The 57,422-nt window shown below is 46.7% G+C and carries 59 protein-coding genes and 1 tRNA gene; 6 read left to right on the plus strand and 54 right to left on the minus strand.

What is annotated here, in order from left to right; all coding sequences use genetic code 11:
- Nucleotides 1-135: 135 nt before the first annotated feature.
- The 3 genes from MKY35_RS26070 to MKY35_RS26080 form a co-directional block, all read right to left on the minus strand.
- Complete coding sequence (locus MKY35_RS26070; protein ID WP_342445239.1) at nucleotides 136-267, minus strand: hypothetical protein; 132 nt, start codon at nucleotides 265-267, stop codon at nucleotides 136-138.
- Nucleotides 268-340: 73 nt separating this feature from the next.
- Nucleotides 341-820, minus strand: a complete 480-nt coding sequence (gene rlmH, locus MKY35_RS26075; protein WP_342445240.1) for a 23S rRNA (pseudouridine(1915)-N(3))-methyltransferase RlmH — start codon at nucleotides 818-820, stop codon at nucleotides 341-343.
- A 127-nt stretch (nucleotides 821-947) separates the two neighbouring features.
- Complete coding sequence (locus MKY35_RS26080) at nucleotides 948-1,832, minus strand: DNA-binding protein (RefSeq protein ID WP_342445241.1); 885 nt, start codon at nucleotides 1,830-1,832, stop codon at nucleotides 948-950.
- 177 nt (nucleotides 1,833-2,009) lie between these two features.
- On the opposite strand from MKY35_RS26080, the gene MKY35_RS26085 reads away from it, so the two are divergent.
- Nucleotides 2,010-2,354 (plus strand): helix-turn-helix transcriptional regulator, encoded by a 345-nt coding sequence (locus tag MKY35_RS26085; RefSeq protein ID WP_342445242.1) that lies wholly within the window; start codon nucleotides 2,010-2,012, stop codon nucleotides 2,352-2,354.
- An 81-nt stretch (nucleotides 2,355-2,435) separates the two neighbouring features.
- Here MKY35_RS26085 and MKY35_RS26090 read toward each other — a convergent pair whose 3' ends face one another.
- The 4 genes from MKY35_RS26090 to MKY35_RS26105 form a co-directional block, all read right to left on the minus strand.
- Entirely contained in the window at nucleotides 2,436-2,924 is a 489-nt protein-coding gene (locus MKY35_RS26090; RefSeq protein WP_342445243.1) for a DinB family protein, read from the minus strand.
- A 28-nt stretch (nucleotides 2,925-2,952) separates the two neighbouring features.
- Nucleotides 2,953-3,888, minus strand: a complete 936-nt coding sequence (locus MKY35_RS26095) for a helix-turn-helix domain-containing protein (RefSeq protein ID WP_342445244.1) — start codon at nucleotides 3,886-3,888, stop codon at nucleotides 2,953-2,955.
- Between the two features lie 122 nt (nucleotides 3,889-4,010).
- On the minus strand, nucleotides 4,011-4,178 hold the full coding sequence (locus MKY35_RS26100) for a CxxH/CxxC protein (RefSeq protein WP_013373879.1): 168 nt from the start codon (nucleotides 4,176-4,178) through the stop codon (nucleotides 4,011-4,013).
- 105 nt (nucleotides 4,179-4,283) lie between these two features.
- The gene (locus MKY35_RS26105; protein ID WP_342445245.1) at nucleotides 4,284-5,048 is read right to left on the minus strand and encodes a class I SAM-dependent methyltransferase; all 765 of its coding nucleotides are present in this window, start codon (nucleotides 5,046-5,048) and stop codon (nucleotides 4,284-4,286) included.
- A gap of 232 nt (nucleotides 5,049-5,280) precedes the next feature.
- Here MKY35_RS26105 and MKY35_RS26110 point away from each other — a divergent pair, with 232 nt between their 5' ends.
- Nucleotides 5,281-7,002, plus strand: coding sequence for a cellulase family glycosylhydrolase (locus tag MKY35_RS26110; protein ID WP_342445246.1), 1,722 nt, complete (start codon nucleotides 5,281-5,283; stop codon nucleotides 7,000-7,002).
- A gap of 85 nt (nucleotides 7,003-7,087) precedes the next feature.
- Here MKY35_RS26110 and MKY35_RS26115 read toward each other — a convergent pair whose 3' ends face one another.
- Nucleotides 7,088-8,323 (minus strand): trypsin-like peptidase domain-containing protein, encoded by a 1,236-nt coding sequence (locus tag MKY35_RS26115; protein ID WP_342445247.1) that lies wholly within the window; start codon nucleotides 8,321-8,323, stop codon nucleotides 7,088-7,090.
- A gap of 502 nt (nucleotides 8,324-8,825) precedes the next feature.
- On the opposite strand from MKY35_RS26115, the gene MKY35_RS26120 reads away from it, so the two are divergent.
- Nucleotides 8,826-9,032, plus strand: a complete 207-nt coding sequence (locus MKY35_RS26120) for a hypothetical protein (protein ID WP_025723164.1) — start codon at nucleotides 8,826-8,828, stop codon at nucleotides 9,030-9,032.
- On the opposite strand, the gene MKY35_RS26125 is transcribed toward MKY35_RS26120, so the two are convergent.
- From MKY35_RS26125 to rpsF, 32 genes are all read right to left on the minus strand, one after another.
- On the minus strand, nucleotides 9,001-9,807 hold the full coding sequence (locus MKY35_RS26125) for an MBL fold metallo-hydrolase (RefSeq protein WP_023991120.1): 807 nt from the start codon (nucleotides 9,805-9,807) through the stop codon (nucleotides 9,001-9,003). The two genes, MKY35_RS26120 and MKY35_RS26125, sit on opposite strands and share 32 nt — an antisense overlap.
- A gap of 6 nt (nucleotides 9,808-9,813) precedes the next feature.
- Nucleotides 9,814-10,578 (minus strand): two-component system regulatory protein YycI, encoded by a 765-nt coding sequence (yycI, locus tag MKY35_RS26130; RefSeq protein WP_029518929.1) that lies wholly within the window; start codon nucleotides 10,576-10,578, stop codon nucleotides 9,814-9,816.
- 18 nt (nucleotides 10,579-10,596) lie between these two features.
- Nucleotides 10,597-11,937, minus strand: coding sequence for a two-component system activity regulator YycH (gene yycH / locus MKY35_RS26135; RefSeq protein ID WP_342445248.1), 1,341 nt, complete (start codon nucleotides 11,935-11,937; stop codon nucleotides 10,597-10,599).
- The gene (gene walK / locus MKY35_RS26140; RefSeq protein WP_029518931.1) at nucleotides 11,934-13,763 is read right to left on the minus strand and encodes a cell wall metabolism sensor histidine kinase WalK; all 1,830 of its coding nucleotides are present in this window, start codon (nucleotides 13,761-13,763) and stop codon (nucleotides 11,934-11,936) included. Before walK ends, yycH begins: the two co-directional genes overlap by 4 nt.
- Complete coding sequence (gene yycF / locus MKY35_RS26145) at nucleotides 13,760-14,491, minus strand: response regulator YycF (protein ID WP_025723159.1); 732 nt, start codon at nucleotides 14,489-14,491, stop codon at nucleotides 13,760-13,762. The genes walK and yycF overlap by 4 nt, the downstream gene beginning before the upstream one ends.
- 231 nt (nucleotides 14,492-14,722) lie before the next feature.
- Complete coding sequence (locus MKY35_RS26150) at nucleotides 14,723-16,246, minus strand: M23 family metallopeptidase (protein WP_318627806.1); 1,524 nt, start codon at nucleotides 16,244-16,246, stop codon at nucleotides 14,723-14,725.
- 365 nt (nucleotides 16,247-16,611) lie between these two features.
- On the minus strand, nucleotides 16,612-17,268 hold the full coding sequence (locus MKY35_RS26155) for a hypothetical protein (protein ID WP_165145447.1): 657 nt from the start codon (nucleotides 17,266-17,268) through the stop codon (nucleotides 16,612-16,614).
- A gap of 147 nt (nucleotides 17,269-17,415) precedes the next feature.
- Nucleotides 17,416-18,132, minus strand: coding sequence for a GntR family transcriptional regulator (locus MKY35_RS26160; RefSeq protein WP_342445249.1), 717 nt, complete (start codon nucleotides 18,130-18,132; stop codon nucleotides 17,416-17,418).
- Nucleotides 18,133-18,159: 27 nt separating this feature from the next.
- Entirely contained in the window at nucleotides 18,160-19,167 is a 1,008-nt protein-coding gene (locus tag MKY35_RS26165; RefSeq protein ID WP_342445250.1) for a CehA/McbA family metallohydrolase, read from the minus strand.
- Entirely contained in the window at nucleotides 19,160-19,627 is a 468-nt protein-coding gene (locus MKY35_RS26170) for a hypothetical protein (RefSeq protein ID WP_342445251.1), read from the minus strand. The genes MKY35_RS26165 and MKY35_RS26170 overlap by 8 nt, the downstream gene beginning before the upstream one ends.
- On the minus strand, nucleotides 19,624-21,138 hold the full coding sequence (locus MKY35_RS26175) for a hypothetical protein (RefSeq protein ID WP_342445252.1): 1,515 nt from the start codon (nucleotides 21,136-21,138) through the stop codon (nucleotides 19,624-19,626). Before MKY35_RS26175 ends, MKY35_RS26170 begins: the two co-directional genes overlap by 4 nt.
- A gap of 31 nt (nucleotides 21,139-21,169) precedes the next feature.
- Nucleotides 21,170-22,012: an ABC transporter permease subunit gene (locus MKY35_RS26180; RefSeq protein ID WP_322251692.1), complete on the minus strand. Its 843-nt coding sequence runs from the start codon at nucleotides 22,010-22,012 to the stop codon at nucleotides 21,170-21,172.
- A 2-nt stretch (nucleotides 22,013-22,014) separates the two neighbouring features.
- Entirely contained in the window at nucleotides 22,015-23,184 is a 1,170-nt protein-coding gene (locus MKY35_RS26185; protein WP_025723151.1) for an extracellular solute-binding protein, read from the minus strand.
- A gap of 98 nt (nucleotides 23,185-23,282) precedes the next feature.
- Nucleotides 23,283-24,314, minus strand: coding sequence for an ABC transporter ATP-binding protein (locus tag MKY35_RS26190; protein WP_342445253.1), 1,032 nt, complete (start codon nucleotides 24,312-24,314; stop codon nucleotides 23,283-23,285).
- Between the two features lie 53 nt (nucleotides 24,315-24,367).
- Nucleotides 24,368-25,192 (minus strand): carbohydrate ABC transporter permease, encoded by an 825-nt coding sequence (locus MKY35_RS26195; RefSeq protein ID WP_322251694.1) that lies wholly within the window; start codon nucleotides 25,190-25,192, stop codon nucleotides 24,368-24,370.
- A 203-nt stretch (nucleotides 25,193-25,395) separates the two neighbouring features.
- A complete protein-coding gene (locus tag MKY35_RS26200) occupies nucleotides 25,396-26,682 on the minus strand; it encodes an adenylosuccinate synthase (RefSeq protein ID WP_029518946.1) in 1,287 nt (428 codons plus the stop codon).
- Nucleotides 26,683-27,059: 377 nt separating this feature from the next.
- Nucleotides 27,060-28,418, minus strand: a complete 1,359-nt coding sequence (gene dnaB / locus MKY35_RS26205) for a replicative DNA helicase (RefSeq protein ID WP_013373892.1) — start codon at nucleotides 28,416-28,418, stop codon at nucleotides 27,060-27,062.
- A 2-nt stretch (nucleotides 28,419-28,420) separates the two neighbouring features.
- A complete protein-coding gene (gene rplI / locus MKY35_RS26210) occupies nucleotides 28,421-28,864 on the minus strand; it encodes a 50S ribosomal protein L9 (protein WP_013312788.1) in 444 nt (147 codons plus the stop codon).
- Nucleotides 28,861-30,849, minus strand: coding sequence for a DHH family phosphoesterase (locus MKY35_RS26215; RefSeq protein ID WP_342445254.1), 1,989 nt, complete (start codon nucleotides 30,847-30,849; stop codon nucleotides 28,861-28,863). Before MKY35_RS26215 ends, rplI begins: the two co-directional genes overlap by 4 nt.
- Before the next feature lie 11 nt (nucleotides 30,850-30,860).
- Complete coding sequence (locus MKY35_RS26220; protein ID WP_209950128.1) at nucleotides 30,861-31,778, minus strand: DUF2232 domain-containing protein; 918 nt, start codon at nucleotides 31,776-31,778, stop codon at nucleotides 30,861-30,863.
- 5 nt (nucleotides 31,779-31,783) lie between these two features.
- Nucleotides 31,784-32,086, minus strand: coding sequence for a MazG-like family protein (locus MKY35_RS26225; protein WP_013312791.1), 303 nt, complete (start codon nucleotides 32,084-32,086; stop codon nucleotides 31,784-31,786).
- 121 nt (nucleotides 32,087-32,207) lie between these two features.
- Nucleotides 32,208-32,636 carry a CBS domain-containing protein gene (locus MKY35_RS26230; RefSeq protein ID WP_342445255.1) on the minus strand — a complete coding sequence of 143 codons (429 nt, stop codon included), beginning with the start codon at nucleotides 32,634-32,636 and terminating at the stop codon, nucleotides 32,208-32,210.
- Nucleotides 32,637-32,681: 45 nt separating this feature from the next.
- Nucleotides 32,682-33,740, minus strand: coding sequence for an LCP family protein (locus tag MKY35_RS26235; RefSeq protein WP_342445256.1), 1,059 nt, complete (start codon nucleotides 33,738-33,740; stop codon nucleotides 32,682-32,684).
- Between the two features lie 235 nt (nucleotides 33,741-33,975).
- Nucleotides 33,976-34,917, minus strand: coding sequence for a D-alanyl-D-alanine carboxypeptidase family protein (locus tag MKY35_RS26240; protein WP_340933807.1), 942 nt, complete (start codon nucleotides 34,915-34,917; stop codon nucleotides 33,976-33,978).
- Between the two features lie 158 nt (nucleotides 34,918-35,075).
- Nucleotides 35,076-36,041, minus strand: coding sequence for a dipeptide ABC transporter ATP-binding protein (locus MKY35_RS26245; protein WP_342445257.1), 966 nt, complete (start codon nucleotides 36,039-36,041; stop codon nucleotides 35,076-35,078).
- Nucleotides 36,038-37,021 (minus strand): ABC transporter ATP-binding protein, encoded by a 984-nt coding sequence (locus tag MKY35_RS26250; protein ID WP_069012451.1) that lies wholly within the window; start codon nucleotides 37,019-37,021, stop codon nucleotides 36,038-36,040. Before MKY35_RS26250 ends, MKY35_RS26245 begins: the two co-directional genes overlap by 4 nt.
- A 13-nt stretch (nucleotides 37,022-37,034) precedes the next feature.
- Nucleotides 37,035-37,958, minus strand: coding sequence for an oligopeptide ABC transporter permease (opp4C, locus tag MKY35_RS26255; RefSeq protein ID WP_322251699.1), 924 nt, complete (start codon nucleotides 37,956-37,958; stop codon nucleotides 37,035-37,037).
- 11 nt (nucleotides 37,959-37,969) lie between these two features.
- Nucleotides 37,970-38,932 carry an ABC transporter permease gene (locus tag MKY35_RS26260; RefSeq protein WP_250241375.1) on the minus strand — a complete coding sequence of 321 codons (963 nt, stop codon included), beginning with the start codon at nucleotides 38,930-38,932 and terminating at the stop codon, nucleotides 37,970-37,972.
- Between the two features lie 68 nt (nucleotides 38,933-39,000).
- Nucleotides 39,001-40,740: an ABC transporter substrate-binding protein gene (locus MKY35_RS26265; protein ID WP_342445258.1), complete on the minus strand. Its 1,740-nt coding sequence runs from the start codon at nucleotides 40,738-40,740 to the stop codon at nucleotides 39,001-39,003.
- A 523-nt stretch (nucleotides 40,741-41,263) separates the two neighbouring features.
- A complete protein-coding gene (rpsR, locus tag MKY35_RS26270; RefSeq protein WP_013312800.1) occupies nucleotides 41,264-41,536 on the minus strand; it encodes a 30S ribosomal protein S18 in 273 nt (90 codons plus the stop codon).
- A 21-nt stretch (nucleotides 41,537-41,557) separates the two neighbouring features.
- Entirely contained in the window at nucleotides 41,558-42,049 is a 492-nt protein-coding gene (gene ssb, locus MKY35_RS26275) for a single-stranded DNA-binding protein (RefSeq protein ID WP_328801368.1), read from the minus strand.
- Nucleotides 42,050-42,097: 48 nt separating this feature from the next.
- Nucleotides 42,098-42,382, minus strand: a complete 285-nt coding sequence (rpsF, locus tag MKY35_RS26280) for a 30S ribosomal protein S6 (protein ID WP_013312802.1) — start codon at nucleotides 42,380-42,382, stop codon at nucleotides 42,098-42,100.
- A gap of 318 nt (nucleotides 42,383-42,700) precedes the next feature.
- Between rpsF and MKY35_RS26285 the strand changes: the two genes are divergently transcribed.
- Both MKY35_RS26285 and MKY35_RS26290 read left to right on the plus strand, forming a co-directional pair.
- Nucleotides 42,701-42,895: a YjzC family protein gene (locus MKY35_RS26285; RefSeq protein WP_029518958.1), complete on the plus strand. Its 195-nt coding sequence runs from the start codon at nucleotides 42,701-42,703 to the stop codon at nucleotides 42,893-42,895.
- 366 nt (nucleotides 42,896-43,261) lie between these two features.
- A complete protein-coding gene (locus MKY35_RS26290) occupies nucleotides 43,262-43,579 on the plus strand; it encodes a hypothetical protein (protein WP_029518959.1) in 318 nt (105 codons plus the stop codon).
- A gap of 217 nt (nucleotides 43,580-43,796) precedes the next feature.
- Here the strand turns inward: MKY35_RS26290 and MKY35_RS26295 are convergent.
- From MKY35_RS26295 to MKY35_RS26305, 3 genes are all read right to left on the minus strand, one after another.
- A tRNA-Ser gene (locus MKY35_RS26295) sits at nucleotides 43,797-43,887 on the minus strand.
- Nucleotides 43,888-43,964: 77 nt separating this feature from the next.
- The gene (locus MKY35_RS26300; RefSeq protein WP_342445259.1) at nucleotides 43,965-44,189 is read right to left on the minus strand and encodes a DUF951 domain-containing protein; all 225 of its coding nucleotides are present in this window, start codon (nucleotides 44,187-44,189) and stop codon (nucleotides 43,965-43,967) included.
- Nucleotides 44,179-45,129: a mechanosensitive ion channel family protein gene (locus tag MKY35_RS26305; protein ID WP_322251702.1), complete on the minus strand. Its 951-nt coding sequence runs from the start codon at nucleotides 45,127-45,129 to the stop codon at nucleotides 44,179-44,181. Before MKY35_RS26305 ends, MKY35_RS26300 begins: the two co-directional genes overlap by 11 nt.
- Nucleotides 45,130-45,378: 249 nt before the next feature.
- Here MKY35_RS26305 and yyaC point away from each other — a divergent pair, with 249 nt between their 5' ends.
- Nucleotides 45,379-45,984: a spore protease YyaC gene (yyaC, locus tag MKY35_RS26310; RefSeq protein WP_025723135.1), complete on the plus strand. Its 606-nt coding sequence runs from the start codon at nucleotides 45,379-45,381 to the stop codon at nucleotides 45,982-45,984.
- Here yyaC and MKY35_RS26315 read toward each other — a convergent pair.
- From MKY35_RS26315 to rpmH, 11 genes are all read right to left on the minus strand, one after another.
- Nucleotides 45,938-46,459, minus strand: a complete 522-nt coding sequence (locus MKY35_RS26315; RefSeq protein WP_165145430.1) for a DUF4446 family protein — start codon at nucleotides 46,457-46,459, stop codon at nucleotides 45,938-45,940. The two genes, yyaC and MKY35_RS26315, sit on opposite strands and share 47 nt — an antisense overlap.
- A 198-nt stretch (nucleotides 46,460-46,657) precedes the next feature.
- Complete coding sequence (locus tag MKY35_RS26320; RefSeq protein WP_342445260.1) at nucleotides 46,658-47,500, minus strand: ParB/RepB/Spo0J family partition protein; 843 nt, start codon at nucleotides 47,498-47,500, stop codon at nucleotides 46,658-46,660.
- Entirely contained in the window at nucleotides 47,493-48,254 is a 762-nt protein-coding gene (locus MKY35_RS26325) for an AAA family ATPase (protein ID WP_023991152.1), read from the minus strand. The genes MKY35_RS26320 and MKY35_RS26325 overlap by 8 nt, the downstream gene beginning before the upstream one ends.
- A gap of 186 nt (nucleotides 48,255-48,440) precedes the next feature.
- The gene (gene noc, locus MKY35_RS26330; RefSeq protein WP_029518966.1) at nucleotides 48,441-49,259 is read right to left on the minus strand and encodes a nucleoid occlusion protein; all 819 of its coding nucleotides are present in this window, start codon (nucleotides 49,257-49,259) and stop codon (nucleotides 48,441-48,443) included.
- Between the two features lie 431 nt (nucleotides 49,260-49,690).
- On the minus strand, nucleotides 49,691-50,413 hold the full coding sequence (gene rsmG / locus MKY35_RS26335) for a 16S rRNA (guanine(527)-N(7))-methyltransferase RsmG (protein WP_307350538.1): 723 nt from the start codon (nucleotides 50,411-50,413) through the stop codon (nucleotides 49,691-49,693).
- A complete protein-coding gene (gene mnmG, locus MKY35_RS26340) occupies nucleotides 50,413-52,302 on the minus strand; it encodes a tRNA uridine-5-carboxymethylaminomethyl(34) synthesis enzyme MnmG (RefSeq protein WP_342445261.1) in 1,890 nt (629 codons plus the stop codon). Before mnmG ends, rsmG begins: the two co-directional genes overlap by 1 nt.
- 97 nt (nucleotides 52,303-52,399) lie before the next feature.
- Nucleotides 52,400-53,776 (minus strand): tRNA uridine-5-carboxymethylaminomethyl(34) synthesis GTPase MnmE, encoded by a 1,377-nt coding sequence (gene mnmE / locus MKY35_RS26345; protein WP_342445262.1) that lies wholly within the window; start codon nucleotides 53,774-53,776, stop codon nucleotides 52,400-52,402.
- A gap of 128 nt (nucleotides 53,777-53,904) precedes the next feature.
- Entirely contained in the window at nucleotides 53,905-54,666 is a 762-nt protein-coding gene (gene jag, locus MKY35_RS26350) for an RNA-binding cell elongation regulator Jag/EloR (RefSeq protein WP_342445263.1), read from the minus strand.
- Entirely contained in the window at nucleotides 54,663-55,529 is an 867-nt protein-coding gene (locus MKY35_RS26355) for a YidC/Oxa1 family membrane protein insertase (protein ID WP_029518972.1), read from the minus strand. The genes jag and MKY35_RS26355 overlap by 4 nt, the downstream gene beginning before the upstream one ends.
- Nucleotides 55,530-55,600: 71 nt before the next feature.
- Entirely contained in the window at nucleotides 55,601-55,951 is a 351-nt protein-coding gene (gene rnpA, locus MKY35_RS26360) for a ribonuclease P protein component (protein ID WP_029518974.1), read from the minus strand.
- Between the two features lie 263 nt (nucleotides 55,952-56,214).
- The gene (gene rpmH, locus MKY35_RS26365; protein ID WP_007433250.1) at nucleotides 56,215-56,349 is read right to left on the minus strand and encodes a 50S ribosomal protein L34; all 135 of its coding nucleotides are present in this window, start codon (nucleotides 56,347-56,349) and stop codon (nucleotides 56,215-56,217) included.
- Nucleotides 56,350-57,422: the final 1,073 nt, after the last annotated feature.

Consider the following 57,422-nt stretch of genomic DNA (forward strand, 5'->3'; position numbering starts at 1 on the left):
CCCCTTCAACCTCAGCTGTTTGCTCACAATTCAAGCATAAGAGCCGTGTGGGGATTCGGCAAACATCAAATTCTCTGTAATTAAGATGATAAATATGAAAAGAAAACAGCTTAACTTTATAGCCCTTTGATATTCCTAATATTTATTTACAGAGATAGGAGTACTAACCTTAATCTTAGTTAAGATTGGAGTATACAAATCTATGGACTGCTCAGGAGTATGAATATGAGCTTTAACAAGCATTTTAATTTGATCTGCCGTTGCCATAAGAAATCATCGCCTCCCGTTTAAATTATATCATTATGCTATCCAAAAAATATGGACCGCTTCTGCTTTACTATTACTTGTGGTATGGTTCACCGCGATTAATCTTCAACGCCCGATAAATCTGCTCCACCAGCACCAATCGCATCAGCTGATGTGGCAAGGTCATCCGTCCGAAGCTCAGCTTTTGCTGGGCACGTCGGAGGACTTCGTCAGAGAGACCATGACTGCCGCCAATGACGAAGACAACATGGCTTGTGCCGTAAGTGCCGAGCTTGTCCAGTTCTTCTGCGAGTTCTTCCGAGCTCCACAGTTTGCCGTCAATGGCGAGCACAATCACGTGTGCTTCACTTTTCACATGGGCAAGAATACGCTCGCCCTCTCGCTCCTTGACCTGTCGGACTTCCGCCTCGCTCAGTGTGTCAGGAGCCTTTTCATCGGATACTTCGATCATTTGAAACTTGATGTATGGTCCTAGCCGTTTGGCATATTCCTGAATGCCCATAACTAAATATTTCTCTTTTAACTTGCCAACACCTATAAGCTGAATAAACAAATTCCATACCCCTATCTATGTCGAATGATAACGTAAAATCGCATTTACGATCCCTAACTTAAAAACATACCTGTAACATAGTTATTTTAGCACCTGAAACGTCTCTTACCTATCTATTTCCTCTCCGTTAAGAGCCTATCCCCTGTTCAGACCATAGCGGATCATTCATTTTCCTTTTCACAATGAAGTGCCTACCCGTTTCATAATCATCAAGACTCTGCATTAGTATCTGTCGATATTCGCTGATTTGTTCAGCTGTCGATGACTCCCGTAATGATTCGAACAATGCTGTACATTTCTTAAATTGACCATCATTGCCCGATTGATCGGCTAGTTGCATCGCCCGCAAAGTAAGTCCCACTGCATCCTGTAATCTGCCACACTTCCGATAGTACAAAGCCAAGTGATAGCAGTAGCTATAATAGTAAGATACGTTCTCTGCGTCTTCATAACTCCCGAATTCATCAATCTGCTCTGCAAACGTATGTAAAATATCCCCTACATCCAAATGATACATAAGCGCTGCCTGTAAAATGGTATTCAGTCCCGGTAATATTTCCTCTAGATTATCCTGTAAAAAGGCTACGTATTCCTCGATCAGCTCTATATTTCCAGACAAAATATCTACTGCATATAAATTAGTTTTGGCTAAAAACCTGAACTCCTCGACAACCTGAATGTCTTCTTCCTTTAAATCCTCCATCCACCCCAGCTCAGCATACTTATAGATACACTCCCTTGCCTGCTCATATGTACCCTGGTTCTGGTGAGCCATTCCACACATCAGGTGACTGAGCCCGAAATAATATACCAACGGACGTTCTAAATGGACATGCGGGATGGATAATTTCATTGCTTTATGATACTGCCGTTCTTCATAGATACGCTGTACACATTGGTACAAAATATCCGCCGTCTCCATCACCTTTTTCCAGTTTTCAAAAGCCACAGCCATCTCTAATATTTCAACAATGATGTCCGGTTTGAGTGATTTTAGAATGTCCTCTTGCAAAAATATTACCTCCTCTAGTATATCCTCATTATCGATTTAGAGTCGCTAACCACTCGTGAGGAGTGACTAAACAAATTAATTATACTACTTAAAATGCGTAATATAAACCATTTTTACTATATATTTTGACCTGACTTTTATACTTCATCTTCCATAAGCTTGTTATGAGGTGGTTATATGACAGAATTACGCAAGCAAATGGGTATAAGAATCCGTGCTATTCGAAATGCAAAGGGACTAACACAGCAAAAACTGGCTGACATCGCAAGCTTGGACTATCGATATATTGGTGCATTAGAAAGAGGCGAAAGAAACTTTTCGATTGATACCTTGGAAAAGGTGTTAACCGCCTTAAACGTGTCGATCAGTGAATTAATGTTTTCCAAAGAACATATGACTAAAGACGAAACGATTCGGCAAGAGGCAATAGATGAGTTTGTTGCGTTGACCAGCAGGTTGAATGAGAAGCAAATCGGAATTCTCAGACGAGTTAGTAAAGAAGTTTCACGTGCGTTCGACTAAGCCATTCCACCCTAAAAAGCCTTGAATAAAACAAAAAAAGAGCACCTCACAGGTGCCCTCCAAACGTTTTATAAAAGATACTTAAGCGTACAACATAAAAAAGCTCACTTCATGTCCCAGTTGCTTCAGATAATTATAAATCTGCGAACGATGATGGAACACATGGGTCACGGTCTCAATCTGCCATTGAACCTGCAAATGTCCATGCTCCATATAGAAAGCTTTCGTCGAACGATTCAGATAATCGTCTTCGCTAAGCGATAGAATGTAAGCCTTATAAGCCTCAAAATTCTGCCTGAAAGTCGTAGCTAAGCGCTCGGGATCTTCCACCCCGGACAGGCTGCCTTCAATGCTTCCCACTTCACCCTCAGACTTCTCCTGCATAATCGCAAGATCCGAAGCAGGAATAAGCACAAAGTGATGTACTAACTCCAGTAGTGAGCGGAAATTTTCTTGCGGACGAAAGTTCCAATCCTCTGGGCGTATTTTACGGATCAAGGCTTCCCCCGTCCGTACTCCCGTCTCCAGCTCATTCAGCAAATGATCTCGAACTTGCAGCGTTCCACTCATATTCACATCTCTCCTTTGCCATTCTTGTTCATATTTTGAGTATAGCCGAAGCCTCTGGGCGTGTATTGTAAAAATCGGACAACCTCCGTAAATCCTTAGCTGCGGTAAGCGGGGAGTCTCCATAAAACCTGCGAAAATCGCGGATCAGATGCGCCTGATCGAAAAAGCTATGCTTCAATGCCATCTCCGTCCAATCCAGCCCCCCGCCGCTTTGGATACTGTGCAGAACGCTCTGGAAGCGGACGACTTCACTGAACTTTTTGGGGCTGATTCCGATCCATTGTCCAAACTTACGATTGATCTGCCTTTCACTTATCGCCTCACGCTCCGCAAGCTCCTTAACCCCTACACTCCCATCGCTCACAAAGATGCGATGCAGCAAGTTTTTCATCAGGTCACAATCGTTCGTGCGTTGGCGCAGCAGAAGCTGGTTAAGATACTTATCCATTATGCGCATCCGTTCATTGAAATTCTGCGCTTCCATAATGCGCTCACCTATGATGGTGATGCTCTCAGGCCATATATCTTCCAAGCGATAATTACCGCCTGTAAACAAGTGAGTCGGCATCCCGTGAAAATAATGCGCCCCGCCCGGAAAAAATCGCACCGCAAAAATACGTGTCTCGGACCCTGCTTGTCTGGCAGACACAAATGGTTGCGTAAATGTCCCGCAGTACGAGAGTTCCTGACGCTTATTCACCGGATCGTATTCTAATAGAATATCCGTACAGCCGTCAGGTAATACCCGCTCCATGGTTTCTTCCTGCGGCAGGCTTAACAAAGCGGTGTCTTCGTACGAAGCTGCTAGATTCCCCTCTACCACCCTATTAGCCGGACCGGACTCCCAATAACAGGCCACGTAAGCTTTCAGCGCGGCAGACGGCTTTTGTTCGATATAATACGTGGACAAATCACTTCCATTGACTTGAAGCGGACGAAATAACGAATGCAGTAAAGGGTCCATCCATCGTTCACTCCTGTCTCAGTACGTGGTAGGGATAAATATAGCTCTATGTATGAGTGTTTTTGCAATAAATCCTGGTATACAAAAAGGACGTTTCTGCCCGAAACGCCCGTGCTTGTTTTTTAGACGACCAAAAACTCGGCTTTCTTCTCACATTCCTTGCACTTCACTGGAGGGTCCCAATCCGAAAATTTCGTTTCCTTGAGATCGACGACATCCGGTGCATCCTCGTATTCATCGACGAACATATCAATTGCCAGTTCCACATGCTCTTTACATACCACGTACATTCCAGTTGCATCCCTTTCCGTTTGAAGCTCTTCCTGTTGTAAGTGTGTCAAAACTGCCTTCTTTTGTTCTACCACACTTGACGCGGAAAGGAAAGGGCTTGCCCACTATCCCTGACGTTTGGTCTTAAAAATGAGGAAATTACTGACGTTCAGGTCTTCACGGAAATGGGGATATTTCTCCAGCATGTCAGCAGACGGCTTCGGTTCGATCATCCCATCCAACAACAAGCCTGCCTCAACAATGGTCTGTACATAGCTGCCCAGCGTACGGTGAAAGTACAAAAGCTTTTCTTCCTGATCATAAGGGATCGCTTGCTCCAATGGGCCTTCGTTGAAATATTGATCCACTTTCCAATACAGCTTTTTCCCTGTCTCGTCCTTCACCCATCCACTCTGAGGCGTCAGAAAGCATGGATGCAGAATAGAAAAAATAAAGCTGCCTCCTGGAACTAATAACCGCCGCATTTCGGCAATCGCCCGCTCATAATGAGCCAAGTCCTGTATGACCATATTGGACACAATCAGATCAAAGCTCTGGTCCCCGAACATCTCTAGCTTTTCCAGATTGCCATGGTGATATGTAATTCCCAACGTTGACGGCGTTCGCTCTTTGGCTAGCCTCAGCATCTCTGTCGAGTAATCGACAGCCTCTACCCAAGCACCCGTCCTGGCCATTTTCCGGCTTAGATAACCTTCGCCACAGCCGGCATCCAGCACTTTTTTGCCTGCGATCAATCCCATACACTCTTGCAAAGCAGGATTTAGCAACACTTCACGAGACCGATCCCCTTCCTCCGTGTACTTGGCCGTAAAGTTTTCTGCATGCATATCCCAGCGTCGAATGGCCTCTTCCGTGTCCCACTTATTCATATTCATCTCCTTCTTTCTTTTGTATTTACAAATCCGATGCTATACTACAATCCACGTAGGGCCATAGATTCTACACTCATTTCTGTATTTTTTCAATAATAACGCTTACAAATTTAAAATATCTAATTAACACATGATTTTTATATAAATTATACAGGTATTCCATATTCAAATAGTGTGGTAGTGTTTATTAGAAAGCGCTTTCAAAAATAACTTTGTAAAGGGGCCTGTTATGTTAAAACGAAGACCCGTTTCATTGCTGTCGTTGACGCTTGCCATCACCCTATTATTATCTACGTTCGCATCCGTTGCCGCTGCTGCCGAATCTGACGGACAAGCACCGCAAGCTGCGGCTGCGAGCAGCATGCAATCGTATGTGGAAGCCATGCAGCCTGGATGGAATTTAGGAAATTCTCTGGATGCTGTCGGGGCAGATGAGACAGCCTGGGGTAATCCGCGCATTACTCAGGCGTTGATTCAGCAAATTGCTGCCCAAGGGTACAAAAGCATACGCATCCCCGTCACCTGGGATAAGCACATTGGAGCCGCGCCGACCTATACCGTTGAGTCTGCCTACATGAACCGTGTGGAAGAGGTTGTTCGCTGGGCACTGGACGCCAATCTGTACGTCATGATCAATGTCCATCATGATTCATGGACGTGGGTAAGCAGTATGGAACCCAAACATGATGAGGTGCTGGCTCGCTATAACGCATTATGGACACAAATTGCCCCGCGCTTTAAAGATCAGCCTAACAAGCTGATGTTCGAAAGCATTAACGAGCCCCGTTTCACCGAAGGCGGAACAACCGATGAAGCGAAAGCGAACCAGATGCTCCAGGAACTGAATGTGTCCTTCCACAAAATTGTCCGCGCCTCCGGTGGTAACAATGCCACTCGTCCCCTTGTTCTGCCTGGTTTGGACACCGCACCTGCTCAGGCCAAAATCAATGAGCTGTACAACACGATAACCAAGCTGAACGATCCCAACCTGATTGCCACCGTCCACTATTATGGTTATTGGCCTTTCAGTGTAAATATTGCAGGCCATACTACTTTTGATAAAGATACTAAAAACGATATCATCCAAACCTTTGATAACGTCTATAACACCTTTGTAGCCAAGGAGATTCCGGTCATTGTCGGTGAATATGGCCTGCTTGGCTTCGATAAACATACAGGCGTGATTGAACAGGGCGAAAAGCTAAAATTCTTCGAGTTCCTGACCTACTACATGAAGGAGAAGAAAATAACAGGCATACTCTGGGATAACGGCCAGCATTTTAATCGCACAACGTACAAATGGTCTGATCCCGAACTCTTTAATGTTATTAAAGCCAGCCTAAAAGGGCGTTCCTCCAATGCAGACCGTGACCTCATTCACTTGAAGAAAGGCACCTCTGTTCAGGACACCAAGGTCACCTTAAACCTGAACGGCAATCAGCTGAACACACTCAGTGCTAACAGCAAGCAACTGACACAGGGCGCCGACTATACGCTGAGCGGAGATACATTAACGTTCAAGGCCAGCTTGCTCACCAGCCTGACCACTTCCGGTAAATATGGGGAGAATGCCGTCATTACCGCTAAGTTTAACAAGGGGGCAGACTGGAATTTCAAAGTAGTCGTGTATGATACCCCAAAATTAAGTGCTGTCGAAGGGACTACTCAAGCCTTTACCATTCCAACAGACTTCCGTGGTAGCCAGCTTGCCACGATGGAAGCCGTGTATACGAATGGTGGTAATGCCGGTCCACAGGATTGGACACCTTATAAAGAATTTGGCAATACCTTTTCCCCTGCCTATGATGCCAATGGGATCAAGCTATTGCCTGAATTTTTTAATAGTGTAAAAGATGGTGAAGTCACGCTGAAGTTCCACTTCTGGAGCCGCGATGTGGTGACATACAAGATCACCAAGAGCGGAACCCGTGTGACGGGAACGACATCTTAATTTAAGGCGCAGCAGAAGACCGAAAAAGGCGTTCCCGGAACTAAGCCGGTGAACGCCTTTTTATAGTTAAACCTATAATCATACCTTAGCCTTCCGGCTTATCTGTTAATTTTAACGTCACCGTTTCTTCCTTGCCTGCCCGGTAAAAAGTAACTTTCAGTTCATCGCCAATCTTCTTGTTATCGTACAAATAGCGACGTAAATCCAGCGTAGAGTTAATCGGTTCGCTATCAAACGTTGTAATGACATCGTTCAGCTTCAAGCCAGCCTCCTTGGCAGGACCGTGGGCCTCCAGAACAACTGCCCCATTCTTCACGCTGTCCGGCAGCTTGAGCTCCTTGCGCTGAGTTTCATCCAGCGGTGCATATTCATTATTGAGATCGACCGTGTATACCCCCAGATAAGGGCGGGTGATCTTGCCGTCCTCGACCAGTTCATTCACCGTTTTCATTACCTCATTGGCAGGAATGGCGAAACCAAGTCCCTCAACACCAGTATCAGCGATTTTCATCGTATTGATGCCAATCACACGTCCGTCCAGATCGACTAGCGCGCCGCCGCTGTTTCCCTCATTAATCGCTGCATCGGTCTGGATGACATGCTGCTCCCAGTCATATACGCCATCCTGGTTAATGGAAATCGGAATGATGCGATTCGTATAGCTTACTATACCGGAGGTAAGTGTATCTCCCAAGCCAAGCGGGTTGCCAATAGCAATGACCGTTTCACCCAGACGAAGTTTGCTGGAGTCGCCGATATCGGCTACTGTGCTAATGCCTTTATCGTCAACTGCCAGTACCGCGATATCACTAATGCGATCCTTCCCGATCAGCTTTGCCTCTTTTCTGACACCGTCTACCGTTACAATATCCAGATCATCTGATCCTTCGACCACATGGTTATTCGTCATAATGAAGGCTTTGCCCGAACTCACTCGGAAAATGACACCCGATCCAAGCGCGGATTGTTCCGTACTTTTACCCTCTTCATCTTTCAGATTCACGATGCTAACGACGGCTGGGCGCACCTTGGCTGCCGCCTGCACAATCCGGTCATACGGGTCACCCGCTGCTTGCCGCAAGGGATAGTGACTGGCTCCGCTTACCGCTGTAGTGGAGGGCAGACCTGTAATAAAACTGAACAGAAGCACGGCAATCACTGCACTGACTGCACCGCTAATGACAGCAGCTTGCACCGGACTTACTCCACGCTTCCTGTGTGGCCAACGTCCCCGTCCTCCACGGCGCGCCTTAAATGCCATTTTTTTAGCCGCACGTGTGGATACCTTCGTTGAATAAAAATCGTCCTCAAACAAGCCCATGCTAATCCTCTCCCCTTCGTTGTCATGCACCGACACTCACTAAAAAATTAGGGCTATTCGGGCTTGCGCCAACCTATGCTACAGAGAACCTGCTCCGTTGAACATCTCAAATGGATTGAATATCCCTTATCATCGGAATCCGGCAACCAATCGTTCCGGCCTACTTATTAATCACCACAAATGGTGCCTTCCTAAGCAACCGAATCTCATAAATTAGCATACACGCCGAATCTGACTCCGAATAGAGGAAAAAAGAGGAATGATTTCCAAACCAATGGACTACAATAGTAACAAGTCTTCTATTCTATTACAAAATGATCGTCTCATAGAGACGTTCTGGCCTGTTCCCGTCCGTTTAAAGCTGCCTATACTTTCGATGAGAGCCTTCCTTCAGAAAGCTTTCTGTTGTTAGCTTTATTGTATCACAGCACTTAGCAAAACCACAGGCAGAACCAAGCTCATTGCACGCCATTTCTAAAATATTTTTTAGGAGGAATATATGATGAATTCACATCGTTCGGCTATGGATGAAGTTCGCATGGCTGCCAAGCTTGCGGATTTGAAAGACGAGCATTACCGCAATACACTGGCGCTAAGTACATTGATTGAACTACTGGTGGACAAAGGCGTAGTGACCCGTGAAGAGGTAGAACGCAAAGCCGCCGAGCTGGACAGCTTTATGGCTCACTTACCTTATCCCAAGGTGTAGGACGATCATAGTACGTATCGCACAGTCGAAATTCACTGTCCTTGTAAAAACAGCCGCGGTCTTCCATCGCCCCGCGTACAGTCAACTTCGCAAGTTCCATCATATTGTGGTCGCGGCTCAAATGTGCCAAATACGTTCGCTTCGTACGGCCTGTCAGCAGCTCGCTAAGAATCGCGCCCGCCATCTCATTGGATAAATGACCGATATCGCTGAGAATACGGCGCTTGATGTTCCACGGATAGCGACCCATACGTAGCATTTCCACATCATGATTAGACTCCAGCACCAATACATCCGCGTCTGATATCGCCTGTTTCACTTTGTCGCTGACATAGCCAAGATCGGTCGCTACACTGAGCTTCTCTGCCCCATCATAAAAGCTATATCCTACAGGCTCAGCCGCATCATGGGATATACCAAAAGACTCCACGCGTAATGACTCAAATTCCCGCGTTGCGCCTGTCTCCAATATTCTGCGGTTATCGTCTGCAATTTGCCCAACAGCATTGCTGATGGCAAACCATGTCTTCTCGTTAGCATATATAGGTAAATTATATTTACGCGCCATGGCGCCTAGTCCTTTAACATGATCGGAATGCTCATGCGTGACCAAAATACCATCCAACTCTTCTCCACTCAGATCGCGTTCTTTCAGCAATTCGTCAATACGCTTCGCGCTGAGACCTGCGTCGATGAGCAATGTCGTGTCTTCGTTCCGCACAACGGTAGCGTTGCCGGTCGAACCGCTCGACAGCACGGTAAATGAAATCCCCATATCTGTTCAAGACCCTTCTGTATGTTCTGTCTTTGGACTAATGACATCTCCGTTCATCTGCACATAATACACACCTTTCCCGTTGTCCAGCATAAACCGCCACACGGGGGCAGCCACCTGGCTATCGGAGTTAAAGGTCTGTCCGTAATAACCGAGCCGGATATCCTTCACAATCGTATCACGCGGCAAATAGCCATCGATCAGCCTTGCCAGTGCTTTGGACGCAGGCAGCATTTTCTTCGCCTCATCCGAAGGCTGGAGCTCGACCTTAATTTTGCGATACCCTGTAATCTTTTGATTGCTGTAAAACAGAGCCAGCTTCACATTAAATAGCGGCCATTTGCCCTGAACCAGCGGATGAAGTACAAAAGCATCTGCTTGTCCGGATGCCAACTCCTCCTGAACATCCAGCGGATCATACTGAAAGTTATCGATATCCTTGATTTGTGGCTCCAATGCCTCCACTAGCGCATCATGAGTGAATACCAGTTTGCTGTCCACCGGCTTCACCAGCTGCACACGATCATCCTTTTCTCCACTATGAACGTATGTGTAAGAGAGTTTAGGCAGCTGCGGGGTATCGCCGGGAATCGGAGCCAGCACCTGAATGCTTTTCTCTTCCATTAAACGCTGCGTATTTTCATCCAATGAAGTAAAATCCAGACTCGGCCCTGCCGTTTCCTGCGCATCATGCCACAATTGGTAACCCAATACCACATTGAGCAGCAAAAATGTACAGATCAATACGTTCTTGGCGCGGCTCCAATCCATTCCCGTTCCCCCTTCCTGTCACCTCTTTGTCTCCCGGTCTGGCTTCGTTTGTGTTGTGTTGGATGCTGTCGTTACAGGAACAGCAAGAATTTCTGCAACAGAACCGTCACCGAACGTAACGCGCCATTCAGGAGCAAGCTTCAATCCATCATTGGTCAGCTCCGGTTGATATACGGGAGTCAGATCCCGAATCGTCTTCCCTTTGCCTACAGTTTCCAGTTCCTTCTTCAAGGGCTCGCCGCCCGGCAGCATAACCTTCTTCGAGGATTGCTCTCCCCCCTTGAGATACAGCAACGAACGTTCATAGACAGATGCCGTTTCCTGCTGGATTTGCAGCGAAATCGTACCAAAGCGGAACGATGGTGTGTCGAGCACTGGATAAGCACCATAATACTGCTGAAACATCACAGTTGTACGATTTTCATCGCTGCTTCTCAATTTCATCTGATACGAAGCATCCCAACCGCCATGCTGATTCACAAAATCTACTGCGGCCAGCACATCCCTAATCGGGCTGCTTCCACCCGCTCCTGGCGCACTCGGATCGGTATAGCTCATCCAACGTTGCTCCTGCTTGATTTGCAGACTACGTTTGCTATCCGTATAAATTTGGGAGCCGTCCTTCTCCTGAATATTACGCGTAATCCCCGGATCGAAAAACAAATTCCGCTGCATTTGCTCTGTCGTAAACAATCCAGCATGCACTACAGGCTGCGTAGTTTCCAGATCGTCCACGGGAATGTAGTACTGATTATTCACCAACTCGTACAACGGGGCATTTTTACCGAAATTCACATGCTGGCGGATGTCCTCTACCGTCATATCGAACTGGTTCGCCTCATACACCACATCGCCTCTGGCACTGAAAAAGAGCGCGTGTGGCTTGGCATTCTTTTCGTCTATATAGATCCAAATGCGGTTAATCGTCTCTCCCTGAAACACCGAATCCGGCGTCAGACGCATAACCCGCTCCAGTAATGAAACCGGGACTCCGCCTGAAAAGGATAATTCGATGCCTTCGTTTTCGCTGCGAATCTGCGCCCAGTCCGCCGATTGAATACTTCGACGTTGAAAGTTGTTAAAGCTTCGGCTTTCCAGCCGTGTATAAATTAAATCGTAAAAAGTAACACCCGGATAAAAAACGGTATGCTTCTTCTCACCTTGGTGAATTAGCATTTTATCAGGAAACACGAGGTTCTCAATCTTTTCCTCCTGCCCCATGCTTTCGGTTTTGACATAGTTCGTTTCTGAAGTGAGTACAGAATCACTGCCTGGAAGGCGGTAAATCAAAAAATAAGTCTGTACCAGGCTGGAAGCAACCAGCAAAATAAGCGTCCAGGACTTCAAACGTTCCTTCACTGTGCTTCCCTCCCTTCACTCGACATGGGTAGCGTAAAGGTCGTGCAGGTTCCCTGACCGTATTCCGACTCCAGAAAAATCTGGCCCCCATGTGCCTTTACAATTTCCCGGGCAATCGACAGTCCCAGTCCCGTGCCGCCCATATTGCGCGATCTCGCCTTGTCTACACGATAAAACCGTTCAAAAATCCGGTCCAAGTCTTTTTTGGGAATACCAATTCCGGTGTCTTGTACCGAAATGGACAGCATTCCCTCACTGTTGCGGCGAGCTTCGATCCGAATACTTCCGCCATCTGGCGTATATTTCAGCGCATTGGACATCAGGTTGTCCAGCACCTGCTCAATTTGGTCCCGATCGATCACGACTTTACCGATTCCCTGCTCTACGAACATCCCTGAGCGAATGTGTTTTTGCTTCATTTGAAAAGAAAACCGATCTGCGACTTCGTCCAGCATCTCCATCACATCCGCAGGTTGCATCCGCAAAGGCGCCTCATTGGAATCAAGCCGTGACAGATGCAGCAAATCCGTAACCAACCGGATCATACGCTCTGTCTCGTTGCGGATCACGCCCACAAAACGCTCTGCAAGCTGCGGTTCAGCCATCGCGCCGTCATCCAGCGCTTCAGCGTAGCTGCGGATGGTCGTCAACGGAGTGCGCAGCTCATGGGATACATTCGCTACGAATTCCCGCCGTGTCGTCTCCATCTCCTCCTGCTCCGTCACGTCCTGGAGCACGGCAATCGTCCCCGTAATGCCGATTTCCCGCCGATGAATCGGCGTGAATGTCACACGGATGACGATGGGCTCATCCTGACCAGCTGGCTCCAGCTGCAAGAGCGTGGAGGCCGAAGAACCGCTATACAGGGCCTCGGTTTCCTCCGGGTCGATCCCCAGCAGTACCGCGATATGCCTGCCGGTCATTTCGTTCTCGTTCACGCCCAGCATGGCGCTGGCCCGACGGTTGACCAGAATGACCCGGCCATTGTCATCAGTAGCGACCACACCGTCGCTCATATTGGTCAAGATGGAGGAGAGCTTCTCCTTCTCCTCTTCATTTTGGGACAGCGCCTCACGCAGACGGCCTGTCATATAGTTAAAGGCCACGCTGAGCCTGCCGATCTCATCTTCACCAAATACCGGCATCTGCTGGTCGAATTTGCCCTCGGCAACCTCCGTTGCATGGCGTGTCATCACCTTGATCGGGTGCGTAATCGTATGGGCCAATACCACGCCCAGCACAGCCGTTAACGCCAGCGCAATGAGCATACCTGAGAGAAACACATTATTAATGCGTTTCATCGTATCATAGAGCTCGGTCATCGAAGCGGCGATGTATACCGCGCCGACAATCTTGCCTTGGCTGATAACAGGCTTGGCGACGACCTTTTTGCGGACATTATCCTCGTCCACCATATACTCCTCATTATCACGGATACCTTGGAGTGCGCGGCTGACCACTGTCTGCGTATTTTTGCGTCCAACATAATCGGCGTGTGAACCCTGAGAAGTAATTAATACTTTCCCGCTGGCATCCAGCACCTGAATTTCTGCGCCGCTGAAATCGAACAAATTATTCACGCGTGCACGCAGACTTTCCACGCTGTCTTCTTCCATTTTGCCGTCACTGCCACTCAGATCCTGCTCCGCCAGCACGGACAGCATCTCCGCCCGTGCTTGCAAATCCTGCGTAAAATTACTCGTGAGAGAGTTCTTCATCGAGCTGACAAAATAAACCCCTATCAGCTGCATAGCCACCAAGATCAGTAGCACATAGATAATAATCAGCTTTGCATGAATGGTACGAAAGAAAGACAGCCATTTCATGCCCGCAGGCCACCTTTGCCCCCGCTCACGATATATCCAAGGCCACGGCGTGTCAGGATGGTCTCCGGCTTGCTCGGATTCTCCTCAATCTTCTCGCGCAACCTCCGAATGGTCACATCTACTGTACGCACATCCCCGTAGTATTCGAAGCCCCATACTGCCTGGAGCAAATGCTCCCGCGTCATGACTTTTCCAGCATTCTTCGCCATATAGTGCAATAGCTCATATTCGCGGTGCGTCAGGTCAAGCGGTGTTCCGTTTTTGTAAGCTGTATACATATCCGTATCAAAAAAGAGGTCGCCCACACGCAGCCCCTGCTTATCTTCCTGCGGTCGGCTTTCCGACGCGCCTGCCCCGCCGCGTTGCTGTCTGCGCATCTGTGCCTTCACTCGTGCCAGCAATTCCCGCGTGCTGAACGGCTTCGTTACATAATCGTCCGCGCCCAGCTCCAGCCCCAGCACTTTGTCGATTTCGCCGTCCTTAGCGGTCAGCATAATAATCGGCGTCTGGAGCTGATGTCCGCGCACCTCGCGGCATACGTCCATGCCGTCCATGCCCGGCAACATCAGGTCCAGCAGGATCAGATCAGGCTGCTGCTTGACCGCAATATCCACCGCGCTGATTCCATCGAAGGCGCAAATCACCTGATAGCCCTCTTTTTCTAAATTAAATTTCAAAATATCAGCGATGGGCTGCTCATCATCCACTACCAGAATCGTTCCTTGCATACAGCGTTCACCTCTTTTCACGGATCATCATCTATAATAACTTTCGTTTGTCAGTACCTATAAGATGCTTATTCTATTCTATCATACCCGTGCGTCATTCCATTACTTCTTCAGACCCTTTTCTTTACGCAGAAAAAAACCATGCCTGCACCTACTGTTAAGCATGCAGAAAAACATGGCCTTTCTCATTGATCCTCATAAATCATGTAACTCTCGTTATAAACATCCAACCTATCTTAAATACGTCATTGGGTTGCGTGGCGTATTATCTTTACGAATTTCAAAATGCAGATGCGTCCCGGTCGAGCGCCCTGTGTTCCCCATGACCCCGATCGACTCGCCTTGCTGAACCACCTGTCCTACATGAACGCCAATGCTGCTCAAATGCCCGTACACGGTTTGGTAGCCGTTGCCATGATCGATCATAATGACATTGCCGTATCCATTCTGCTGACCTGCAAATGATACCACGCCTTCATCTGATGCGTGAATGTCAGCACTACCGACCAAGTCGACACCCTCATGCATACGTCCCCAACGTGCGCCAAAGCTACTCGACATCGATGCGCCGGACACCGGCCAAGCAAACTGTCCTGAGCCTTCTCCTACAACCTTCGTTCCTCTAAGAACCACCTCAGTAATAGACGGCTGCAGCACCTTTTGACCGAGCCATTCCTCTTGCACGACCTCACCGTTCTCCTTGGTCAAACGATAGTCCATCTCTTTAAGACCTGCTTGTCCCGGTCTGACCACTTTGGTAACTCCTGCCTTCAGTTCATCGCTCTGACGAATCTCAACTTCAGGCTCGATGGCAATCTGTTCGACGACCTTCTCTACTGTTCGCACCGTAACCGGAACCTTCGGAGCAGTGAGCTTCAATTCGTCCCCAATTTGCAAATACAGCTCACGCAAGCCGGGATTGTTCTGCTTAATCTCCCAAGCGGTCATATTAAATTTAGTTGCAATCGACGACAGAGAATCGCCTTCTTGCACTGTATACGTGATAGGAGCCTCACGCCCCTCAGTCAACACTTTGACTGCTTCTGCCTCCGTCAGCACCTTGTTCGGGTCTGCTTTCACAGGCTCGTACGCGATTTTCTCACGGATACTGGCAGACTCCAGCCATGCTTTGGGGGTTTTAGTACTAGCACTCGCATGGCTGCTGCCCACGGATGTTTTGCGAACCAGCCCCTTGATGCCTGAAGATGTACCCTCACCCACAGGTGTGTACTTCTTCTGCACTTGCTTTAAAGCCGCCTGTGCAGTCGCCTTGTCCTTTACAATGCCAACCGTCTGTCCGTTGACCTTCACTTCTACCCCTTTGGCATACGCTGTCAGCATACCATCCAGCTTCTTCAGCGTAGCTGCGCTGTCAATATCCGCTTTATATGCCTTCTCAATGTCTGTCGTTACCGCGTTCGTATTGAGCACCATATCCACGCCGGGATACTTATCCTTATACTGTTTGCTCTTCGTTGCGTATAGCTGTTTAAGTTGTTGCTCATTCAAGATATTTCCGACCTCGACGCCTTTTACATACACCTTATAATAAGGAACTGTGTTAGCCCCGACATACTGATTACTTGCAAAAATAAGACTGCCTGCAATCACCACACCGCCTGCCGTCCAGCTCAGCCATTTTCTTCGACCATTCCACCACTTTGCTAATTTCCCCGTTTCTACAGCAGACTTGTCTGCAACGTTGGAAGCTGCATTCCTGCTGTCTGGTGAATCCTGCTCCTTCAAAACCTTCATGACTCTCTCCTTTTCAGCATATCTTATCTCTATATAAATGCGTTCATTATTGGTCTTTCACACTATGAATCTAGCCTGTATTCACAAGCATCTATGATATTAGTCGCTATCTATCATTGCATAGTTGCGTAAAAGGTTTCAAAAATTTAACCTTTTCACAACACTGTTTACTTTAACATAGCCTTTACAAAGAATTCAACTACACCCCAATTACTTCCTGACACGCAAAAAAATCCGCGCATGGCGCGGATTCTACAGTCCTATTTTGAGCATAAGCATTGCCCATGAATTCATCTGGACAAACTAACCCATTTCGCTCTATATCTTGTTCATTGGAAGTCGCTTATTGGATTTTTGTAAAATACTTATTTAAGCAAAGCCATCAGCTTGTTATATTCCTCTTTGGTCAAATACTTCGCAAGCACCTGCTGAATATCCTGAAGCTCCTGCTCAGTGAGACCCCCTTCCATCGCGGCTGATATTTTCTGCATCTCCTCCGGCGGCAGCTTATTCATCAGAATCGCAAAAATTTCCTGTTTCTGTGCAGCCGGTAAGTTGTTCTTCTTCTCTGTCAAATGGTCGGGCGTAATCACTAAATCATGGCCTTCAATACTCGTTTCGGGTGTAGTTGTACCTTCTGCCTGCTTCCGTGACTCGTTGCCTGATGTTCCGGCCGACGCAGCCCCCTCCTGAGATACCTTGCCATTGGCTGCGCCACCTGCCTCACTTCCGCTTTCTTCTAAGCCCTGTCCCATGACAGGCAACGCATCATCAGGCGGTGTTACACTTCCCGAGCCACTTCCTGTCGTCTTGTTCTTCCCCGTGTCTGTGCTTGGGTCAGTGCCCGCGCTGCCTTTTAGCCAACCCAATCCCCATATGGGCTGTTGATCAAGCTGAATGTTAAACTGCCGTAGCAGCGATTGAACATAAGCATTAACGACTACACCTGTCACTGCCAGCGTTAGTGCGCTAACCAACACGACCGTCATTCCTTTTTTGAGCAGCCATCCAAGCCACCTCATATCCCGTTACCTCCTTATACGCATCCTGCCATGTGTGTATCATCATGAAGTGCATATAGATCAGTATTGACGAGATATGACGATTTTTAACCCATGAAATATGTAAAACTAGCACCATTCAATAGGAGATGCCACATTCTGATTGAATCAGCGCGTACGACGCACCCAGAAACGGAAAATGTCACTGCGAACATAATCCAGAGAATACAGCACCTGCCTGTTCATTTCATCATAGTGAAGCTGCTTCAATAGTAATACCGTAGCCTGCGGATGCTTCAGCAGACGTGTCATATGTGCGTCGTCATAGTTTGGAACGGTAAGCTCGGAATAGGCTCCAACAATTCTTACCCCCGCCTTGAACTCAAGACTCTGAAAAAGCGAGCCTGAAAAAGAGTCATCTTCCAAAATGGGAGCGGCTAATTTCTCTGGCATCCAGTTTATAGAGTGGGCTACAGCCTCTCCGTTGGCAGTACGTGTACGCTCTAGAGCAATCATGGGCTCATTCTCGGAAAATCTCATCTGTTCGGCAATGTCAGGAGGACAAACCGAAATTCTCTGAATGGATTCCAGCTGCTCGTCTTCCCGTAGCCCTGCTGAACGAATCATGTCACCGATGCTGTACAGGCGGTCCAGCGAGCTTGGAATACTCGGCAGCGGGCAAGTCGCAAACGTGCCCCTCCCGTGTTTTACTAGTAGCTTACCTTCCGATTCCAGTTGGCGAATAGCTCCCCGTAGCGTCGTACGCGAGACACGAAACGATTGGGAAAGTGCTGCTTCCGACGGCAGCCGATCCCCCGGACCCATTTGATTAACCTTCATATATTCTTCTATACGCTGCTTGATGTTCTCTTGTTTGGTTGGCACCGTCCGAAGCCCAGCCTTTCTATTGTGTTAAGCCATATAAATCGGATTCGTAAAAGCAATCATCATCACGCAGTCTTCCATGCAGCCGTAAAGCTCCGCTCGTATCCAGCCCTTTCCTAGCGGGTCTTGCAATGACAGCGTATATTCTCCTGTTTGGGCAGGGATCTGAATCTCCGAGCATATGCCTTGACTACTTGTCAGCAGAAGACGAAGATTCTGAGGCTTGAGATTATAATGGGCTGCTCTTGCTTCTACATTCAATTGAACCGTCACAGATAGTGGATCCTCTACAGTCAGCTCTATACATTCGCCGATGTGATAACGATGTTCTCTGCCCTTAATCTGCGCCCACATCGTCAGTAGCGGTCCCATCGTAACTGACACTGAACCGTGGCGAATCGCCTCAACTGCCCGATCTGCTAAGCCTTCTCGCTCTTCTGCTTCATCATGAACCCCCAAATACGTAACAGCCGGAAGTGAATCATCTGGTTTAGATACATGCCAGTCCCGACCGCTTACCGCAGTGATGCGATACCCCTGATTCAACAAATCGGTCCACATGGCAAACGCCCGCTGGCTATCCCGCTTAATAGATGGCATCAGGGTTGACCAGACCTCTATATAATCCACCTCGTGCCAATCCTGAATCGTGTACTCCCAAAAGCACCCCGTACAGATCGGACTTCCGATCCTGAACGGATGGGCAATCCCTGCAATGCCTCCCTGCTCATGCACCTGCCGAATCCCCTCATGGATGTCATCTGGTCCCAGCACACGCCAGTCGATAAAGCGGTCAACCCCAAGCGTCAGCATATGCCCGTAAAAGGTCGTCCACTCCATCCCTGAAATGATCGGGAGACCGAACTGCCGCTGAACCCGTTCCTGATCCGAAAGTGCCGATTGCGTGTTGTGATCCGTCATAGCGATGCATTCAAGCCCCAAATTCACTGCACTTTGAACAAGCTCCTCCAGCGTCTGCTTTCCGTCGCTGTGAAGCGTATGGGTGTGAAGCTCAGCTGGAATCCATTTAAGCATATGCTGCTTCCTCCCCCAATACATGAATTTGGTAGGCAAGCGTCTCGGTCACAACGGCATGCAGACTGACCGTAATCCGCCACATGCCTGCCGGATGATCTCCTGCAAGGAACCCCGGCGAAGCCGTAGACGAACCGAGCCAATGCTCCTGCTGCATCTCGGGACGATGCGCATTTCCCCGGTGACGGACAGGATCATCGACAGACAGCGTTAATAAATTTTGCAGCGGTGTATACTTCTTCCACAGATCGGTTGAATGCCCCGGCTCGTCGTATCCGTATTTGCACATGCTTTCCTCAATGATTCCTCGTGCTTGCTCTTGATCCTCCAATAACTTGGGCGTGTAAGAGAAGTGAATACGAATCGTTTCAGTCGGCTGCGGAATATGGAAGGAGTACGTAATATGGCTCTGGGTGCAGGTTCTATCGACCGTTCCCTCCACATACAGCAGCCTGCTCATGACTGCCCATCCTGGCTGGACGGTTCATCCACAACTTGCTTCACCATATCATTCACAGGATGTCCTTCATCACCCGACACGTCTTTGTCGGCTGTCCATAAAACACCTACGGGTTGAAGCCGCGTCAGCTCAATCACCCGGTCTGTATGAATACCTGGAAACTGCGGGAGATTATCCTCGTTTAACGTAAAGGCACACAGTCCAGCCACTTCCATGCTGTCCGCACCGCCTTCCAGCAATACGGCTCTAATTTCAGCTATATCCTCAAGCACAGCCTCTCCAGATAGCTTGACCGTGGTAGAAAAATGTGACTCTGCCCCCTCATAAGCGGCTCTAAACTCCCCGAGTCTCAGATCATGGTGGCATGATGAATACCACTGCTCCGAGCCGTGAAGACGAAGCTGGACATCGACACAGGCATCTTCCTCGCGCCGATTGAAGCCAGGTCTGGACGCTGGAGCCGATTCTCTGCCTGAATCCCGTAAGGGACGTTTGGAAGTCTGGATAAACACATAGCTACGCTGGTGTGCAAGTGCAATGGAAGACGCTTGTGACGGCATTTCCAGCTCCTGCTGACGTTCCATCTCCCATTGCGTAACCTGATAGGCAAAAGGAAAACGGCTCATGACCGCCTCACGCGGCTCTTCCTCTGGTTTCCACTGGAAAGCAGGCGGCAGCATAAAACGATAGTCCGATGAAATGTCATCCTTAAAGTTTCCATTGGTTGTTGCGGATTGGAGAACAGGATGGCCACTCAGATCATAACTGCCATGAAACGCAGTCGTAATATGATGTGCCCCCTGGAAAACAGCTTCCAGAACATTGCCCCCTGCATCTAGCTCGACGCGGTACATCCATTCGATATCGGTGGTTCTTCCCCATTTGCTCATAAGCAGCGGCGCGGGCGTTCCCTCATCTTCATGACTGAACATCATCTGATATTCGATGACTGTCTTCTCCTCATTTCCTTCCACGGAATAGAACAAAACAAGCGGTGTGTCCGTAAAGCGATTCTCATAGGGATGTGACAGATTGCGGCCATATAAAAGCGGCGTATGGCGATAAATCAGCGATCTTGGAGAGGAATCAGCCACGCAGCGCAGTTCAACCCCGTCGATCCATGCTCGAGAAACAAGCGGAGCCGATTCCAGTTCGCGAAATTCGGCATAGACCTCGTAATCGCCTTCTTTTAGATACCCCAACAAACGGGTATACACTCCCTGACTGCTGCCATAGTACAAAATGACATCCTGATTATAGGCTTCATTCAGGTAGAGGCGTACGAAGGCAGATTCTCGATCTGTCGCAGCCCAGTCACTGTCTGATCTGGCGAACAGATCAAGCTCCGCGTATCCGTCTTCTGGCATGGAGAACCTAAACCGGAACCCGTTTCCCGGGCTGAGCTCAACCTCCGCTTTGTGTAAGGCAATCCGATAACCGCAATCCAGCAGATCCTTTTCCCACACTCGCCCACTAAACCCGGTAATTTGCACCTCTGCTTGGCTATTCATCCCTGTAACCTCCTTAGTGTATGACGGCAGTCTAGCTGGCATCCGCATCCTTCACCATTGTCCGAATATAAAAGTAGCCCATAAAAGAACACAGTAAAAACATAAACACTGCCATTGCGCTGGCCGTATGCGTCTCCTGATAGCTGGAAAACACCTGCTGCATCGCAACACCCAACACTTGTGGTGAGTTGGCACCGATCAGGAAGGGAGCCGTAAAGCTGCCCATGATTCCCATGAAAATGAAGGTCACCGCAACCCACATCGTTTTATAGGAAAGGGGTAAAATAAAGCGACCAAACAGCTGCATCGTGCTGGCTCCAGCATCTCTGGCACTTTCGACGACAGCGTTTGGAATGCTGGCAAGTGCCGAGCTGAGTAGCATAGTTGCGAACGGAATGTTGAACCACAAATTAGCCAGCACCAGCCCTTTGTAGTCATAAATAATCCTCGGAATCGTCTCAATGCCGAGCGGCAGCAAAAGACGTGCAGCCCAACCGTGATTTCCATACATGGTAATGATCGCATACGTTGCAATTACACCGGGAACAAACATCGGAATAAAATACAACCGGCCTATCCACTTCACGACAACCCCTTTGCCGAATCTCAGATAAATCGCCAAAGCATAGCTGATGACCAGAGTAAGGGCCGTCGAGACTAATGTGACATTGATCGTATACATGATATTTCTTCGCATGGCAGGTTCCGTGAACAGCCGAATATAGTTGGCCAGACCGTAGCCCGTTCCATATTGATCAATCAAGCTTTCCTTCACGGCATAGAGAATCGGAATAATAACGACGACCAGCAAAATGAGAAAAGACGGGATGACCAGGGCAAGCCCCAGCATCCCCCTTTTGGACGATGAACTCATGATCAACCGCCCGCTACTTCACTTTGCCAGCGTTTGTAGATTTCCTGCTGAAGCTCTCCGCTGTTAAAGCTGCGGTATCCAGAAGATACACTGTTGAATTTCTCTTGCAGCTCCGTTGGCATCAGATTCCACTTAATCCCCGGGTAGCCGTACATTTTATTAATAACCACCGTTTGCGCTTCAGGCGTCAGTATATAATTCAAGAATTCCTGAGTGGCTTCTTTTTTGGAGGAGAGCGAAGGAACCATCAGATAAGAAGGACCACCTGTAAAAGCAGGATCGATCTGTGTCAGCTTCACCGTGTCCGGAAGCAGCCCTTTAGCCAGCTGCTCGAGTGCCATATCAGACCAGGCTGGAACCATATCAACCTCTCCACTCGCCAAAATATCAAGCGTGCCTTGGTTCTTCTTAGGATAGACTCCTTTTTGGTACATTGAAGGGCCCAGCTCCTTGAGCAGTGAGAAGCCTTGATCCCATTTCTTCATATTTGCCGGATCATCACTGTTCATCGCCTCTGGCGGAAGGAAATTATAGATCACCGTGTTCACAAATGAGCTACCTGACCCACCTGTGGACGGATCATTATAGGCAAACTTGCCCGGATGCTGACGAATCCACGTGTACAGCTCGTCGGCTGTTTTCGGAGGCGTCGCTACTTTTGCACTGTTATAGGCAAGGACAACCGAAGAGGCACGGTATGGAATGGCCTGATTGTTGACTTGCTTGAGATACGTTTCATCCACATTCTTCAGATTTGGAACCTTGGCAGCGTCAACCGTTTCCCACAGTTTCTCGCCTACCCCCTTGGTGATGTCATCCAGACTGCCTTCGTACAGGTCGATATCTGTATCGGTTTGCCCGCTTTTCTTGGCTGCAATCAGACGATCCAGTGTAGATGCACCTCCGGTTCCTGCTGGCAAATACACCAGTTTGACCTTAACGTGATCATTTTTAGCTTCAAAGTCCTTGATTAACGTTTCCCACAGCTCTTTGACGTTCAGAGACCCTCCAGTGTACAAGGAAATTTCCGTCGTTCCCGTAGCGGCCCCCGCTTTTGTAGACTTGGCTTCCCCTGTAGCCGTGGCGGCATTACCGCCGTTACCACAACCAGCCAACAACGATAAACTAAGTACCCCTGCCAAAACCAGACCCATATTCTTTTTCCCAAACACGTTGTTGCCTCCTTTAGATAGTTGCACAAGTTCGCAGCATCATCAGATGATGCGTTCGTGACGGACATTGATGCGATATAGAGGTTGATCGTGAATCTTCATTGTGCTGTTGGAAAAGTAACCATTTTACTGAAGCTGAATCTGATGTACTCTCCACTGCGCAGCTCGGCCGCTCGTTCACGCGGCACAAACATTTTCAGATGATGGGTACCGCTATCCAGCGAAACTTCCGCATAATGACCAAGAATCATCACCTGTCTGATCGTTCCGGCTAGAGAACCATTTTCTTCTGTCGTCAGAACAATATCCTCTGGTCTCACACCAATCATGGATTCACCTGTGTATTCATGCTCTTGCGCAAACGGTATTCCGCTCACAGAGACACTGCGACCTGTACTCACCCCCTTTAATAAATTGATACGGCCAATAAAACCCGCTACAAAAAGGGACTGTGGCTTGTCATAAATCTCCTGCGGCGAAGAAAGCTGCTCAATCCGGCCCGCATTCATAACGACGATTCGGTCGGAAATGGACAGCGCCTCCTCCTGATCATGGGTGACGAACACCATCGTCATTCCTGTCTGGGTCTGAATATCACGCAGCTCCTCTCTCATCTCCATGCGCAATTTGGCATCAAGCGCGGAAAAAGGCTCGTCCAGCAGCAATACATCAGGCTTGAGCAGCAAAGCCCGAGCGAGTGCTACCCGCTGCTGCTGACCTCCCGAGAGCTGTCCCGGCGTTTTACGCTCTGCGCTCTCTAGCCGAACCAGCGCTAGCGCTTCCTTCACCTGACGGTCAATTTCTGTCTTCTTCACCTTTCGAATCTTCAACCCGAAAGCCAGGTTGTCATACACGGTCATATGCGGCCACAAATTATAGCTTTGGAACACCATAGCCGTCGGACGTTTTTCGGGCGGCAGCTTGAGTACGCTTTTACCCTGAATCTGAATGTCGCCACTGTCCGGGTCCAAAAAACCGCCAATGGAGCGAAGCACGGTTGTTTTACCACAGCCGGAAGGTCCCAGCAGTGTCACCAGCTCTCCCTTCATCACGTCAAGTGAAATGCCTTTGACTCCGTCTCCTGTCTTGAAGCGCTTGGTTAACTCTTGAATGGATAATTGAATGGGCATTAGCTTAGGCTCCCTTTTCAGGATTTTGTAAACTTCTCATTTGACCAACTACGTTACTTCACCTGAAATCCGCCTGCCAGTACATCCGCACTTACAAAACGCTTGGCTGCCAATAGCAGAATGATCGTTGGCAGGGTAAGAATGACCGAGAAAACAGCACCCGTTGTGCTCGGATAATCAGCAATGATGGAATACATAATGACTGGCATTGTTTTATAGTCTGGCGTTCCGACAAGGAGTGTCCCCTGTGCTTCATCCAGTGAAGCAAGAAAGGTAAAGATGGAGGCAACCACAATGCCGGGCAGCGCCATAGGAAAGGTGATTTTCCAGAACACCCGAAATGGTCCGGCTCCAGCATCCCGCGCCGACTCCTCCTGTGCACGATGTACGCTGCGGAAGGCAGAGGATGGAATCCAGGTCATATACATGAGCGTGTTTACCATATGGATAAGCACAATGCCTGCAAAGGTGTTCATCAACCCGAATTGGTAGAATAGTACGGCAATGGACACATACAAACCCATTTTCGGAAAAGCATGCGTAAGCAGGAATGAGAAAAGGAACCACTTACTGAACGGGAAAGAAATTCGTGCAAAGGCATAAGCAGCAGGAATACATACGATAATGGAGCAGACCGTAACGGTAATCGCAATCAGGAAGGATAGGGAAATCGAGCTGACTACATCATCCTGGGTAAGTACGAACTTCCACCATTCCAGTGACAAGCTCTGCGGGAGCGGTGCAGGATACTGCCATTTTCCCGAAACCGCCAAGAGGAGGAGATTGGTCAGAGGCCCCAGGAAAAAGATGACGAAAATGACAAGCACGATGAATTCAACAATTTTGCGTGTGCCGAGTGAGCGAAGATACCAGTTCATAATTCATCCCTCTCAAGACGTCTAGACGTCCAAATCTCTTTTCTATTTGGATTATAGAGAGGGTTTGTTATCACAAATCGACAAGGAAGATAAGATTATGTAAAGGGAAAGATACCATTTAACACTTCACAGAATAAAAAAAGAGAGAGGCTGCTAACAGCCTCTCTCTTTGAACATGTATTAATAGCTATATCATTCTTGTCCTACAAATAAATCGGAAGCACCTGATTCGTTTGATCACGATTACGCCCAACTGAGAAAATAGCAATTGGGATACCTGTCAGATCAGACACGCGTTGTACGTAATTGCGTGTAGTCTCAGGCAGTTCCTCCAGCGTTTTCACGCCAGTGATGTCTTCGCTCCAACCTGGCATTTCTTCATATACCGCTTCGCACTCCGCCAGCATTTTCAGGCTAGCCGGATAATGCGTAATCACCTCACCGCGGTACTTGTAACCTGTGCAAATTTTCACCGTTTTCAGGCCAGTCAATACGTCCAGCGAGTTCAGGGAAAGACCCGTTAATCCACTGACACGACGGGCATGGCGCACAACGACGCTGTCAAACCAGCCTACACGACGAGCACGACCTGTAACCGTACCGTACTCATGACCTGTTTCACGAATGTAATCGCCGACTTCATCGTTCAGCTCAGTTGGGAAGGGTCCATCGCCAACACGAGTTGTATACGATTTAGCTACACCGATGACTTGTTGAATCTTGGATGGTCCCACACCGGAACCAATACATACGCCGCCAGCCGACGGGTTGGAGGACGTAACGTAAGGATACGTACCTTGGTCGATATCAAGCATAACGCCTTGCGCACCTTCAAACAGTACCTTTTGATTTGCGTCAATTGCATCATTTAACACGACAGATGTATCTCCTACATAAGGACGGATAAATTCAGCATATTCCAGATACTGTTTTAGTATTGCTTCTACATCCAATGGCTCGCCGCCATATACTTGTTCAATCACTTGATTTTTTTCTTTCGTTTGATGGCGCAGCTTCTTTTCGAATTCCTCTGCATCCAGCAAATCAGCAATACGAATACCGTTACGTGCAGCTTTATCCATATAAGCAGGGCCGATCCCTTTACGGGTAGTACCAATTTTGTTAGGACCTTTGCGGTCTTCTTCCAGCACATCCAGCGTCATATGGTACGGCATAATCACATGTGCGCGGTCACTAATGACCAGATTTTTTGTGGAAAAGCCATTATCATGAATGTAAGTAATTTCTTCAATAAGAGCGGCTGGATTTACGACCATGCCGTTGCCAATAACACACTTTTTATCTTCATAAAAAACGCCGGATGGAATCAGGCTCAGCTTGTACTTTTTACCGTCAATGAGAATCGTATGACCAGCATTGTTTCCGCCTTGGTAACGGGCCACTACTTCAGCGCTTTCCGCCAGATAGTCCGTGATTTTACCTTTGCCTTCGTCTCCCCATTGTGTTCCCACAACGACTACAGTTGACATGTTTCATTCCTCCGTGGAGTGCCCACAGACACTCTGATTTTGAGCTGACACACTACGCATATCCGACTTCAACCGCCTGAGCGAGCAGATATGGAGCGCTCTCGGACAGCAGGAAAAAACGTCCGTCGCAGACATTCCGTAGGTTCGGAAAGCCCCGGGCGTAATGTTCTCCCCACTGCGTTGAAGCAGCACTATAAGTGTAACAGCACCATTTTTTAAAGTCAAATAAAAAGCGAACATTATATTACATGAAAATAGTATTGTTCGTAATTGAGAGTTTCATTCCTTATATGAAAATATGTGAATTCTATAAAAAAGGACCCTTTCGAGATCGCGAAATCCGCGTCGAAAGAGCCTTTTTTAATGATACTAATATGTTATCCGGCGAACGCATCCGAATGGGCACGCTCGTAATTAGCGAATTTATTATAATTTTTGAGAAAGACCAACTCTACCGTACCGACCGGGCCGTTACGCTGCTTGGCAATGATAATCTCAATAATATTCTTCTTTTCTGTTTCCTGATTATAGTAATCATCCCGGTACAGAAACGCCACGATATCAGCATCCTGCTCGATAGAACCCGATTCCCGCAAGTCACTCATCATCGGCCGCTTGTCTTGACGCTGCTCCACACCCCGGCTCAGCTGGGAGAGGGCAATTACAGGCACTTCAAGTTCACGAGCGATTTGCTTCAATGTCCGTGAGATTTCAGATACCTCCTGCTGCCGGTTCTCGCCTGCTTTGCCTCGTCCGTGAATAAGCTGCAAGTAGTCGATTACGATCATACCCAGTCCCTTTTCCGCCTTGAGACGGCGGCATTTGGCACGGATATCCGCCACAGTGATGCCGGGTGTATCATCGATATAGATTTCCGCCTCTGACAAGGCTGCAATGCCCATCGTCAGCTTCGCCCAATCGTCGTCGCCTTTAAATTCACCTGTCCGCATGACGTTCGCGTCCAGATTGGCCTCGGCGCAAATCATCCGCTGCACGAGCTGAGCGGCCGACATCTCCAGACTGAAGATGGCTACTGTCTCCTTTGCCCGAACCGCAACGTTTTGCGCAATATTCAGAGCAAACGCTGTTTTACCTACGGATGGACGGGCGGCCACAATGATCAAGTCATTGCGCTGGAACCCCGCCGTCATCTTGTCCAAATCAACAAACCCGGACGGAATCCCAGTCGTATTGCCCTTGTTCTGATGCAGCAATTCAACGCGGTCAAACACTTCCATCACGACATCGCGGATGGCAATAAAACCACTACCTGAGCGCCCGTTGGATATCTCCATAATCTTGCGCTCAGCATCGCTCAGCATACCAGCGACATCCTCGCCACTGCTATAGCCTTCGCTCACAATCTGCGTAGCTGCACGAATCAAGCGACGAAGCATCGCTTTTTCTTCAATGATCTGGGCATAGTAATCTACGTTAGCCGCTGTTGGCACCCCGTGAGCCAGCTTCGCCAGATAACTGACACCACCGATATCCTCTAGCTGTCCCTTGTCCTGAATTTTCGAGGTCAGCGTAACCAAGTCAATCGGCTGTCCGGATTCACCCAGCTCAATCATTGCTTCGTAAATCATCTGATGAGCCTTATCATAAAAGTCCTCGGTCTGCACCCGCTCCATTGCGGTAATCAGTGCTTCAGACTGGAGCAAAATAGACCCGATAACCGCCTGTTCAGCCTCCAGATTTTGCGGAGGAATCCGATCAAAAAATTCGCCGCCCATAATTATTCTTCAGTCACCTGTACTTTCAGCGTAGCTTTGACCTCAGGATGAAGCTTAACGGTCATTTGAGTCACGCCCAACGTACGAATCGGTTCTTCCAGCTCAATTTTGCGTTTATCCAGCTTGATGCCGGTTTTAGCTACTGCCTCCGCGATTTGTTTGCTCGTAATCGCGCCGAACAGCCGTCCACCTTCACCAGCCTTCGCTTTGAGCTGAACCGTTGTCTCTTCCAGCTTTTTGCCGAGCGCTTGCGCCTCTTCCTTTTCCTCTTGCTTGCGTTTTTCCTCAGCAGCATTCTGATTTTCCAGCGTCTTCATATTTCCTTCTGTCGCTGGACGGGCAACACCACGCGGCAACAGGAAATTCGCTGCATAACCGTCCGACACTTCCTTAATTTGCCCCTTCTTGCCTTGGCCCTTCATATCTTTAATGAATATCACTTTCATTCAAATAACCCCTCTTCCCCATCAATTTCGGCCAGCACGTCGATCACTCTGCGCTTAGCTTCCTCCAGCGGGCAATCCAGCTGAACCGCCGCATTCGTCAGATGTCCTCCGCCGCCTAGCCGTTCCATGACGACCTGTACGTTCATGCGTCCGAGTGAACGGGCGCTGATCCCCACCAGGCCGTCAGGACGTTCACTGACCACAAAGGAGGCCAGTACATCCGTCATATTGAGTAATGAATCCGCCACCTGAGCAATCAGGAGCTGCGGTATTTTCTGTCCGGGCTCAGTTACCGCAATTGCGATATGCCCATATATCATTTTAGCATGCTTAATAATTTCCGCCTTAGCAATATATTCATCCAGGTCCTCTTTTAACATGCGCTGGATCATTACTGTATCTGCTCCGCTACGCCGTAAAAAGCCGGCTGCCTCGAATGTACGCGAGCCTGTATGCAGGGAAAAATGCTTGGTATCCACCGTAATCCCTGCCAACAGTGATGTTGCCTCCAGCGGTGTCAGTTGGACCTTCTCATGGATATATTGCAGCAGCTCGGTCACCAGCTCACAGGCCGATGACGCATAGGGCTCCAAGTAGATCAGAACCGAATCGTTAATAAATTCCTCACCCCGCCGATGATGGTCGACAACCACCACCCGACTAGCTGTCTGCACCAGACGCGGCTCAATCGTCATGGAGGCCTTGTGCGTGTCCACCACGACCAGCAGACTGTGCTCAGTCATCAGCTGGAGCGACTGCTCTGGCGTCATGAGCGCTTGCGATAACTTCTCATCCTTGTTTACCTGCTCCATCATTCGGTCGATAGACGGATTGGATTTATCCAGTACGATATGTGCCTCTACATTGTAAAGTGCAGCAGCCTTCCACACACCGATGGCCGCTCCCACCGCATCCATGTCCGGTATTTTGTGTCCCATGATCAGCACGCGGTCGCTCTCCTGCATCAGATCACGCAACGCATGTGCAATGACTCGGGCACGTACTCTGGTACGCTTCTCGACAGCATTGGACTTGCCTCCGTAAAAGGACAGGCGTTGTCCTGCCTTCACTGCTGCCTGATCGCCCCCACGTCCAAGCGCCATATCCAGACTGGACTGGGCCAGCTCGCCTAGCTCCTTGATGCTCTCTGCACCGAAGGACAAGCCAATACTCAGTGTCATCGGTACTTTCAAATCCGCTGTCATTTCCCTTACGGTATCCAGAATGACGAATCGACTTTGCTCCAGCTCCTGAAGCGCTTTATGATTTAGCATAATGAGATAACGCTCAGAAGATAATCGACGCAAATAAATATTGTACTGATTAGCCCAGGATGTGATCTCGCTTGACACCTTCGCAATAAGCGCGGTGCGTTGCTGATCGTCCATCCCCTGAGCAGCCTCGTCCATATTATCGAGCATGACGATACCGAGCGCCAATCGCTCGTTTTCATACTGCTTGCGTAGCACCGCCAAATCCGTTACTTCATACAAATATATCAGACGCTCATCGGGCACGATCAGAAACTGATAATGACGCTCATCATGCTGTAGCTCCACCTTCAGCTCACGAGCAGGCTCCTTTGTTTCCTTTTTGGTGCTTAGGGCACCTGCGAGTTGAGGAAACAAATCATGAAGAGACTCACCAATCAGCGATTGCTCCTCAAACATCTCCCCGGCAAACCGATTGTGCCATTCTACCGTTCGATTTTCGCTGTATAAAATGATGCCGAACGGCAATGTGCTAATCGCTTCCCCTTCCACCCGCTTGATCCGGAAGGAAAGACCGCTGATATATTGATTCAGTTCCCGACGAAAATCCAATTCCGTCTTCAGCATCAGCCCGCCGAGCAAGAATGACAGCAACAGTCCTATCACACCCAGTTCCCAGTTGTACATGGAAATACATATGACAAGGACCAGCAGCAGCAAAAACGCCCAGACCGTCTGATAGCCGTGCCAGCGTTTTTGTAGAAATTTAGGCATGACTGTTCACCCTATTTCTTTGATCTTGTAATAGCTTCACGCAGCGGAAAGGCCAAATCAATAATACCTATAATGCGGAGCGGCTGGAACACCAGAACGACGAGCGACAGCAGCAACGCAATCACCGGGCTCATTTTACGGCTATGCGTCCAGAAGTATACAAAACCAATTGTCTGGATAATAAAACATGCATGAATCAGCGGCAACATACTAATGGAGACCATTTGAATCCAGCCGCTATCGGAAGACCCTGCTATCCATTCAATTACAATTGCCAGCAGATAATACCAGATCAGCGCGCGCGGTAGCCTCCACTCGCGGGCAGGCTTCATTTTGCGTACTGGTACATCGAGACTGCTCAATGCCGGACGTGCCAAAGCATGCGTTATCACTGCCAATATGAACGAGGTCACGATCAGCACATACGGAATTTTTCCAATCAGCATTGTGCCGAGTTTCTGCGTATCCTCTGCCGTCCAATTCATGTTTGAAAACATCGGATTAGCACTCAAAACCTGCTGTACAATACTTGCCGATATCGCAGCCTGATCACGAAGATACTGTGCAAGATCAAACCCAAAGGAATACGTGGCGATAAACAGAACAACCAACAACTCGGCTAAAATAATGCCCATTCCGGTCATCAACGCCTGAAAAGCAGGTCCTCCCTTTTTATATATCCGTCCCATCATGATTGAAGGAATCAGAAAATAAATCGCAGGGAGCAGCGAATACACATCGAGTAGCGCTATAATGAGCAGCACCGGTATGACGTGGACCAGAAATCCTTTGAAAGGCAGCGATGAAAACAATACAGCGCCAGGCACAATCAGCAAAAATACGGTAATGATTCTTAATGGTGTCAATAGAGTCAGCAGCAGAAGCAAATAAATGACGCTCCATGCTACAGTTGCCAAGCGGAATTTCAACGTTTTCACCTCTTACGCATATGTTCTTCCAGTGCGGAAATGTCCTGATACCAATCCTCCAGCTGGTGTCCTTCTTTTCTGTGCTTTCTTAGCTTGTCGATGAGTAGATCATCCAATTCACGGTAAGACACTCCAAGGCGCCTCCCCAAAATATAACTGCTCATCACTAAGCTCGCCAAGCAATCACCAATGCGGGCTGTACTGCCTTCCCACATTGCCTTAAACAGACGGGAGACTTGGTCCAGCACCTCTGTTTTAAGCCATTCAATAACCTTGGCTCGTTTAACTACATCCATTTCTTTAGGCATATGATGAAGAGTCACACCCCTCTGAAAAAGCTTTATTCTCCATTATAGCATATCCTATTCTGAAAATAACTGTTACCCCATAGGGTAAATTGTTATTTTCGGAGCATCTTTGTTGCTTATTTTAGCTTGATGTATTAAGTGATTCCCTGGATACAAATTTTTCACAATACTCAATAATCTGGCTGCGACGTACAATGCCAATAAACCGTTCCATATCATCTACAACGGGCACAAAGTTCTGTACCTTAGCCAAATTGATTAAATCCTCCATGTTAGCGTTAATGGACACGGGCTTCATCGTAACCCGCAACGGAACGTCCTTAAGCATAAACTTAGAAGCGTTTTCAAAGGTGATTTTCCCCTCGGACTCTTTCATATGCCACAACAGATCACCTTCTGTAACCGTACCTGTATATCTGCCTTCCTTATCTAAAATAGGAACCGCTGTAAAACGGTGATATTCCATCCGTTCCAACGTTTGCCGTAAAGTAGCATCCGCCGTTACACAAGCAACTTCCTGTTTGGGAAGCAAGAAAAAAGCGATATTCATGAGAAACGAATCCCCCTCAAAATCAAATATAAATCAATTGATTATTCACTGAATGTCCTGCTTGTCGGGAAGCCTCAGCGTCTGCGGGGTTGTATCGGAATCTAGCCAGTTGGCAATCATGAGTCTGGCATATTCAAGTTCCTGTTCATTAGCCCGGTCATAATACAGGCCCTTCTTCTTGAACCCTTCCCCCGTAATCGTAAAACTTGAAATTTGCGGATTCCCCTGTGAAATAGCCTGCTTGCCAAGCCCAGTAATAAAAGCAGGTTCCATGTCGGTTTTGAAATTGGCTCCCATAATATCGAGCAACTCCGGAATCTTGGTAATTCCGTTGATATTCAGCAGCTTATCCGCCATAGCGTTCAAGAAAATTTGCTGCCGTTTGGTACGGTTGAAGTCGCTATCTTCCCGATATCTAACATAATACATGGCTTCCTCACCATTATAAAGCGGCTTGCCCGCCTCAATACGGAACTTGATATGCAGCGGACTCTTATTCTCAATGGGCTTGTCGATTGGAAGCACAACTCCACCCACTGCATTCACCGCATCCTGAATACCCTGGAAATTAATCGTAGCATAATAATCGGCCTTATGCTCCATCAACTTCTCTACTGTAGCCATGGACATATCTTCGCCTCCGAACGCATAAGCATGCCCCAACTTATCAAAATCATCCTCGCCATCGCGATTCGGATCATGTCCGGCAATCTGTACGTACGTATCCCTTGGAATGGAAACCAAAAGCACACGCGATTCCGCGGGCCGTACTACCGCATACATAACCGTATCCGAGCGACCACGCGCCTTTTCATTGGGCCTTTGATCCGTACCCAGTAACAGCACCGAAAAGGGTTCCTTACGGTAAGCTACTGTCTCTTGCTGCTGCTGTTCCCCGGATTGTCGGGGCTGATAGGATTTCTCCAGCTTGCTTTCCAACGTCGGTGATACAAACCAATCAAAAGCCACCAATGTCAGCTGTTTGCGGAACAGGTAGCCTCCCACTGCAATCAAAAGTAAAACAATACATGAAATATATAGAGCGGTAAACCTCTTTTTCTTTTTGGTCTTTCCACGGGTCCTTCTCCTATGTCTTCTCTCCATAACCGGTACCTTCCTTCTTTCCGTCACAAATCCCATCTCTTCATTAAACCGAATTGATCCCTCATGAAGCGAAAACTTCCCCTCAAAGCATAAAAGGTCTGCTACCTTGTTGTCAAAAGTGTCATGGCGTGGTCAGCTCCTCGAATTCATACCAAAAAGGGCCTCGACCTCACGGTCAAAGCCCCAATTCATGTTTTTATTCGTATCCTATGTAGCTTTCAAAGTCATTTCCCCCTTAATGTGGAGCCAGTTTCGCCAAATTTTGTAGTCGCACCGGAAAAGAAGTCGACAGGGCAAAACCATAATCGAACAACCTCCGGGTCTGCTCAAAACGCTCTTCCTTGCTCGGAGCACCCAGCACCACAGCAACTAGCCGTCTTCCATGCTGCTCAGCGGTACCCGTGAAGCAGTATCCAGCATCGCTTGTGTACCCTGCTTTCAGTCCGTCTGTTCCCGCGTAAGAGTACGGTCCAGCCAAGGAAGGCAGCATCCAGTTCGTATTACTAATGTAGATGCCTTTATCCTTCAACTCCATCTGCGTACGGCTGGACGTTCTCAAAATCTCCGGGTGTGACGTAATTAAATAGGAGGCCAACTTCGCCGTGTCGCTTGCTGTCATTTTCGTTTCGCCCCGAATATCCTCAGGGTGATTGGGCCCCAATTCACTCTGACCTGCCCCCGAGGCATTGCTGAAGCGACTATCGGATGACAACCCTATTTGGGCAGCTTTTCCATTCATACGCTTCACAAAAGCTGATTCATTCCCTGCTGAACGCTCGGCTAACGCAACAGCGGCATCATTCGCTGAATACACAACCATACTCTGGAACAACTCGGATACGGTCATCCTTTCACCATACCGAAGAGACAGATTTACACCACCCACCGTACTCGCGTAACGGCTAATTCGCACTTCATCATTCCAACCTAACCGTCCGGCCCGAATATCCTCCAGCACCAATAGCTCGGTCATGAGCTTGGACATATTTGCGGAAGGCATAGGTGTATCACCGTTCACATCCATCAGCAATTCCCCAGTATGCATGTCCATCAGCACCGCTGCCTCTGCATCCACATTCGGCTTTCCGATCAACAGGCGGGGTCCAAGTGTAATAAAAATCAATATAATAAGTAACGGGACGACAATAGCCCAACGTATCCAGTGTTTTTTCATCATCGTAATAACCTCCATACTCTATTAGACGATGAAAAATCCATTTTGTCTGCAATTTTTCGAAAAAAAGATACAATTTTTTTACCTTTTTTATTCCACGCCAAAATATCCGTCAATCCTGCTTTAAGGATGACGGATATTTTGCTTCCTAATTATATGTTTTAGGCAAAGTGACAGGCTACGAAATGGTGATCGCCCGCATCTCGATAGACTGGAGTCTCTGCTTTACAACGCGCTTCTGCCATAGGACAACGTGTATGAAACTTGCATCCTGAAGGCGGATTGGCCGGAGATGGGATGTCTCCTTTCAACACAATCCGTTGTCTCTTGATCGTGGGATCGGGAATTGGTACTGCCGATAGCAGTGCCTTCGTGTACGGATGCAGCGGATTACTGAACAGTTCCTCCTTGGAGGAAAGCTCTACCATTGAACCCAGATACATCACACCAATCCGGCTACACAGATGCTCGACTACACTTAGATCATGCGAGATGAACAGATAGGTCAATTGGCGTTCCTGCTGCAAATCACTTAACAAATTAATGATCTGGGCCTGAATAGACACATCCAGAGCAGATACCGGCTCGTCAGCCACAATAAAATCAGGATTCAAAATCAAAGCCCGTGCAATCCCGATCCGCTGGCGCTGACCGCCAGAGAACTCATGCGGATACCGATCATAATGATACGAGGACAGTCCGCAAATATTCAGCGTTTCATTGACCTTCTTCCGCAGCTCACTACGATCAATCAACCCGTGATCCAGCAACGCCTCTCCAATGGCTTCACCGACCTTAATTCTCGGATTCAGTGAGCTAAAAGGGTCCTGAAAGACGATTTGCAACTTCGGACGAAGCGCACGAATCTGCTCTTTGTTTAACGCATGCAAGTCTTCTCCTTTATATCGTACCGATCCCTCTGTCTTATCCATCAATCTGAGAATTGTTCGTCCAATCGTACTTTTGCCGCAACCCGATTCTCCTACCAGACCGAAGGATTCACCCTTATGAATGTTAAAGGATACATCATCGACTGCTTTCACATGTCCGACAGTACGCTGAAAAATCCCGCCTGTGATCGGGAAATACTTTTTCAGCCCTTCCACTTGAATCAAAGGCTCGCTCATATCCGTTGCCCTCCTTCTTTCTCATATAGCCAGCAGGCAACCTTATGACCATTCTCCTTTTCATTCAAGGGAGGAGCCTGATCCTTGCAAATTTGCATACAATGGGAGCACCGATCATGAAAATGACAATTTTCCCCCAACTCAATCGGGTTTGGAACCTGTCCTGGGATGGAATACAGTCGATCCATTTTCTGATTAATGACGGGCTTCGCCTTTAGTAAGCCTTGAGTATATGGATGCTGCGGATTTTTAAACAGCTCAATGACAGGCGCCTCTTCAATGACGTTTCCAGCATACATAACGACCACATAGTCAGCCATTTCTGCCACAACGCCTAAGTCGTGCGTGATGAGCATAATGGAGGTTTTAAGCTTATCTTTCAAATCCCGCATTAAATCCAGAATCTGTGCCTGAATCGTAACATCCAGTGCCGTTGTTGGTTCATCCGCAATCAACAACTTCGGATTACAGCTTAATGCGATGGCAATCATGATCCGCTGGCGCATACCGCCACTCAACTCATGAGGATAGGAATGAAATATTTCTTCCGATCGTGAAATCCCCACCAAATTAATCAGCTCAATTGCCCGAGCATGTGCTTCTCTTTTACTCATTAATGTATGCATCAGCAATGGCTCCGTGATCTGTTCCCCAATCGTAAGCACGGGATTCAGAGAAGACATGGGCTCCTGAAAAATAATCGAAATGTCATTGCCGCGAATCTGCTGCATTTGACCTTTATTAAGCGTTAAGAGGTTTTTGCCCTCAAACCAGATTTCACCGTCTGAGGTGTGGGGAGAATCAATCAGCCGCATCATCGTCATCGCTGTTACACTCTTACCGCAGCCAGATTCCCCTACCACACAGAGCGTTTCACCCTCACGAATTTTAAAACTGACGTCATTGACCGCTTTGACAGTTCCGCTAGAGGTATGAAAGTGGGTTTTCAGGTTACGAAATTCAATCAAAGCATTTTTCATAAACGTTCGTCTCCTACTTCTTCATTTTAGGGTCTAGTGCGTCACGCAAACCGTCGCCAATCAGGTTAATCGCTACAACTGTAATGAGAATACACATTCCCGGTGGAACCCATATCCAAGGCCGTTTGCGGAAGTCAATTAGGTTATTCGCAGCCGATATCATATTCCCCCACGAAGGTGTGGGCGGCACAACACCGATTCCCAAGTAGCTGAGCGCAGATTCTGTAATAATCGCACCCGCTACTCCAAGCGTAGCCGTAACAATAATGGTAGGAATCGTGTTCGGCAGCAGATGTCGGAATATTTTGCGACGGTCTCTCAAGCCTAGCGCTTCCGTCGCCTGCATGAACTCCTGTTCACGCAGCGTAAGAATCTGCCCTCTGACCAGACGGGACAGGCTAGTCCAGCTCAGGACCCCGATAATGAGCATCAGAAAATAAATGCGTTTCGACGGATCGACCTTCAAATCCGACAGAACAGCACCTAAAATAATAAGCAGCGGTAATGTAGGGAGTGCCATGAAAATATCGGCAATCCGCATAATAACCGTATCCACGCCTTTACGATAAAACCCTGCCAGCGCACCCAGCGTTGCGCCGATCATGACCGAAATAAACGTGGCGACCAGCCCTACCGTCAAGGAAATACGGCCAGCCAGCATTGTACGCAGCAAAATATCTCTACCAAACTTATCCGTACCGAGCCAGTACTTAGCATTAGGCGATAAATTTTTGTCAGCTAGCCTGTAATCATCTAAATGATAAGGTGAAATCATCGGTCCAAAACTACAAATGACAACCATCAGAATTAATATAACGAGACCAGCCAAAGCCAGACGGTTTTGGTTAAAACGGCGAACGGCGATTCTCCATGGAGACGCTTCAGGACGGATCGCCGCCTTTTGATTCGTTTCAATCGTGACTGTTTCTGCGGACAATAGTATCCCTCCTACTTCAAGCGAATTCTTGGATCTGCCATGCCATACAATACATCAGAGAGCAAATTACCGATAAGCGTAAGTAACGCTAAGAAAATCGTGAAGCCCAACATAAACGGATAATCCCGCATACTGATCGACTCCAGATAAACCTGACCCACACCCGGCCACACAAATACCTTCTCCAGAATCATCGCCCCGCCAAATAAGGCCGGAAGCTCGAAGCCGAGTAGTGTGATGGCTGGAATCAGTGCATTGCGCAGTGCGTGCTTGAAAATAACTGTCCGTTCCTTCAAGCCTTTGGCGCGTGCGGTACGAATATAATCCTGACGAATGACCTCCAACATGCCTGTACGGAAATACCGGGTCAGGCTTCCTGTGCTCAGCATCGTAAGTACAAGTGTCGGCAGGAACATATGCTTGAGAACATCCACCATATAAGCCCATGAGCCTGGCTCCATCCCTGCTGTGGTCATGCCCCCAACCGGGAGAACCCCCCACTCCAGGGCAAATATTTTGATGACCAATAGACCAATAAAAAATGAAGGCAGCGACATACATAAGAAAATGAATAATGTGACAAACTTATCGAATAACGAGTATTGGAACTTGGCTGAAAATACCCCTGCAATAACCGCAATCAACCAGCTAAAAATAAGACTAAAAAAAGCGATAATAAATGAGTTCCATACATAATTGCCAATGACCTTCGTTACCGGCTGCTTATGCTGTAATGAATCCCCCATATTCCCCTTTAACATATTACCGGCCCATATAAAATAGCGTTGGTATTCCGGTTTATCCAGCCCGTAGATATGTCGTAGCTGCTGCGCCTTTTCGGCGGTCATATTTGGGTTCTGCTTGGCTGTAATATAATCACCCGGCACCATGGCTGAAATCGCAAATACGATAATGGATATGCCAATAAGTGTGGGGATGAGTTGCAGCAGTCTTCGAATAATGTACTGCTTCATATTCATTCCTCCAGACGAATAAAGTGATATGCCCAGCTCGTGAGAGCTGAGCATACGTTTGGCAACCCTTATTGAGCGATCTGAGCGTTATGCAGAGTGAACTCGAAATCTTTGTATGGCGTAATTTCTAAGCCAGATACACGTCCATTAACTGGCCACATATCTCTGCGTTGGTACATAAAAATAGTTGGCAGATCTTTGTTCAATTCTTGATAGAGCTGTTTGTAAATCTGTTTGCGTTTCTCTTGATCCAGCTCATGCTTACCAGCAAGCGTTAGTTCATCGACCTTCTTATTGGAATAGCCGATATCATTTTGTGCACCATTCGTAATAAAAGTTGTTGTATCCGGGTCTGGAGTTAAGCCCCAAGCCGCGAAGAACATATCGAACTTGCCCGTATCCTTCTTATCCATAATGGCGTTAAAATCTAAAGTTTCGGAAGTCAGCTTGATGCCTAGCTCCTTATAGTTATTGGACATGATCGGTAGCAAGGCCTCTACAACTGGATTATCAGCAGTCGCAGAGAAGTTAATGGTCAGCTTTTCTCCGCCCTTTTCGCGAATTCCGTCAGCACCAACCTTCCAGCCTGCCTCATCCAGCAAAGCCTTCGCCTTAGCTGTATCAAATTCATATTTGTTGATACCTTCATCCGTATAAGACCAAGATTCTGTAGATTGTGGAATGTTAATAACATTCGCATATGGACCATACACGCCCTGCACAATCTCCTTGCGGTTTAACCCAATAGTTAAAGCCTGACGTACTTTAGGGTCCTGAAATTTCTTTTCCTTGTGATTAAACGCTATATATCCATAGCCATTTGTCGGCATAATATTCACGTCCAAGAAGCCTAGAGCCTTTAATTCCTCTACATTGTCTTCCGTAACTGTGATGTTGTCCATGTCCGTTTCGCCCGTTTGCAGCATAGACAGGTTCGTTTCTTGTGTTGTTGTTTTGAAAATAACCGATTTCACCTTAGGTGCGCCCTTGAAGTAGTTTGGATTCGCTTCAAGAACGACTTGCTGACCCGGAGAGAAGCTTTTCAGCACATACTGCCCGGAGCCGATTGGTTTATTATTAAGCGCCTTGATGCTGTCCAGGTTACCCTTTTTGAATCCTTTTCCATAATAAGCTTCTGGCATAAAGTATTGCTCACCCAGAAAATCCTTTGTATACGCTGTTGCTTCTGTAACCGTTACCTCTACCGTGTTATCATCAATGACCTTGATACCCGAGATATCATTCGCCTTGCCATCGTGATATTCTTTACCGCCTTTAATCTTAAAAGATAAAACATCCGTTTCTCCATCATAATTCGGATCATGCAGTACCTTGAGGACAAAAGCATAATCCTTTACGGTTACTGGCGTGCCATCACTATACTTCACGCCTGGTTTCAGATGGAATGTGTATTTTAGACCATCCGGCGATACATCAACCTTTTCAGCCAAACTATTTTCATATGTACCATCTGCCTTCACCTGTAAGAAGGAATCAAATACTGTTCTGACCACATATAAATCATAAGTTGTTTGCCAGAATAGCGGGTTGAATACCCCTTTAGGTGATGTCATACCTACTACAATGTTATCTTTCCGATTCGTCGCTCCCGGAGGATTTTGCGACAGATCAGTTGCTTTAATAACGCCCTCTGTAACAGGTGCACTTGCTTCATTTCCCTCTGTTTTATTGCCCGCATTGCCTTCCTGTGGCTGTGCCTCATTGGCACCTCCGCTACATCCTGCAAACAGAACACCAACGATTGTAAGCATCATAAGCAAAGAAACCCATTTCTTCGTCTGCATCATCCTGTTAATCCCCCTTAGTCGGTTCTTTATTTAACAGCCTGTCTCATTCCTGCGGTAATTCGTTAAAGCTTGAGGTTTGAAAATGAAGTTTGCACATCCTCCTTACTGTCCTAATAACGTAAACGCGTGTTTTAGACCTCTGGTCAATTTTGTGTACTAACAACCATTACATTTTTATTAAGGTTTATCTTAAGTGTAAAATAATATCACGTCAATATCTTTTTTTATGTAATATACAAATGCAAAACATCTATTTATGTAAAGTTTATGAATTTTACTTGTGGAAAATGACAAAAAACAGGACTTCATGTAATATAAAATAACATTTCAGAGTGCCGAAATATTTACTCTGGCGAGTTGGGGAGCTTGCAATTTCACAAGCCATTAAAAGGTATACTATCGTTTATGGGTAAACATGGATTGTATTATTAGTAAGTTACAATAGATGGGACTTGTTGTCAATATAAAAAATCACGAAAAAAGACGCTCCCGGGATCGGGAACGTCTTTTTTTCCACCCACTACTATTCAGTAGTGTAAGGAAGCAATGCGATTTGACGGGAACGTTTAACAGCGATTGTCAACATACGTTGATATTTCGCACTTGTTCCAGTCACACGACGAGGAAGAATTTTTCCACGTTCGCTGATGAATTTTTTAAGCAGGTCTGTATCTTTATAGTCAATGTGAGTAATTTTGTTCACAGTGAAGAAACATACTTTACGACGTTTGTTGCGACCACCACGACGAGCTGGTCTTTTGTTATCGTCTCCGCCTTCTCTTTGTCTGAAGCCCATTCTTTGTCAGTCCTTTCCCAATTAAAATGGTAAATCATCATCCGAAATATCGATCGGTTTTCCGTCATCGGAAAAAGGATCCTGATTGTTTCGCGAGTTATTATTCCCGCGTCCACTATTGCTGTTACCGCCTCCGAAAGGAGACTCCTCACGCGTAGCCCCACCGCTATTGCCGCCACCGTTACCGCCATCGCGGTTAGATTCCAAGAAACGCACATTATCAGCTACAATTTCAGTCACGTATACACGTTTTCCTTCATTGTTCTCATAATTACGCACCTGAACACGGCCTTCAACAGCCGTTAAACGACCTTTGCGAAGATAGTTAGCACATGTTTCAGCAAGCTGACGCCAGGTTACGATCGGCAAGAAATCCGCTTCCCGTTCGCCGCCTTGACTCGTAAACGGACGGTCTACAGCCAGGGTGAACTGGGTTACTGCTACACCAGACGGTGTATAGCGCAGCTCTGGATCTTTGGTCAAACGACCGATCAGAATGACACGGTTCAACAATCCAATCCCCTCCTTTGAGCGTTGTTCTTACATAATCACGTACAATAATTAAGCTACGTCGTTCGTAATGAGATAACGAATTACTTCGTCAGAAATTTTCATGATACGCTCAAGCTCAGTAACAACAGCAGGTTCTGCTGTGAAGTTTACCAGAACGAAAGAACCATCACGGAATTTCTTGATCTCATACGCAAGACGGCGTTTAGTTACATCGTGACTCGTAATTTCGCCACCGCCGTTAGAGATGATACCTTGGAATTTATCGACTGTCGCTTGAACAGCTTCTTGTTCAATGTCAGGACGAATAATATACATCGCTTCATATTTGCGCATTCTTTACACCTCCTTATGGACATAAGGCCCTCAATCTCAGTTGAGAGCAAGGAACGAGCCTAAACTCGCACTAAAACAGTTTACCAAATCCAACAACTGAATGCAACCTACAAATTCGAAACATAAGCCTAAAACAGCTAAACACACTGCATATCATCAGCTTTATACAATTTTATATAATACCGAAATTTTCGCATATATAAAGGAAATCATTTGATTCACTCACTATCTGTATACCCGGTTTCGCATGTTTCTGTTCAAGACAGCGCACAATAACCGTTGCAGTCCAAATTCATTTATCTAAGGAGGTACCACCGTATGGGTGAAAAGACTGAGTTCGAACCAGGGGATAACGTCCCAAACGACGGCGTATATATGGAGGTCGGAGAAAAAAGCTTCCATACTGAAATTCAAAACCCGCAACAAGTAACGCTGGAAAGAGGCGACTCTTTTCCGGAGACCACCAACCATAATCGTAAATGGAAGAAAAAAACGAAAGCTCGTGTCCACTAATGTATATTTCTCCGGAATCCTGGCCATATTATGATTAGGCGATACAACAGAGAGGTGTGGTTCCGTTGGACGACGTAGCCGGACAAACTGTTAGGAGATCCATTCCGGGCATTAGAAGCGTTAGGTTTGTGTAAAAGGACACTGTCTTTTCAACACGGTATTGCTGGTCAGTACACCGAGTTTCATGATGTGATTGGACAGATCGTATCCTGTTAAAAATGTATCGCCTACGATGGAGGACCTTTGTGGTCCTCCTTTGTTGCATTATCGGACTTTTTGCATATCCTGGTAAAATGCAGATTAATTGAGCTCCTTCTGCTAGAATATATCCAAGTACAAAGACCTACTATCTACGGAGGTTTAAAGATGAGCTATTCTCGAATATTAAAGTGGATATCAGGTATATTCGAATTGGTGCTTGCCGTACCAATTGTGGGGGGAGCTATTGTCATGGGGACCGGCTACTCGGCTCTGGGATTTATGCTTATCCTGCATGCAGTAACACTTATCCTATCGTTACGCAATCAGGAGGCGATCTACGGCTCTGTATGGGGAGTACTCACTTCTTTGCTGGCCTGGATACCCTTTGTGGGCTGGGCTCTCCATTTGATTGCGGCGATCCTTCTGATGATCTCTGGCTCAAAAAAAACAAAACGCTATCATTACCCGCCTAACCAGCTATAACAAAAGAGTGCTCCTAACGGCAATAATTTCCCCGCTGTCAGGAGCATTTTTTTGTTATAACGCCTTATTCATCCCAATAGATTTGTAATCGTTTCTTCCTTTACCCTCATGGTTTATCTTAGTGCTCACTTTATCACAATCTGTTGACCTTTTATTCCAAAAACAAAAAATCCCCTACGTCACAGACGTAAGAGATTGGTTTATTTAATGAAGTTAGTGGCGGAAAGAGTGGGAGTCGAACCCACGCACGCCTTGCGACGCCTAACTGATTTCGAGTCAGCCCCCTTAGACCTCTTGGGTACCTTTCCGCAGCAAGGATAATTATATCATCATTGCAACTGTGACGCAAGCTGATTCTGGTTCATCGCCATTCATCTTTCTTGGCTCAATTTGCTTCTGTGTTTTGCTCGTCGGCGTTGACCTTTGATCGCAGCACTTTCTTCATGTTTTTTTCGAACTTGGCACGCGGAATCAGCACACTATGCTGGCAACCGACACATTTGATTCGAATATCCATCCCCATGCGGATAATTTCCATTTCATTCGTTCCACACGGATGGGGCTTCTTCATCTGTACAATGTCCCCTAGTTCAAATGACTTACGCTCCACCCTTCTCTCCCCCTTTTCTTCCTTGTTCGTCTTCTTTGTCTAGGGTTATCGCCGTCTCCAATGCCGCCTGACGATGTTCCTCATCCTCCAGAGCCTTCTTGATGTTATTCTGAATATCACGCTCTACCACGGCCCCTGTATTCGGCATACATTCTGCCACAACACGCACAATATACTCTGAGGTGGTCATGGACTGAACCCCTAACACATCCGGTATATTAAGTATCTGTACATTGGATTCTTCAATGCCTTGGATTGCCTGTTTTACCAAGCCAACTGCTTCCTCCAGGCTACGCTCGGCCTTCATTGGCACATCCACTACCGCCAACGCGTTGGACATGGAGAAGTTTGTTACCGTTGTAATTGAGCCATTCGGTAAAATGTACACCTCACCTTTCCAGCTCACCAGTCTGGTTGTACGCAGCCCGATCATTTCCACTGTACCCTTGAAAGTACCTGTCTGAATGACATCTCCTACGGCAAATTGATCCTCAAAAATAATAAAAAATCCGGTAATTACATCCTTAACCAAGCTCTGTGCCCCAAAACCAACGGCCAATCCAAGCACTCCAGCTCCAGCAATCAGAGGGCCAAGATTAATGCCCATTTGCGATAGCACCAGCATAATTAAAATGAAATTAAATACAATATTGGTTACGTTTTTCAGTAATTCCCCAACAGTTGTTAACCGCCTTGTGTTCAATCGAAACCTGCCGTTATCTCCCTTTTGTTGCATTGACTTATCTATAATTTTATTAATAACTCGAATAAAGATACGTGTGATGATAAAAATAATCGCGATTTTCAAAATTACAAACAAAAAGGTCGACCACATCGCACTATCGGTAAGCCATTTCCATACAGCATCCTTCCAGTGAATTGCACCTTTCACTACGTCACCCGTGTCTAAATTATCGGTCAACCAATGTATAAAGGTCATGCTGTACTCCTCCTTAAACAAGGGAACTACTCTTCCTGCTTCCCGAATTCTATTTCCTACTATATAGGCTTATCTACTGACTTCAAACATATGGCTATGAATAATCTACTTCCTTCGAGTATAAAAGCACAAGTTTATCCATATACTAGCTACTATCTTGAGCATAAATGTTACCCGCAGGCTAATTGTTATCTCAAGGTACTGCGAGCGTAACCTTCACACTCCACTACAGAGCGAAAGGAAGATTCCATGACTCATCCATCTGACTTCATTCCGGGGCAAGAACCCCTAAGTTTAAAAATATCACACACAGATCCCGGGATCCAATCAGCCATCATCCATCGTCTACTGTTCCATCTGCATCAGGCACCGAGTCTGCAAAATATCGTCATTATTTGCATCGGCACTGACCGTTCTACTGGAGATTGTCTGGGTCCGCTCGTAGGTACGCATTTATCACGCTACAAAAGCCCTCTGTTTAACCTATACGGTACATTAGAGGAGCCTGTACATGCCATGAACCTGCAAACGACACTGAACGGCATACAAGCCCGATATGAACAGCCTTATATCATTGGTATAGATGCATGTCTTGGACAAACCTCCAGCGTTGGATGCATTCAGGTTTCAGATGGTCCTCTCAAGCCTGGAGCAGGTGTAAATAAAGAATTACCGCCGGTCGGCGATATCCATTTGACTGGTATCGTTAACGTCGGCGGCTTCATGGAATACTTCGTGCTGCAAAATACGAGACTAAATTTGGTAATGAAATTATCAGATATCATTGCTGGCAGCCTATACTCCGCGATTAAGGAGTGGCACTACCGTTCTGTCCTGCTTGCTGCGCAAGAGTGACGGCTTCTTTTTCTTCAGGTGATAAGGAATAGGTGGACTGTCCCGCTTCTAGAGGCTTGGCATACACATATGAGCCATCTCGGTTATAAATGCCGGTTAATACCATACCATCCTGATTGTCGTCTACAATAGCCAGAGAGAAGCTTAAATCGCTTCCTCTCTCACCAAAGGCATTATAGCGTTTGATGCCTATATGTCCCTTCAAGCCTGTCAGTTTACTACGTAGTGATTTCATACTTGCACGATGGGTTTCCTGCTCATCCTCAATCGTATCCATCTGTACCTTCAAATCAATCAACAGTGTTTCCAAATTCTCGACACCACTGCCTGCCATCATGGTTTCATACTTTCGCCGCATCTTCTTCAGCTTTGCACCCTGCACAATAATAACAATCAACAGGATGAGCAAAATAAGCACGATCCCTGCAACGATTCCGGCAAGCTGTTCCATGATTAGTCCATTCAATTCAGCCATATGCTTGCTTCTACTCCTCTACCCCAAAAATCATATTACTGCATACTTATATTTTATACGTTTGAGAACAGCGAAACAAATAACACAAGGCTATTAGTTTATCCATCAAAACCATTCTAATTCCTGCAATTCCAGACAAAGCAAAGACATATCTCACTTTCCATTTTGCTCAAGGAGACATGTCCATATTTCAACAAACTACTGTAATAGCTCCAGTAATCTTTCCAAATCCTGCTGACTGTAATAATTCAATTCAATTTTGCCTTTATCTTTATTGTGCTTGATCTTCACAGTTGTTTTAAAGCGTTCACGCAAGGACTCTTCCATATGGTCAATATAGGGGTCCTTTTTTCGTACCTTTGCTTTGGCTGTCGCCTCACCAGGCTTATGATCCAACTGCTGTACAGCTTCCTCCAGCTCACGAACACTCCACTGCTGTTCAATACATTGTTGTGCTAACTGTTTCACCATGTCTGGATCTTTGAGGCCAACAATAGCTCTAGCATGTCCCATAGACAATGTTCCACGTGAAACATGATCTTTAACTTCTTCAGGTAATGCGAGCAAGCGAAGGAAATTGGCAATATGAGAGCGTGATTTTCCCACTTTCATGGACAACTCTTCCTGAGTTAAAGAAAATTGATCCATTAATCCCTGATAAGCTACTGCTACTTCCATAGCATTCAAATTCTCACGCTGCAAATTCTCAATCAGAGCAATCTCCATCACCTGCTGATCCGTAAAATTACGAACAACCACAGGTATCGTCGGATTCCCACAAAATTGAGATGCCCGAAATCGTCTTTCCCCGGCTATGATTTCATATCCTCGCAATACACTACGTGCAATAATAGGTTGGATAACACCGTGCTGACGAATGGACTCGGCTAATTCCTTAATGGACTCTTCATCAAACGTTTTGCGAGGCTGGTACGGGTTCGCACGCAACTGGCTCAGCGGAATGTCAACAACCTTATCCTCTTCATTGACCGTAAGGGAGGGAATGAGTGCATCAAGTCCTTTTCCCAACCGTTTACTCATAAGATACCACTTCCTTTGCCAACTCAATATATACCTCTGCCCCACGGGAACGGGGATCATACGTAATAATGGACTGGCCATGTGATGGTGCTTCGCTGAGTCTCACATTGCGTGGAATAATCGTCTGATAAACCTTGCTTTGAAAATACTTTTTCACTTCTTCAATCACCTGAATACCCAAGTTCGTGCGGGCATCAAACATGGTTAACAACACACCTTCAATTTGCAATGAGGTGTTCAGATGTTTTTGCACTAATCGCACGGTATTCAACAATTGACTTAATCCTTCTAATGCGTAATATTCACACTGGATTGGAATAATGACTGAATCGGAAGCCGTCAATGAATTAAGCGTCAAAATACCCAGCGATGGCGGGCAATCAATTAATATATAATCATAATTATGCTTAACAAGTTGAAGCGATCTTTTTAATCTCAATTCGCGAGAAATGGTCGGCACCAGTTCAATTTCCGCGCCTGCCAACTGAATGGTTGCCGGAATAATATCTAATCCCTCAACCTGTGTACTCACAATAGCTTCGCTAGGATCAACCTCGTTAATGAGTACATCGTAAATGCAATTTGCCACGTCCGCCTTATTGATACCCACACCGCTGGTTGTATTACCTTGCGGGTCGATATCCACGAGCAATACCCTTTTGCCGAGGGAAGCAAGTCCGGCGCCCAAATTAACGGAAGTAGTTGTTTTGCCTACTCCGCCCTTTTGATTGGCTACGGCTATTATTTTTGACACTTCATTCACCTCATAATTTAATCGGAATCCTGCTACACTCCATAACTACAAAACGCTCTATGGAGACGTTACTTAGTCCTTAACTTACGGATAACGGCAATTTCAGAATAGAATTGAGTATGCTGCGGTTTTATTCGGCGTTAGACAGAAAAAGCGGCAATTGCTGCCGCCTGTACGCTTCATCCCTTACTTACGTTTGGGAATTTGAATGACAATCTCATAGTGATCCTCATGATCAGATTCCTTGGTTTTGATATCCAAGCCTGAGCCAGACACCATATCAATGGATTGACGAATCGTATTCAGCGCAAGCCGGACATCCTTGGTAAAGGAAATCCGCTTCGATTTCTTATTAGTGGATACTTGTTTATAAAAGGCAACTCTTGCCTCTGTCTGCTTCACATTGAGTTCCTTGGCAATGACTTCATCTAAAACCTTGTACTGTAGTTCTTCAGTCTCTAATGACAATAATGCACGAGCATGACGCTCGGATACCTTCCGTTCCATTAGAGCCTCTTTCACTCTCTCCGGTAGATGAAGTAGCCGTATCTTGTTAGCAATAGTGGATTGGCTTTTGCCAAGTCGTTGAGCGAGGCTTTCCTGGGTGAGCTGATGTAGATCAATCAGCTTTTGGTAAGCTACAGCCTCTTCAATCGCAGTTAACCCTTCCCGTTGAAGATTTTCAATCAACGCGATGGATGCAGCTTGTGAATCATTAAACTCACGAACAATAGCTGGAATAGATTCCATACCCAGCTTGGTGACAGCTCTCCAACGACGTTCCCCTGCTATAATCTCATATTGCCCATTACGGAAACGAACGACAATCGGTTGAATTACACCATGCGTCTTAATGGTCTGGCATAGCTCATCAATCTTCTCGTCGTCAAATATGGTACGGGGCTGATAAGGACTGCTGACAATATCCCGAACTGGAATTTGTTTTATTTCGTCCCCAGTAGATCGCTCCGTCAAACCAAATAGCTTGGAAAATTGTTCTTTCATTCCGTATAATACCACCTAATTTCATAATAGCACCATACTAACAGCGCTTCGTGAAAAACAGTTCCTTACGCGGATCGTAGACCCTTCTATATGAAACAGCGCCGTAAGCGGGTACACTCCACGTACTCACCCGACATTTGTTGTCCCACTCCCCTATATGTATATCTGAATTCATGGGTACAGGAGCAGTCAACTTACATTAAAACGATTATCTCTATTCTATCACTTTTCCAGCCATAATCCTATCGTCTCTACCAGCTTTTCGGAAGGATCAGAGAATAAATTATGCATCCTCTATGATAACTATCTATTCATCTTCCTCCCCAAATGTAAACAAGAACACATGTTAACAAAGAGGCTTTTATGTAAAGAGTCTATCAGCCATAAAAAAGTGAATGTTTCACGTGAAACATTCACTTTCTTTCAAACATTTACACTAACGGCGCCTTCAAAGGAGTACCCGGCTTACGCGGATATTTCCGTGGTGTCGCCGCTCTTTTCTCAATAATAATCATATGTCTGGCTGCATCTTCAACAGGTAACTGGAAGGCCTGAACATGTTTGATTTTTCCCTTTAGCTCTTTCAAACTGTAAGAAGCTTCCTTGATTTCCTCGGTAGGGTCATTGCCCTTCATCGCCGCAAAGTGCCCTCCTTCACGGACAAACGGCAAACAAAATTCATTCAATACGGCGAGACGAGCAACCGCTCTGGCTGTCACTAGATCATAGCTATCGCGGTATCCTGGTTTACGCCCCAATTCCTCTGCCCTGCTGTGAACCAGTTCAACATTTTCCAAGCCCAACTGCTCTACTACATGGGCCAAGAACTGTATACGTTTGTTCAACGAATCTACAATAGTCAACTGAATCTGCGGAAAGCATATTTTCAAAGGAATACCTGGAAAACCTGCACCTGACCCAATATCAGCCAGGCTTCCCACATCTTTTAACGGAACATAAAAAGCCAGGGAAAGAGAATCATAAAAATGCTTGGTGTACACTGCATCGCGCTCAGTAATACCTGTCAGGTTCATTTTTTCATTCCACTCAACCAGCACACGGTAATATGCTTCAAACTGCTCTAACTGACTGTCATTAATCACAATACTATGCTCTGCCAGCCGCTGCTTAAATTGCTGTTGTATCGCGTCCATTATGATCCCCTTGCTGCTGTTACGCGGTTATAATGCTCCAGATAAACCAGCAAAATGGAAATATCCGCAGGGGTTACACCCGAAATACGGGATGCCTGACCAATCGACATCGGACGGATCTTTTCAAGTTTCTGCTTGGCTTCAATGGCCAGTCCTTGAACTTCATTGTATACAATATCCTCTGGAAGCTTCTTCTTCTCCATCTTTTGCAGACGCTCCACATGCATCAATTGCTTTTCAATGTAGCCCGCATACTTAATTTGGATTTCCACCTGCTCCTGTTCTTCCTCAGTAAGAGCTATAGGTGAAGGTGAGATTTGTGCTACTTGCGCATAACTGATCTCTGGTCGACGCAGCACCGTTAACAAATTACTACCATCCTGTATCGGTGCAGATCCGCCTTGCTCCAGCATCTCATTGATATCAACCGGACGAACCTTCGCCAAGCGCAAACGTTCAATCTCTTGATCTACCTTTTGCTTTTTATCCAAAAAGCGCTCGTATCGTTCATCCGTAATTAGGCCAATATCATGCCCAATCGGAGTCAATCGCAGATCAGCGTTATCATGACGCAACAACAGACGGTATTCTGCACGTGACGTCAGCAAGCGATATGGCTCATTCGTCCCCTTCGTCACCAGATCGTCAATCAGGACCCCGATGTAGCCTTGCGAACGGTCCAATATGACAGGCTCTTTGCCCTGCACCTTACGAGCTGCGTTAATCCCTGCCATAATTCCTTGACCCGCAGCTTCTTCGTAACCGGAAGTACCGTTAATCTGACCTGCTGTGAACAAGCCTGGGACTTTCTTCGTTTCCAAAGTAGGCCATAACTGCGTAGGTACCATTGCATCATATTCAATAGCATAGCCGTTACGCATCATCTCTACCTTTTCCATCCCCGGAATCGAACGCAGTACAGCTAATTGTACATCCTCTGGCAAGCTGGTCGACAAGCCCTGAACATAGTATTCAGATGTGTTTTTACCTTCAGGCTCCAAAAAGATTTGGTGCTTAGGCTTATCACTGAAGCGTACCACTTTATCTTCAATAGATGGGCAATATCGTGGTCCCGTTCCTTCAATCAGACCAGAGAACATAGGCGCACGGTGCAAATTATCATTAATAATCTGATGTGTTTCTACTGAAGTATATGTCAGCCAGCAAGGAAGCTGTTCATTATCCGAAGACTTCGTTTCATAGGAAAAGAACTTCGGTTGATCATCACCCGGTTGTATTTCCGTTTTGCTAAAATCAATCGTGTCCTTATGCACACGTGGTGGCGTTCCTGTCTTAAATCGAACCAGATCAAAACCCAGCTCTCTCAAATGCTCAGACAATCTCAACGAAGGCTGTTGATTGTTCGGACCACTCTCATACATTAGCTCGCCCATAATGATTTTCCCGCGCAGATAAGTGCCTGTGGTCAGGACAACTGCTTTACTTCGATACTCTGTGCCCGTCTTCGTGATTACACCTACGCAATGACCATCTTCCATAATCAGTTCTTCAACCATACCTTGGCGTAAGGTCAAATTCGGTTCCTTTTCCATCGTTTCCTTCATCGCATGCTGATAAGAGAACTTGTCTGCTTGTGCACGCAATGCATGAACCGCCGGACCTTTACCAGTATTTAACATTCTCATTTGGATAAATGTCTTGTCTATATTCCGACCCATTTCGCCGCCCAGTGCATCAATTTCTCGCACCACATGCCCTTTTGCAGGACCGCCAATAGACGGGTTGCAGGGCATGAACGCGACCATATCCAGGTTAATTGTGATCATCAACGTGCGACAGCCCATCCGTGCTGCTGCCAAGGCCGATTCTACACCTGCATGGCCCGCGCCTACGACAATCACGTCATAGTCGCCTCCTTGGTAACCCATACCTTTCTTACCTCCTTATACATTTCGGTCTTCACGCCGAATATGCTCTTGTATATCTATAACGATAGCAGGCTTATATCAGCCATGCTTAAATGTTCTATTTGCCTAGACAAAATTGTGAAAATATTTGGTCTATTAGCGCATCATGCGCAGTATCGCCTACAATCTCACCCAAATGCTCCCATGCCAGCCTTACATCAATCTGGATCATGTCGATCGGAACAAATTGATCAGCAGCTTCATAGGCATCTACCAGCGATTGGCGCGCCTTCTTCAACAAAGCAATATGCCGTACGTTGCTGACATATGTCATATCCGCTGATTCCAGCTTGCCGCTAAAGAATAACTTGGATATAGCCTGCTCCAGTCGGTCCGCTCCCTCATTTTCCTTCACAGACATCGGTACGATAAGCTCTTCAGGAACATAACGCAGCAACAAATCCCGGTCTACTTGGGCCGGTAAGTCCATTTTATTCATAATGACAATCGCTTGTCTACCGCGGATTTGTTCCATTAATGCCATTTCATCCTCATGCAGTGGTTCGTTGGCGTTAATGACGATGAGTAGCAGATCTGCTTCACTAACCGCCGTTCTCGAACGTTCTACTCCAATCCGTTCCACAACATCCATCGTTTCACGAATCCCAGCTGTATCCAGCAACTTGAGTGGAATATTATTAATTGTCACATATTCCTCAATAACGTCACGGGTTGTGCCCGGAATATCGGTCACAATGGCCCGCTCGCCCTGAGCCAATGTGTTCAACAGTGATGATTTCCCCACATTTGGTCTTCCAACAATCGCTGTGGTCAACCCTTCACGCAAAATCTTTCCCTGCTCCGCCATATGCAGCAGCCGATCAATTTCCATCATGACCTGACTGCTTTTATCCTTGATTAAATCAGATGTAAAAGATTCAACATCATGCTCAGGATAATCAATGTTCACTTCAATATGAGCAAGTGTCTCCACCAAAACATGACGCAAGCGACGAATATTCTGGGACAGCTGTCCATCTACCTGCTTCAAAGCCACCGAAAAAGCTTTATCTGATTTGGAGCGAATTAAGTCAATGACACCCTCCGCCTGACTTAGGTCAATACGACCATTCAGAAAAGCACGTTTCGTAAATTCCCCTGGCTCAGCCAGACGTATATTTTGCAGCAATAGTAAATCCATCACCCGTTTGACGGCTACGACTCCGCCATGAGTGCTGATTTCTACGACATCTTCTGTCGTAAAAGAGCGTGGCGCCCGCATTACTGTAACTAAAACTTCCTCCACCTTTTCCTGGCTTTGGGGATCTATAATATGTCCATAATGTACCGTGTGAGTTTGAGCTTTGCTTAGAGGCGTTTTACTACGAAACAAAGCCTCCACTTCCGGGACCGCATCTGGCCCGCTGACCCGTACAACCGCAATACCGCCCTCGCCGACAGCCGTTGCAATGGCAGCTATAGTATCGCTCAGCATAAAGTTTCTACCTCCTATCAAGTAGAAACGACATTGCCGTCCTTCATCAAGGACGGCAGCCGTTTCAGCGAGAAATATAAGAAAAAAAGCAATGGCTTCTGCATCTTGCAGAGAGCCATTGCGTCGGATTATTTTTTAGCAATGACGACGCGCCGATTGGGCTCGTCCCCCTTGCTGTATGTTCTAACCAGCGCATGCTGTTGGAGCTTGGCGTGAATCAGCTTCCGCTCCTGTGACGGCATTGGCTCCAGCACCACTTCCTTGCCATAACGAATAGCCTGGTTCGCCAACCGATCTGCCAAATCCTCTAGCGTTTTTTGCCGACGTGCACGAAATTGCTCGGCATCCAGCACAATTCGGATGAATTTGTCAGAATGACGGTTGGCAACGATATTCGTCAGGTACTGCAATGCATCCAATGTCTGTCCTCTGCGGCCGATCAACATACCGAGCGACGGACCGGAGATATCCAGTGTACTTTCATCCTTGCGGTGGCGGACATCAACTTTAACGTCCAATCCCATTCCTGCTGCTGTTTCACGGATGAAACGCACCGCCTCTTCATAAGGATCTATATGTCCCGAAGGTGCTTCTATGTTCATCTGTGCTTCCTGTGCAACAGGCCCAGTTTCTTCTGATAAAGCCCGTCCCACGCTAGAAGGTGCTTGAGCCGATACATGAAATTCAGCCGCGTGTGTGGTTTCAGGAGACGGCTCAGAGAGCAGCGTAAGCTCCACCTTCGCCTTCTTGACCCCGAGCCACCCCAGGAATCCTTTTGACGGCTGTTCCAACACGCTTACGGTTACCCGTTCACGGCTTACTCCCAGCTGGGAGAGTCCTTGTCTTACAGCATCTTCAACGGTTTTTCCTGATGTCACGACTTTGGTCATCTCGACTTTTTAGCCCCCTTCGTGTTTTTGCCACCTTTTTTCTTACTATTGGAGGAACCCGTTTTCGCGAGACTGGCTGTTTTCACATTTGCCAGTGCTGCTTCTTTATCCTTATTCCGATAAAGGAAATAGTTTTGAATGATCGTGTAAATATTACTGTAGAACCAGTACAACGGCAAAGCGGATGGGAAGTTGTACGACATGAACAGAATCAGCACCGGATAGACGTACAGCAAAAATTGCATCGGTCCTTGCTGCGGCGTCGGATTCATTTTCATCATCATCCAAGTTTGGACAAATGTCGTAATCGCCGCCAAAATCGGCAGGATAAACAAGTGATCCGGTTTACCTAACTGGAGCCACAAGAAGTCATGATCCCGCAATGCCGAGTTATAATAAATGGCATTATAAAGCGCGATGAAAATGGGCATCTGTACTACCAAAGGAAGACAGCCAGCCATCGGGTTGACCTTGTTTTCCTGGAACAACTTCATCGTCTCTTGCTGGACTTTCTCAGGCGTATCCTTGTACTTCGCTTGAATTTCTTTTAATTGCGGCTGAATGGCCTGCATAGCTTTGGAACTACGTACTTGCTTGAGTGTAAGCGGCAAAATAATGGTTCGCACGATAATCACCAGAACCAGTACGGCCAGGCCATACTCTCCAGAGAACCATTGGGCAAATGTATCTAGCGCATACGAAAACCAGTAAACGACATATCTTTGCCAAACTGATCCATTGGCCAAGTCTGCCGTCGTGTAAGAATTGTGGGCCGTCTGGGCACATCCGGACAGCACAGCAACAAGTGCCAATAAGGCAATCAGGAGGAACCATTTTCCCCGTTGAGTCTTCAAACGCGACACTTCATAACCCCTTTCTTAACCAATCCATTCCAACGTAAATCATACCATATCCTGTAGGACAAAGATACTGACTATCGGCGTGAAGACTTGAGCAGCGAGGCTTTGCGTAGAACGTGCAGCACGCTTTTCTCCAGCTCTTGATACGACTTAGTAACCGCACCCTTACGAACGATAAAAATCAGATCAATCTGCTCCACCAATTCATGCTCATGATGGCGCACAATTTCCTTAACGATTCTGCGCATCCGGTTGCGAACTACTGCATTGCCGATCTTCTTGCTGGCCGAAATTCCGACGCGGAACTGCTCTACCTCTCTGCGGCGGAACCAGTACACCACAAACTGATGGTTGGCAAAAGATTTGCCATGGCGGTATACGCGCCCAAAGTCCGCCCGGTTTCGTAGACGCAATTTTTTTTGCACGGCGCTTCTCCTTGCTCATCTCTTTTACACATGTCGGTAAGCTAACCTTTACCTTTTATATAGTAAGAAGTATGGACAACATTCCAACATGGTAATCTCGCTTATTTTATATCCGTTTTCAAAAGCTTCATCTAATATAGGACAGGATGCTGGGCTTCTCCCTCTTCTTTCACTACATTTTTACAACAAAAGAAGAAGGGATCGCATCCCTGAATACCTCAATTATGAAAAAAAAGACCACCGTAGTGGTCTTTATGCACGCATTACGCACTCAATACTTTTCTACCTTTTTGGCGACGAGCTGCCAAAACTTTACGGCCATTCTTCGTGCTCATTCTTTTACGGAAGCCGTGAACTTTTTTACGTTTGCTGACATTCGGTCTGAAAGTCGGTCTCATTGTGCTGCACCTCCTTACAAGGAATACGTTTTATATGGAATATACCTAACATAGCAATCTCCACAAAAAACACCTTTGTACATTTAACCACAAATAGCGGTCAAAGTCAATGTACTTATAAACCCTCTTCCTCTTTTTCCCCTTCAGGAAGCCTCCTCCTCTTTACCCCGCTGACTCACTTCACTCTTTTATTCCCTTATTTCATAAAATTCCTTTCGTCTTTCCTCCATTATCAGCATTCTATTTGTAGTTTTCACTCCTTCCAAACTGTCCTTTTTACATTTATTCATTCTGTAACTTGAATCCATCCTATTTTCAGATCGACGTTATCAGGTTCGTTCAAAAATATTGTCGGAAACGTTACCGGAAATTTTCAACAGAAAAATAAGCCTCTGTGACCAAAAGGCAACGGCAATTATACACAGATTCACAAAAAGAACTGAATTGTGATTTAAATGGTCATAACCTGTGCATAACATTTTAGAGCGAAAAAGAGTTATTGTCGAAAACTGAACAAATTATAAACAATATCTTGTGTTGTGAATAAAAATTGTACACAACAGATTGAATTTGTGGATAAATAACCACGAGTCATTGAAATACAAGGCTTCTTTTGCTATGATGATATTACTTTTGAATGTGAATATGTTGTTTTACCCTCCATATTATCAACACCCTGTGGATAAAGTTGTGAACAAGTTCAATTTATCCATCTTTTTATTTTTGTGCGGATTCGGGATTCTGGGGATATATTCTACATTTTTCATTAGATTTCGACATATTGCAGTCCCGTTTTGGCCTGCGGGATCAAGAGAACGGATCGTGCCGCACATTCCCTCCTGAGAAATATCGCCTTTCTTCTGCTGGTCAGCAGCGGAATTTCCATTTGCTATTTTTCAGGGTCATTTTGTGCTGCGTTCTCTCACCACACTGCCGCATGTTTTAGGCGGCGGTATGTCTTTTTATGGCCTTCAACAACATTTTTGTGATTTTAGGCGTTTTGCCGAAGCGCCGAGAGCAGCTCTCTGCAGCTTAATTCGGTAAAATGTCAGGATTTAAAAGGAGTGACGTCT

The organism is Paenibacillus sp. FSL L8-0638 (assembly GCF_038593075.1).
In the GTDB taxonomy this organism is placed as follows: Bacteria; Bacillota; Bacilli; order Paenibacillales; family Paenibacillaceae; genus Paenibacillus; species Paenibacillus polymyxa_D.

What these genes read in the sequence shown, in the direction of transcription:
- MKY35_RS26095 (WP_342445244.1), bottom strand. Translation starts at nt 3,888, where the DNA reads ATGGACCCTTTACTGCATTCGTTATTTCGTCCGCTTCAAGTCAATGGA.
- yycF (WP_025723159.1), bottom strand. Translation starts at nt 14,491, where the DNA reads ATGCAAGGAACGATTCTGGTAGTGGATGATGAGCAGCCCATCGCTGAT.
- MKY35_RS26165 (WP_342445250.1), bottom strand. Translation starts at nt 19,167, where the DNA reads ATGCTTAAATGGATTCCAGCTGAGCTTCACACCCATACGCTTCACAGC.
- MKY35_RS26320 (WP_342445260.1), bottom strand. Translation starts at nt 47,500, where the DNA reads ATGAGTAAACGGTTGGGAAAAGGACTTGATGCACTCATTCCCTCCCTT.
- MKY35_RS26170 (WP_342445251.1), bottom strand. Translation starts at nt 19,627, where the DNA reads ATGAGCAGGCTGCTGTATGTGGAGGGAACGGTCGATAGAACCTGCACC.
- MKY35_RS26290 (WP_029518959.1), top strand. Translation starts at nt 43,262, where the DNA reads ATGAGCTATTCTCGAATATTAAAGTGGATATCAGGTATATTCGAATTG.
- MKY35_RS26285 (WP_029518958.1), top strand. Translation starts at nt 42,701, where the DNA reads ATGGGTGAAAAGACTGAGTTCGAACCAGGGGATAACGTCCCAAACGAC.
- MKY35_RS26260 (WP_250241375.1), bottom strand. Translation starts at nt 38,932, where the DNA reads ATGAAGCAGTACATTATTCGAAGACTGCTGCAACTCATCCCCACACTT.
- rpsF (WP_013312802.1), bottom strand. Translation starts at nt 42,382, where the DNA reads ATGCGCAAATATGAAGCGATGTATATTATTCGTCCTGACATTGAACAA.
- MKY35_RS26215 (WP_342445254.1), bottom strand. Translation starts at nt 30,849, where the DNA reads ATGCCTAAATTTCTACAAAAACGCTGGCACGGCTATCAGACGGTCTGG.
- rpsR (WP_013312800.1), bottom strand. Translation starts at nt 41,536, where the DNA reads ATGGGCTTCAGACAAAGAGAAGGCGGAGACGATAACAAAAGACCAGCT.
- dnaB (WP_013373892.1), bottom strand. Translation starts at nt 28,418, where the DNA reads ATGGGCGGCGAATTTTTTGATCGGATTCCTCCGCAAAATCTGGAGGCT.
- MKY35_RS26125 (WP_023991120.1), bottom strand. Translation starts at nt 9,807, where the DNA reads ATGGGGATTTCATTTACCGTGCTGTCGAGCGGTTCGACCGGCAACGCT.
- jag (WP_342445263.1), bottom strand. Translation starts at nt 54,666, where the DNA reads ATGACCAAAGTCGTGACATCAGGAAAAACCGTTGAAGATGCTGTAAGA.
- MKY35_RS26105 (WP_342445245.1), bottom strand. Translation starts at nt 5,048, where the DNA reads ATGAATAAGTGGGACACGGAAGAGGCCATTCGACGCTGGGATATGCAT.
- mnmG (WP_342445261.1), bottom strand. Translation starts at nt 52,302, where the DNA reads ATGGGTTACCAAGGAGGCGACTATGACGTGATTGTCGTAGGCGCGGGC.
- MKY35_RS26090 (WP_342445243.1), bottom strand. Translation starts at nt 2,924, where the DNA reads ATGAGTGGAACGCTGCAAGTTCGAGATCATTTGCTGAATGAGCTGGAG.
- mnmE (WP_342445262.1), bottom strand. Translation starts at nt 53,776, where the DNA reads ATGCTGAGCGATACTATAGCTGCCATTGCAACGGCTGTCGGCGAGGGC.
- MKY35_RS26085 (WP_342445242.1), top strand. Translation starts at nt 2,010, where the DNA reads ATGACAGAATTACGCAAGCAAATGGGTATAAGAATCCGTGCTATTCGA.
- MKY35_RS26200 (WP_029518946.1), bottom strand. Translation starts at nt 26,682, where the DNA reads ATGTCAACTGTAGTCGTTGTGGGAACACAATGGGGAGACGAAGGCAAA.
- MKY35_RS26245 (WP_342445257.1), bottom strand. Translation starts at nt 36,041, where the DNA reads ATGAGCGAGCCTTTGATTCAAGTGGAAGGGCTGAAAAAGTATTTCCCG.
- MKY35_RS26235 (WP_342445256.1), bottom strand. Translation starts at nt 33,740, where the DNA reads ATGGAGAGAAGACATAGGAGAAGGACCCGTGGAAAGACCAAAAAGAAA.
- rpmH (WP_007433250.1), bottom strand. Translation starts at nt 56,349, where the DNA reads ATGAGACCGACTTTCAGACCGAATGTCAGCAAACGTAAAAAAGTTCAC.
- MKY35_RS26265 (WP_342445258.1), bottom strand. Translation starts at nt 40,740, where the DNA reads ATGATGCAGACGAAGAAATGGGTTTCTTTGCTTATGATGCTTACAATC.
- MKY35_RS26070 (WP_342445239.1), bottom strand. Translation starts at nt 267, where the DNA reads ATGGCAACGGCAGATCAAATTAAAATGCTTGTTAAAGCTCATATTCAT.
- walK (WP_029518931.1), bottom strand. Translation starts at nt 13,763, where the DNA reads ATGAAATGGCTGTCTTTCTTTCGTACCATTCATGCAAAGCTGATTATT.
- yyaC (WP_025723135.1), top strand. Translation starts at nt 45,379, where the DNA reads ATGACTCATCCATCTGACTTCATTCCGGGGCAAGAACCCCTAAGTTTA.
- MKY35_RS26180 (WP_322251692.1), bottom strand. Translation starts at nt 22,012, where the DNA reads ATGAGTTCATCGTCCAAAAGGGGGATGCTGGGGCTTGCCCTGGTCATC.
- MKY35_RS26315 (WP_165145430.1), bottom strand. Translation starts at nt 46,459, where the DNA reads ATGGCTGAATTGAATGGACTAATCATGGAACAGCTTGCCGGAATCGTT.
- MKY35_RS26250 (WP_069012451.1), bottom strand. Translation starts at nt 37,021, where the DNA reads ATGAAAAATGCTTTGATTGAATTTCGTAACCTGAAAACCCACTTTCAT.
- MKY35_RS26115 (WP_342445247.1), bottom strand. Translation starts at nt 8,323, where the DNA reads ATGGGCTTGTTTGAGGACGATTTTTATTCAACGAAGGTATCCACACGT.
- yycI (WP_029518929.1), bottom strand. Translation starts at nt 10,578, where the DNA reads ATGGATTGGAGCCGCGCCAAGAACGTATTGATCTGTACATTTTTGCTG.
- noc (WP_029518966.1), bottom strand. Translation starts at nt 49,259, where the DNA reads ATGAAAGAACAATTTTCCAAGCTATTTGGTTTGACGGAGCGATCTACT.
- MKY35_RS26155 (WP_165145447.1), bottom strand. Translation starts at nt 17,268, where the DNA reads ATGAGGTGGCTTGGATGGCTGCTCAAAAAAGGAATGACGGTCGTGTTG.
- MKY35_RS26305 (WP_322251702.1), bottom strand. Translation starts at nt 45,129, where the DNA reads ATGACCTTTATACATTGGTTGACCGATAATTTAGACACGGGTGACGTA.
- rsmG (WP_307350538.1), bottom strand. Translation starts at nt 50,413, where the DNA reads ATGGACGCGATACAACAGCAATTTAAGCAGCGGCTGGCAGAGCATAGT.
- rplI (WP_013312788.1), bottom strand. Translation starts at nt 28,864, where the DNA reads ATGAAAGTGATATTCATTAAAGATATGAAGGGCCAAGGCAAGAAGGGG.
- MKY35_RS26150 (WP_318627806.1), bottom strand. Translation starts at nt 16,246, where the DNA reads ATGAAGGTTTTGAAGGAGCAGGATTCACCAGACAGCAGGAATGCAGCT.
- MKY35_RS26225 (WP_013312791.1), bottom strand. Translation starts at nt 32,086, where the DNA reads ATGCCTAAAGAAATGGATGTAGTTAAACGAGCCAAGGTTATTGAATGG.
- MKY35_RS26175 (WP_342445252.1), bottom strand. Translation starts at nt 21,138, where the DNA reads ATGAATAGCCAAGCAGAGGTGCAAATTACCGGGTTTAGTGGGCGAGTG.
- MKY35_RS26190 (WP_342445253.1), bottom strand. Translation starts at nt 24,314, where the DNA reads ATGCCCATTCAATTATCCATTCAAGAGTTAACCAAGCGCTTCAAGACA.
- MKY35_RS26110 (WP_342445246.1), top strand. Translation starts at nt 5,281, where the DNA reads ATGTTAAAACGAAGACCCGTTTCATTGCTGTCGTTGACGCTTGCCATC.
- MKY35_RS26195 (WP_322251694.1), bottom strand. Translation starts at nt 25,192, where the DNA reads ATGAACTGGTATCTTCGCTCACTCGGCACACGCAAAATTGTTGAATTC.
- MKY35_RS26240 (WP_340933807.1), bottom strand. Translation starts at nt 34,917, where the DNA reads ATGATGAAAAAACACTGGATACGTTGGGCTATTGTCGTCCCGTTACTT.
- MKY35_RS26100 (WP_013373879.1), bottom strand. Translation starts at nt 4,178, where the DNA reads ATGTACGTGGTATGTAAAGAGCATGTGGAACTGGCAATTGATATGTTC.
- MKY35_RS26120 (WP_025723164.1), top strand. Translation starts at nt 8,826, where the DNA reads ATGAATTCACATCGTTCGGCTATGGATGAAGTTCGCATGGCTGCCAAG.
- MKY35_RS26230 (WP_342445255.1), bottom strand. Translation starts at nt 32,636, where the DNA reads ATGAATATCGCTTTTTTCTTGCTTCCCAAACAGGAAGTTGCTTGTGTA.